This is a genomic window from Amycolatopsis sp. NPDC058278 (assembly GCF_042881395.1).
Lineage (GTDB): Bacteria > Actinomycetota > Actinomycetes > Mycobacteriales > Pseudonocardiaceae > Amycolatopsis.
Map to the genome: position 1 here is coordinate 1 of NZ_JBHVXZ010000059.1, position 57090 is coordinate 57090.

53 protein-coding genes (1 of these 53 only partly in view) are annotated in these 57090 nt (G+C 71.9%); 38 read left to right on the forward strand and 15 right to left on the reverse strand.

Annotation, left to right across the window (positions count from 1 at the left end; all coding sequences use genetic code 11):
• Positions 1–170: 170 nt before the first annotated feature.
• On the reverse strand, positions 171–932 hold the full coding sequence (gene cobF, locus ACFVYA_RS27925) for a precorrin-6A synthase (deacetylating) (protein WP_387049166.1): 762 nt from the start codon (positions 930–932) through the stop codon (positions 171–173).
• Positions 933–1009: 77 nt separating this feature from the next.
• Here cobF and ACFVYA_RS27930 point away from each other — a divergent pair, with 77 nt between their 5' ends.
• The 3 genes from ACFVYA_RS27930 to ACFVYA_RS27940 are packed head-to-tail and all read left to right on the forward strand — an operon-like array spanning position 1010 to position 3644.
• Positions 1010–1216: a heavy-metal-associated domain-containing protein gene (locus tag ACFVYA_RS27930; RefSeq protein ID WP_013228663.1), complete on the forward strand. Its 207-nt coding sequence runs from the start codon at positions 1010–1012 to the stop codon at positions 1214–1216.
• Complete coding sequence (locus tag ACFVYA_RS27935) at positions 1213–3306, forward strand: heavy metal translocating P-type ATPase (protein WP_387049167.1); 2094 nt, start codon at positions 1213–1215, stop codon at positions 3304–3306. The genes ACFVYA_RS27930 and ACFVYA_RS27935 overlap by 4 nt, the downstream gene beginning before the upstream one ends.
• Positions 3307–3362: 56 nt before the next feature.
• Complete coding sequence (locus ACFVYA_RS27940; protein ID WP_013228661.1) at positions 3363–3644, forward strand: metal-sensitive transcriptional regulator; 282 nt, start codon at positions 3363–3365, stop codon at positions 3642–3644.
• Here the strand turns inward: ACFVYA_RS27940 and ACFVYA_RS27945 are convergent.
• The 3 genes from ACFVYA_RS27945 to ACFVYA_RS27955 form a co-directional block, all read right to left on the reverse strand.
• Positions 3641–4375 carry a CPBP family intramembrane glutamic endopeptidase gene (locus ACFVYA_RS27945; RefSeq protein WP_387049168.1) on the reverse strand — a complete coding sequence of 245 codons (735 nt, stop codon included), beginning with the start codon at positions 4373–4375 and terminating at the stop codon, positions 3641–3643. The two genes, ACFVYA_RS27940 and ACFVYA_RS27945, sit on opposite strands and share 4 nt — an antisense overlap.
• A 32-nt stretch (positions 4376–4407) precedes the next feature.
• The gene (locus ACFVYA_RS27950; RefSeq protein ID WP_387049169.1) at positions 4408–5640 is read right to left on the reverse strand and encodes a M protein; all 1233 of its coding nucleotides are present in this window, start codon (positions 5638–5640) and stop codon (positions 4408–4410) included.
• Positions 5641–5761: 121 nt separating this feature from the next.
• Positions 5762–6481, reverse strand: a complete 720-nt coding sequence (locus tag ACFVYA_RS27955; protein WP_387049171.1) for an MgtC/SapB family protein — start codon at positions 6479–6481, stop codon at positions 5762–5764.
• Between the two features lie 110 nt (positions 6482–6591).
• Here ACFVYA_RS27955 and ACFVYA_RS27960 point away from each other — a divergent pair, with 110 nt between their 5' ends.
• Positions 6592–7266, forward strand: a complete 675-nt coding sequence (locus ACFVYA_RS27960) for a maleylpyruvate isomerase family mycothiol-dependent enzyme (protein WP_387049173.1) — start codon at positions 6592–6594, stop codon at positions 7264–7266.
• Between the two features lie 28 nt (positions 7267–7294).
• Here the strand turns inward: ACFVYA_RS27960 and ACFVYA_RS27965 are convergent, their stop codons facing one another.
• The 3 genes from ACFVYA_RS27965 to ACFVYA_RS27975 form a co-directional block, all read right to left on the reverse strand.
• Positions 7295–8623, reverse strand: a complete 1329-nt coding sequence (locus ACFVYA_RS27965; protein WP_387049174.1) for a copper resistance CopC/CopD family protein — start codon at positions 8621–8623, stop codon at positions 7295–7297.
• Positions 8620–9195, reverse strand: a complete 576-nt coding sequence (locus tag ACFVYA_RS27970) for a hypothetical protein (RefSeq protein ID WP_285985322.1) — start codon at positions 9193–9195, stop codon at positions 8620–8622. Before ACFVYA_RS27970 ends, ACFVYA_RS27965 begins: the two co-directional genes overlap by 4 nt.
• A gap of 127 nt (positions 9196–9322) precedes the next feature.
• Positions 9323–10015 carry a winged helix-turn-helix transcriptional regulator gene (locus ACFVYA_RS27975; RefSeq protein WP_285985321.1) on the reverse strand — a complete coding sequence of 231 codons (693 nt, stop codon included), beginning with the start codon at positions 10013–10015 and terminating at the stop codon, positions 9323–9325.
• 290 nt (positions 10016–10305) lie between these two features.
• On the opposite strand from ACFVYA_RS27975, the gene ACFVYA_RS27980 reads away from it, so the two are divergent.
• The 3 genes from ACFVYA_RS27980 to ACFVYA_RS27990 all read left to right on the forward strand — a co-directional run bounded on the left by ACFVYA_RS27980 (position 10306) and on the right by ACFVYA_RS27990 (position 15345).
• The gene (locus ACFVYA_RS27980; RefSeq protein ID WP_387049176.1) at positions 10306–12615 is read left to right on the forward strand and encodes a TOMM precursor leader peptide-binding protein; all 2310 of its coding nucleotides are present in this window, start codon (positions 10306–10308) and stop codon (positions 12613–12615) included.
• A 42-nt stretch (positions 12616–12657) separates the two neighbouring features.
• Positions 12658–14103 (forward strand): SagB family peptide dehydrogenase, encoded by a 1446-nt coding sequence (locus tag ACFVYA_RS27985; protein ID WP_387049178.1) that lies wholly within the window; start codon positions 12658–12660, stop codon positions 14101–14103.
• 72 nt (positions 14104–14175) lie between these two features.
• Positions 14176–15345, forward strand: coding sequence for a sensor histidine kinase (locus tag ACFVYA_RS27990; RefSeq protein ID WP_387049180.1), 1170 nt, complete (start codon positions 14176–14178; stop codon positions 15343–15345).
• 53 nt (positions 15346–15398) lie between these two features.
• Here the strand turns inward: ACFVYA_RS27990 and ACFVYA_RS27995 are convergent, their stop codons facing one another.
• Both ACFVYA_RS27995 and ACFVYA_RS28000 read right to left on the reverse strand, forming a co-directional pair.
• Positions 15399–16004, reverse strand: a complete 606-nt coding sequence (locus ACFVYA_RS27995; protein ID WP_387049182.1) for a DNA-binding response regulator — start codon at positions 16002–16004, stop codon at positions 15399–15401.
• A 254-nt stretch (positions 16005–16258) separates the two neighbouring features.
• Positions 16259–17008, reverse strand: a complete 750-nt coding sequence (locus ACFVYA_RS28000) for a helix-turn-helix domain-containing protein (protein ID WP_387049184.1) — start codon at positions 17006–17008, stop codon at positions 16259–16261.
• 419 nt (positions 17009–17427) lie between these two features.
• Here ACFVYA_RS28000 and ACFVYA_RS28005 point away from each other — a divergent pair, with 419 nt between their 5' ends.
• Positions 17428–17619: a hypothetical protein gene (locus ACFVYA_RS28005; protein WP_387049186.1), complete on the forward strand. Its 192-nt coding sequence runs from the start codon at positions 17428–17430 to the stop codon at positions 17617–17619.
• A gap of 217 nt (positions 17620–17836) precedes the next feature.
• Positions 17837–18442, forward strand: coding sequence for a DNA-binding response regulator (locus tag ACFVYA_RS28010; RefSeq protein WP_387049187.1), 606 nt, complete (start codon positions 17837–17839; stop codon positions 18440–18442).
• Positions 18443–18701: 259 nt separating this feature from the next.
• Here the strand turns inward: ACFVYA_RS28010 and ACFVYA_RS28015 are convergent, their stop codons facing one another.
• Both ACFVYA_RS28015 and ACFVYA_RS28020 read right to left on the reverse strand, forming a co-directional pair.
• Positions 18702–21068, reverse strand: coding sequence for a sensor histidine kinase (locus ACFVYA_RS28015; RefSeq protein ID WP_387049189.1), 2367 nt, complete (start codon positions 21066–21068; stop codon positions 18702–18704).
• Between the two features lie 220 nt (positions 21069–21288).
• Positions 21289–21621, reverse strand: a complete 333-nt coding sequence (locus ACFVYA_RS28020; RefSeq protein ID WP_387049191.1) for a hypothetical protein — start codon at positions 21619–21621, stop codon at positions 21289–21291.
• A 135-nt stretch (positions 21622–21756) separates the two neighbouring features.
• On the opposite strand from ACFVYA_RS28020, the gene ACFVYA_RS28025 reads away from it, so the two are divergent.
• Positions 21757–22377: an L-threonylcarbamoyladenylate synthase gene (locus ACFVYA_RS28025; RefSeq protein WP_387049193.1), complete on the forward strand. Its 621-nt coding sequence runs from the start codon at positions 21757–21759 to the stop codon at positions 22375–22377.
• Between the two features lie 3 nt (positions 22378–22380).
• Here ACFVYA_RS28025 and ACFVYA_RS28030 read toward each other — a convergent pair whose 3' ends face one another.
• Positions 22381–23040, reverse strand: coding sequence for a maleylpyruvate isomerase family mycothiol-dependent enzyme (locus ACFVYA_RS28030; RefSeq protein ID WP_387049195.1), 660 nt, complete (start codon positions 23038–23040; stop codon positions 22381–22383).
• A gap of 143 nt (positions 23041–23183) precedes the next feature.
• Here ACFVYA_RS28030 and ACFVYA_RS28035 point away from each other — a divergent pair, with 143 nt between their 5' ends.
• Together ACFVYA_RS28035 and ACFVYA_RS28040 are read left to right on the forward strand one after the other, a co-directional pair.
• Positions 23184–23567 carry a YciI family protein gene (locus ACFVYA_RS28035; protein ID WP_013228644.1) on the forward strand — a complete coding sequence of 128 codons (384 nt, stop codon included), beginning with the start codon at positions 23184–23186 and terminating at the stop codon, positions 23565–23567.
• A complete protein-coding gene (locus ACFVYA_RS28040; protein WP_387049197.1) occupies positions 23564–24808 on the forward strand; it encodes an RNA polymerase sigma factor in 1245 nt (414 codons plus the stop codon). Before ACFVYA_RS28035 ends, ACFVYA_RS28040 begins: the two co-directional genes overlap by 4 nt.
• Positions 24809–24818: 10 nt before the next feature.
• Here the strand turns inward: ACFVYA_RS28040 and ACFVYA_RS28045 are convergent, their stop codons facing one another.
• Positions 24819–25517, reverse strand: a complete 699-nt coding sequence (locus ACFVYA_RS28045) for a winged helix-turn-helix transcriptional regulator (RefSeq protein ID WP_387049198.1) — start codon at positions 25515–25517, stop codon at positions 24819–24821.
• Between the two features lie 37 nt (positions 25518–25554).
• Entirely contained in the window at positions 25555–26370 is an 816-nt protein-coding gene (locus ACFVYA_RS28050) for a BTAD domain-containing putative transcriptional regulator (protein WP_387049200.1), read from the reverse strand.
• Between the two features lie 576 nt (positions 26371–26946).
• Here ACFVYA_RS28050 and ACFVYA_RS28055 point away from each other — a divergent pair.
• The 17 genes from ACFVYA_RS28055 to ACFVYA_RS28135 all read left to right on the forward strand — a co-directional run bounded on the left by ACFVYA_RS28055 (position 26947) and on the right by ACFVYA_RS28135 (position 49021).
• Entirely contained in the window at positions 26947–27768 is an 822-nt protein-coding gene (locus ACFVYA_RS28055; protein WP_387049232.1) for a helix-turn-helix transcriptional regulator, read from the forward strand.
• A gap of 27 nt (positions 27769–27795) precedes the next feature.
• The gene (locus tag ACFVYA_RS28060; protein ID WP_285985305.1) at positions 27796–28791 is read left to right on the forward strand and encodes a DUF1702 family protein; all 996 of its coding nucleotides are present in this window, start codon (positions 27796–27798) and stop codon (positions 28789–28791) included.
• 100 nt (positions 28792–28891) lie between these two features.
• Positions 28892–29875: a DUF1702 family protein gene (locus ACFVYA_RS28065; protein ID WP_387049202.1), complete on the forward strand. Its 984-nt coding sequence runs from the start codon at positions 28892–28894 to the stop codon at positions 29873–29875.
• Positions 29872–31845, forward strand: a complete 1974-nt coding sequence (locus ACFVYA_RS28070; protein ID WP_387049204.1) for a CRTAC1 family protein — start codon at positions 29872–29874, stop codon at positions 31843–31845. The genes ACFVYA_RS28065 and ACFVYA_RS28070 overlap by 4 nt, the downstream gene beginning before the upstream one ends.
• Position 31846: 1 nt before the next feature.
• Positions 31847–32851 (forward strand): enediyne biosynthesis protein, encoded by a 1005-nt coding sequence (locus ACFVYA_RS28075; protein WP_285985302.1) that lies wholly within the window; start codon positions 31847–31849, stop codon positions 32849–32851.
• The gene (locus tag ACFVYA_RS28080; protein WP_387049205.1) at positions 32848–34221 is read left to right on the forward strand and encodes a cytochrome P450; all 1374 of its coding nucleotides are present in this window, start codon (positions 32848–32850) and stop codon (positions 34219–34221) included. Before ACFVYA_RS28075 ends, ACFVYA_RS28080 begins: the two co-directional genes overlap by 4 nt.
• Before the next feature lie 35 nt (positions 34222–34256).
• Positions 34257–34826, forward strand: a complete 570-nt coding sequence (locus ACFVYA_RS28085; protein ID WP_285985300.1) for a DUF5987 family protein — start codon at positions 34257–34259, stop codon at positions 34824–34826.
• Positions 34827–34899: 73 nt separating this feature from the next.
• Positions 34900–36552, forward strand: coding sequence for a GMC family oxidoreductase (locus tag ACFVYA_RS28090; protein ID WP_285985299.1), 1653 nt, complete (start codon positions 34900–34902; stop codon positions 36550–36552).
• Positions 36553–36715: 163 nt separating this feature from the next.
• On the forward strand, positions 36716–37789 hold the full coding sequence (locus tag ACFVYA_RS28095; protein ID WP_387049207.1) for a carboxymuconolactone decarboxylase family protein: 1074 nt from the start codon (positions 36716–36718) through the stop codon (positions 37787–37789).
• Positions 37790–37923: 134 nt separating this feature from the next.
• Positions 37924–38730, forward strand: a complete 807-nt coding sequence (locus ACFVYA_RS28100) for a TIGR03084 family metal-binding protein (RefSeq protein WP_285985297.1) — start codon at positions 37924–37926, stop codon at positions 38728–38730.
• 248 nt (positions 38731–38978) lie between these two features.
• Complete coding sequence (locus tag ACFVYA_RS28105; RefSeq protein WP_387049208.1) at positions 38979–44804, forward strand: SDR family NAD(P)-dependent oxidoreductase; 5826 nt, start codon at positions 38979–38981, stop codon at positions 44802–44804.
• Position 44805: 1 nt separating this feature from the next.
• Complete coding sequence (locus ACFVYA_RS28110; RefSeq protein WP_013228629.1) at positions 44806–45258, forward strand: thioesterase family protein; 453 nt, start codon at positions 44806–44808, stop codon at positions 45256–45258.
• Between the two features lies 1 nt (position 45259).
• Positions 45260–45832 (forward strand): flavin reductase family protein, encoded by a 573-nt coding sequence (locus ACFVYA_RS28115; RefSeq protein ID WP_285985295.1) that lies wholly within the window; start codon positions 45260–45262, stop codon positions 45830–45832.
• A 13-nt stretch (positions 45833–45845) separates the two neighbouring features.
• Positions 45846–46877, forward strand: coding sequence for an SDR family NAD(P)-dependent oxidoreductase (locus ACFVYA_RS28120; protein WP_387049210.1), 1032 nt, complete (start codon positions 45846–45848; stop codon positions 46875–46877).
• A gap of 54 nt (positions 46878–46931) precedes the next feature.
• Positions 46932–47099 carry a DUF6222 family protein gene (locus ACFVYA_RS28125; protein ID WP_285985293.1) on the forward strand — a complete coding sequence of 56 codons (168 nt, stop codon included), beginning with the start codon at positions 46932–46934 and terminating at the stop codon, positions 47097–47099.
• Complete coding sequence (locus ACFVYA_RS28130; RefSeq protein ID WP_387049212.1) at positions 47096–48793, forward strand: acyl-CoA carboxylase subunit beta; 1698 nt, start codon at positions 47096–47098, stop codon at positions 48791–48793. Before ACFVYA_RS28125 ends, ACFVYA_RS28130 begins: the two co-directional genes overlap by 4 nt.
• An 18-nt stretch (positions 48794–48811) precedes the next feature.
• On the forward strand, positions 48812–49021 hold the full coding sequence (locus ACFVYA_RS28135) for an acyl-CoA carboxylase subunit epsilon (protein ID WP_387049214.1): 210 nt from the start codon (positions 48812–48814) through the stop codon (positions 49019–49021).
• Between the two features lie 341 nt (positions 49022–49362).
• Here ACFVYA_RS28135 and ACFVYA_RS28140 read toward each other — a convergent pair whose 3' ends face one another.
• Entirely contained in the window at positions 49363–49596 is a 234-nt protein-coding gene (locus ACFVYA_RS28140) for a hypothetical protein (RefSeq protein WP_387049216.1), read from the reverse strand.
• Positions 49597–49759: 163 nt separating this feature from the next.
• Between ACFVYA_RS28140 and ACFVYA_RS28145 the strand changes: the two genes are divergently transcribed.
• From ACFVYA_RS28145 to ACFVYA_RS28185, 9 genes are all read left to right on the forward strand, one after another.
• Positions 49760–49903 carry a hypothetical protein gene (locus ACFVYA_RS28145; RefSeq protein WP_387049218.1) on the forward strand — a complete coding sequence of 48 codons (144 nt, stop codon included), beginning with the start codon at positions 49760–49762 and terminating at the stop codon, positions 49901–49903.
• 135 nt (positions 49904–50038) lie between these two features.
• The gene (locus tag ACFVYA_RS28150; RefSeq protein WP_285985288.1) at positions 50039–50350 is read left to right on the forward strand and encodes a DUF6235 family protein; all 312 of its coding nucleotides are present in this window, start codon (positions 50039–50041) and stop codon (positions 50348–50350) included.
• Between the two features lie 260 nt (positions 50351–50610).
• Positions 50611–51090 carry a DUF6423 family protein gene (locus ACFVYA_RS28155; protein ID WP_353069583.1) on the forward strand — a complete coding sequence of 160 codons (480 nt, stop codon included), beginning with the start codon at positions 50611–50613 and terminating at the stop codon, positions 51088–51090.
• 25 nt (positions 51091–51115) lie between these two features.
• Positions 51116–52441, forward strand: coding sequence for an FAD/NAD(P)-binding protein (locus ACFVYA_RS28160; RefSeq protein ID WP_387049220.1), 1326 nt, complete (start codon positions 51116–51118; stop codon positions 52439–52441).
• On the forward strand, positions 52434–52874 hold the full coding sequence (locus ACFVYA_RS28165; RefSeq protein ID WP_387049222.1) for a DUF6187 family protein: 441 nt from the start codon (positions 52434–52436) through the stop codon (positions 52872–52874). Before ACFVYA_RS28160 ends, ACFVYA_RS28165 begins: the two co-directional genes overlap by 8 nt.
• Positions 52874–53419: a carboxymuconolactone decarboxylase family protein gene (locus ACFVYA_RS28170; RefSeq protein WP_285985284.1), complete on the forward strand. Its 546-nt coding sequence runs from the start codon at positions 52874–52876 to the stop codon at positions 53417–53419. Before ACFVYA_RS28165 ends, ACFVYA_RS28170 begins: the two co-directional genes overlap by 1 nt.
• Positions 53420–53537: 118 nt before the next feature.
• A complete protein-coding gene (locus tag ACFVYA_RS28175; protein WP_387049224.1) occupies positions 53538–54716 on the forward strand; it encodes an acyl-CoA dehydrogenase family protein in 1179 nt (392 codons plus the stop codon).
• Between the two features lie 133 nt (positions 54717–54849).
• Positions 54850–56013 carry an epoxide hydrolase family protein gene (locus ACFVYA_RS28180; RefSeq protein ID WP_387049226.1) on the forward strand — a complete coding sequence of 388 codons (1164 nt, stop codon included), beginning with the start codon at positions 54850–54852 and terminating at the stop codon, positions 56011–56013.
• A gap of 95 nt (positions 56014–56108) precedes the next feature.
• On the forward strand, positions 56109–57090 hold the 5' portion of the coding sequence (locus tag ACFVYA_RS28185; RefSeq protein ID WP_387049228.1) for an MFS transporter. Its footprint extends 467 nt past the window's final position; 982 of the gene's 1449 nt are visible here — the first part of the coding sequence; its start codon is at positions 56109–56111; its stop codon lies off the right edge, out of view.

The window sequence follows — 57090 nt, forward strand, 5'->3', positions numbered from 1 at the left end:
CAGCGCCGATGGTACTGCAACCGAAGGGTTGTGGGAGAGTAGGACACCGCCGAACTTACTTGAGGAAAGACCCCGGTCGAGAACCCGAAAAGGTTCTCCCGGGGTCTTTTCGCATGCCCGAAAACCGAACCGGCCCGCCAGGTGTGCGGGCCGGCCGCCCGGGTACGGGGTTACGGGGCCGGGCGCCGAAGCAGGTACGTGTCCATGATCCAGCCGCGGCGCTCCCGGGCCTCGGCGCGGGTCTCGCGGATGTGGGACGCCAAGGCCGGCGTCAGCGGCCCCGAAATCAGGATCTCATCAGGCGTACCCACGTACGCGCCCCAAAAGATGGTCAAGCCCGCGGACGTGAAGCGGTCGAACGTCGTGTGGGCGTCGAGGAGGACGAACACGTCGTCGACTCCCTCCGGCCAGCCCGACGCCAGGCGGCGGCCCGTCGTCAGCTGGACCGCGCGGCCGATCTGGTTCATCGTCGTCCGGTGGCGGGCCACCAGGGCCGAGATGCTGCTGATGCCCGGCACCACCTCGTACTCGAACTCGACGTTCCCCCGCGCCAGCACCGCCTCGATCAACGCGATCGTGCTGTCGTACAGCGACGGGTCGCCCCACACCAGGAACGCCCCCACCTGGTCCGGCGCCAGCGACGAGAGAATCATCGACTCGTACACCGCCGCCCGGGCCGCGTGCCAGTCGGCCACCGCCGCGCGGTAGTCCGCCGGGGTGCGGTCGCGCGGCGGATCCGATGCCACCACCACCCGGTACTCCCGCGTGACGAACCGGTCGAGGATCTCCTGCCGCAGCCGCACCAGGTCGGCCTTCTCCGCGCCCTTGTCGAGGACGAAGAAGACGTCGACGCGGTTGAGACGGTCGATCGCCTGCACCGTGAGGTGCTCCGGGTCGCCCGCCCCGATCCCGATGGCGTAGATCTTCCGCATCCCGCGAGTCTGACGGGACCCGATGGAGAACCCCTACCCCCAAGGGGTATAAAGAGAGGGAGCGAAAGGAGCGGGAGATGGCCGAAACGACCTACACCGTCGAGGGCATGACCTGCGGACACTGTGCCACCTCGGTTCGCGAGGAGGTTTCCGAGCTCGACGGCGTCCGCCAGGTGGACGTCGACGTCGAGAGCGGCCGCGTGACCGTGACGAGCGACACCCCGCTGACCACCGATGCGGTTGCCGCCGCCGTCACCGAGGCCGGCTACCGCCTGGTCGCGTGAGCCCGGCCGAGGTGACCACCGCCGCCCGCGTCGAGCTCGCCATCGGCGGGATGACGTGCGCGTCCTGCGCCGCCCGCGTCGAGCGCAAGCTCAACAAGGTCGACGGCGTCACCGCGACGGTCAACTACGCCACCGAAAAAGCACAGGTCAGCTACCCGGCTCGGCTGTCGGTCGACGACCTCCGGTCCGTCGTCGAGGCCGCCGGCTACTCCGCGCGCGTCCCCGAGCCGGACGTGCCCGCGGAGGAGACGCCGCGCAATCGTTTGCTCGTCTCCGCGGTGCTCACCGTCCCGCTGATCGTCGTCGCGATGGTCCCGGCCTGGCAGTCCGCGGCCTGGCCGTGGGTGGCGCTCGCGCTCGCCGCGCCGGTCGTCACCTGGGGCGCGTGGCCGTTCCACCGCGCCGCTGCGGTCAACCTGCGCCACGGCGCCGCCACGATGGACACGCTGATCTCGCTCGGCGTCGTCGCCTCCGTGGCTTGGTCGCTCTACGAGCTCTTCTTCGGGATGGCCGGTCACGACCTCTACTTCGAGGTGGCCGCGGCGGTCACCACGTTCATCCTGGCCGGCCGCTACTTCGAGACACGGTCGAAGCGGCGCGCCGGCGCCGCTCTCCGCGCGCTCATGGACCTCGGCGCGAAGGACGTCACAGTCCTCCGCGACGGCGAAGAACACCTCGTCCCGATCGCGAACCTCCAGGTCGGCGACGTCTTCGTCGCCCGGCCCGGCGAGAAGATCGCCACCGACGGTGTAGTCGCCGAAGGTGGCTCCGCGGTCGACTGCAGCATGCTCACCGGCGAGTCCGTGCCGGTCGAGGTCGGCCCGGGTGACGCCGTCACCGGCGCGACCGTCAACGTCGGCGGGCGGCTGCTCGTGCGCGCCACCCGCGTCGGCGCGGACACCCGGCTCGCGCAGATGGCTCGGCTCGTCGAAGCCGCGCAGAACGGCAAGGCCGAGGTCCAGCGGCTGGCCGACCGGGTCTCGGCGGTGTTCGTCCCGGCGGTCGTCTTCGCGGCGCTGGCGACGCTGGTCGTCTGGCTGGCGACCGGCGGCACGCCGGACGCCGCGTTCACCGCGGCCGTCGCCGTGCTGATCATCGCCTGCCCTTGCGCGCTCGGCCTCGCGACGCCAACGGCCCTGCTGGTCGGCACCGGCCGCGGCGCGCAGCTGGGCATCCTCATCAAGGGCCCCGAAGTGCTCGAGTCCACCCGGCGCGTCGACACCGTGGTCCTCGACAAGACCGGCACCGTCACCACCGGCCGGATGGCGCTCGTCGAGGGTGACGGCGAGGTCCTCCGCCTCGCGGGCGCCGTCGAGGCCGCTTCCGAACACCCGATCGCCCGCGCCATCGCGGACGTCGCCCGGGAGCGCTTCGGCGCGTTGCCCGCCGTCACGCAGTTCCGGAGCACCGCGGGTCTCGGGGTGACCGGTGTGGTGGAGGGGCGCGAGGTCACCGTCGGGCGCGCAGCGTTCCTCGGCGGCGAACTCACCGAGGCCGAAGGCGCCACCGCGGTCGGCGTGGCCTGGGACGGCGAGGTCCGCGGACGGCTGGTCGTCGCCGACACGATCAAGCCGACGTCCGCCCGGGCCGTCGCCGAACTGCGGGCGCTCGGCCTGACGCCGGTGCTGCTGACCGGCGACAACGCCGGCGCGGCGCGGGCGATCGCCGCGGAAGCGGGGATCGACGAGGTCGTCGCCCAGGTGCTGCCCGAAGAGAAGGTCGCCGTCGTCAAGCGGCTGCAGGCCGAGGGCCGCGTGGTGGCCATGGTCGGCGACGGCGTCAACGACGCGGCCGCGCTCGCCCAGGCCGACCTGGGCCTCGCGATGGGCACCGGCTCCGACGCGGCGATCGAAGCGAGCGACCTGACGCTGGTCCGCGGCGACCTGCGCGTGGCCGCCGACGCGATCCGGCTGGCTCGCCGCACCCTCGCCACGATCAAGGGGAACCTGTTCTGGGCGTTCGCGTACAACGTGGCCGCGCTGCCACTCGCGGCGCTCGGCCTGCTGAACCCGATGATCGCGGGAGCGGCCATGGTGTGCTCGTCGGCCTTCGTGGTCAGCAACAGCCTCCGGCTGCGGCGCTTCCGCTGACACCCCGGGAGGGTATAGTTGCCGGAAGAGAAGCCGGCGACGGGGACAGGTGGGCGATGACGGGGTACGGCGGCGAGCGGGAAGCCTATCTGAAGCGCCTGCGCCGGATCGAAGGGCAGATCCGCGGGCTGCAGCGCATGGTCGAGCAGGACAAGTACTGCATCGACATCCTGACCCAGGTCTCCGCCGCGACGAAGGCACTGCAGTCGTTCTCCCTCGAGCTGCTCGACGAGCACCTGGCGACCTGCGTCGTCCAGGCGGCCGCGGCCGGCGGCGAGGAGGCCGATTTGAAGGTCCGCGAAGCGTCGGACGCCATCGCGCGGCTGGTGCGGTCCTAGCGGACCAGCACGGCCAGGGTGAGGCCGCCGGCGTTCGTCACGAAGTGCACGATCACCGACGCCAGCACGCCCCGGCCGACGTGGCGCCACCAGTGCAGGAAGATCCCGGCGAGGCCCGCCGCGGCCATGGCCAGCACCTGCAGCACCACCACCGGCGTCGAGCCGAACACCGCGTGCACGGCGGCGTTGCGGCCGATGGCCAACGCCGGCAACGCGTGCCAGAGCCCGAACAGGGCCGCCGAGCACAGGATCGGCGGCCAGCGCCAGCGCTCATCGGCCGCGCCGAACAGGCCCGGCAGCACGCCGCGGAACGCGATCTCCTCGATGAGCACCGTCCCGAACAGGATCCGGCCCCAGGTCAGCCACAGCAGCTGCGCCCAGTCCGGGTCGCCGACCCGGCCGTCCTGGTAGACCGTCCGCAGCGACGGCACGGCCAGCGCGATCCCGAACACGACCGCCATCAGCGCGGCGCCGGCCAGCCCGGCCAGCGCGGGGCGGCGGACGGCGTGCAGGCCCAGGTCACGCCACGAGCATCCGGCCGCGCGGCCGAGCACCACCAGGACCGCGGCCGCGACCAGGCCGCAGACCGGGTACGCCCAGCCGGGCAGCACGCGGTTGGCGAGCGTGGTCGACGCGGCCAGCGTCACGACCGCCGCGACCAGCGCGAACACCCGCCGGGGCGGGAATGACGCGGCTTCGCTCGGGCGCTCGGTCATGTCTTCCGCGGTCATGGACGAGTCGTCCGGAACGGCGGGGGCCGGCGTCAGCCGACCGCGTCGGTGAGGTCCGCCGCGGGTGAGCGGCGCTGGATCGGAACTCTCTTCGCCATCGGCAGGGTGGCTTCGGGGTCGAACGACCCCGGACGGTCGTCGAGGGCGACGGCCGCGTCGGCCAGCAGGCCGCGGCAGCCGGACAGCGAGGCTTTGAGCTGGTCACGGACCTCACCCAGGGCCGCGACCTCCCGCTCGGCGGCGCCGACCATGCTCTCGGCGCGCTGGGTGGCGTCGGCGACGAGCTTTTCGGCCTTGGCTTCGGCGGTGGTGACGAGTGTTTCGGCGCGTTGCGTGGCGTCGGTGACGAGCTTTTCGGCCTTGGTCTCGGCGGTGGCGACCAGCGTTTCGCTGTGTTGCGTCGCTTCGCTGACCAGCGATTCGGCACGCTGGGTGGCGTCGGTGACCAGCTTCTTCGCCTTGGCTTCGGCGGTGGTGACGAGTGTTTCGGCACGCTGGGTGGCGTCGGAGATGAGCTTTTCAGCTTTGGTCTCGGCGGTGGTGACGAGTGTTTCGGCGCGTTGCGTGGCGTTGGTGACCAGCTTTTCGGCCTTGGCCTCGGCCGTCGCGAGCTTGCGTTCGCCCGTTGTGACCAGCTCTTCGCTGCGCTGGGTCGCGTCGGCGACCAGCTGGTCGGCCTTCGCGCGGGCCGCCGCTTTCTGGTCGGCCAGTTCGCGCATCGCGTCGGCACGGCGGACCGTCATGGCCCGGCTGTGGTCCTCCTCCAGCTGGGCCCGGCGGTGGGCCGCGGCCTCGTCGAGCTCCCGGCGGCGCTGCTCGGCCGCCCGCAGGAGCTCCTCGTGCTCGGCGCGCTGCCGCTCGCGCTCGGCCTCGGCCTCGGCGACCAGGCGGCGCTCCTTCTCGGTGAGCCGGACGGCTTCCGCCTCGGCCTCCCGGCGGCTCCGCTCCGCGGCTTCCGTTGCGCGCGCGGTGATTTCGGCCGCTTCTTCGCGGGTCAGCTCGATCATCCGGCGCGAACGCTCCTGCAGCGCGTCCGGCGCGATCGGGGTCCGGCAGATCCGGTCGATCTTCACGCGGAGCTCACGGTTCTCCTCGGCGAGCGCAGCGCCACGCCGGCGCGCGGAGTCGCTCTCGGCGGCGAGTCTGCGTAGCTCGGCCTCGGCCCACGCGACGTACTCCTCGACCTGGGCGCGGTGAAAACCACGCCACGCCAGGTCGAATCCGGGCTGTGTGTGCGCCACGTCCTCGCCGCCGCCGGGGGCCATGCCTCACCTCCGAATTGGATGGTTTCTCCTCGGCCGCACGTTTTCCTTGCGACGCCGGGGAATTTCCGTGTGCACCCCAGTGTGCCGCAAACCGGCCTCCGCCCGCTGCCCGGGCGGGCGATCATTCGTCGAGCGGTTCCCCGAGCCCGGTGGACGTGCTCCGGACACCGGGCAGTTCGGCGAGTTCGGCGGCCAAGTCGTACAGGTCGCCGCGCCCGTCGAGGCGCAGTGTCACGACCGCGATCCGTTGTCCCTCTTCGGAAACCGATTCGTGGTCGACCTCGACGTGGTGCACGGCCCAGCCCCGGCCGGTGCAGGCGGCCAGCGCCGCGCGCAGCACGCCGTGGCCGTCGAGGTAGCTCAGCCGGACCAGCGGCGGTTCGCGGCGGTGCCGGGCCACGAACCGCTGCAGCGGCGGGAAGCCCCGGGTCACCACGAAGTGCCCGACGGTGGCGCCGGCGGCGAGGACCGGCAGCCCGGCGCCACATGCGGTGCCGACCGCGGCGGTCACCCAGATCGTCGCCGCGGTGGTCAGCCCGCGCACCGCGTCCCGGCGGACGAAGATCAGCCCGCCGCCGATGAAGCCGATGCCGGAGACGATCTGCGCGGCGATCCGCGACGGGTCGAGCGAGACGTGCTCGAGGCCGAGCAGGTCGGCGAAGCCGTACTTCGAGACCAGCATGAACACCGCCGAGCCGACGCCGACCAGGCTGTGCGTGCGTAGCCCGGCGGCCTTCATGCCCGCCTCGCGTTCGAGCCCGATGGCGACGCTCAGCACGAGCGCGAGCAGGACCGGCGGCAGCAGGCTCCACTGCGCCGTCGTGGACCACAGCGTGGGCAAGATCACGACCTCCGGAGTTCGTCACGGGCGGCACGCGGGGAGAACCGCGAGCGCCGCCACCAGGGCATACTGGGCCGAGCAAGCCGATCGTGCCAGGTGAGGGGGAGCGCGTGACAGGGACCCGGCCGGCGCTTGCGCCGGACTTCGTGGGTTACCCGGAGGTGCGGCGCGGGGTGCGCGCCCTGATCGGGCCCCGGCCCGGCACCCACCGCCGCGCGGTCCCGGCTTGTCCGAAGTGGACTGTCGTCGACCTGGTCGGCCACCTCCTCGAGAAGGCCGAGGGCGTGCTCGCGCGCCTCGGCGGCCCCGCGCCCGCCCCGGCCGGGCCGCTCGAGGTCCCCGCCCTGCTGGACCGCTGGGACGACGTGGGCGACGAGGTCGACCGGCGGCTCGCGGCCGCGGGCGGGCGCAGCGGTGACGTCCTGGTGATGGACGCCTACACCCACGAGCTGGACCTGCGCGCCGCCCTCGGCGTCCCGCCGCCGGTGGAGCACCTCGCCTGGGCGCCGAGCTTCGAGGTGCTGGTCCGCGGCTTCACCGGCTCGGTCGCCGGCAGCGGCCTGCCGGCCCTGCGGATCCGCACGACGGGCGGCTCGGTGTGGACGGCGGGCGCGGGCCGCCCGGCGGCGTCGGTGACCGCTCCGGCCCACGACCTCTACCGCGCGCTCGCCGGGCGCCGCTCCCTCGCGCAGCTGGCGGCGCTGGACTGGAGCGAGCCCCCCGGGCCGTGGCTGCCCGCGTTCACCTGGGGTCCGTTCGCCCCGCCGCCGCACCCGGGGGTGTGACTCAGGCCGCCGCACCCGGGGGTGTGACTCAGCCGCCCGGCGGGGTCACCGTCAGCAGGGCGGCCAGGGCCAGCACCACGGCGCTGAGCACCACTTCGGCGGCCACCGCCTGCCGCAGCCGGCGCAAATCCGCCGTGACCGTCCCGGTGGTGCCCTTCGGCGGCGTGGTCAAGCCCCGGCGCACCGCGGCGCGGGAGCGGGCCGCCACCGCCAGCAGCACGGCGAACCCGGCGGTCTTGAGCAGCACCAGCAGGCCGAACCCGGTGGTCCACAGCGTCGACACCGACGGCATGATGCGCAGGGCCAGCACCGCGCCGCTGATCGCGATCGCCGTCACCGCCTTGGCGGCGATGCCGGAGAAGCGGGCCGCGGCCGGGGCCGGGTCCTCGCCCCCGGCCGGGCGGTAGAGGCAGAGCGCCAGCTGGGCCAGCCCGCCCGCCCACACCGCGATGGCCCCGAAGTGCACGAGGTCGGCGGTGACGGAGACGAACAGGACCGGGTCGGTGACCGGGTGCCCGGTGGCCGAGAACGTCAGCAGCACGACGAAGCCGGTGACCATGGTCAGGTTCTCGTACCGGGCCCGCAGCCGGTCGGGCAGGCCGGGCCGCAGCAGCCGGGGCAGCAGCACCACCAGCACCGCGACGGCGGCCAGCCGCAGCAGCAGCAGCTTCCCGTAGGCGACGCGCAGGGTGTCCGCCAGCAGCCCGGTGTCGAACACCGCGCCGAGGCCGCGGCCGGCCGCGTAGGGCCCTTGCAGCACGAAGGCCGCGGCGGCGGTCACCGCGACCAGCCCGGCGCCGGCGTGCAGCAGCTGCCGGGCCCGCCGGTCGGTGCGGCCCGCGGGGCGGCACAGGACGACGAACGCCGTCCCGCCGAGCAGCACGACGCCGACGTAGGCCAGCCAGCGCACCGCCGTCGACGCGGCGTCGACGGCGGTGTCGGTGCCGGTGGCCGCGGACACCGCGCCGGCCGAGGTGACCAGCGGGCCGGTGCCGACGACGAAGGCGAAGGTGCCGCGCACGGGGTGGGAGTCGGCCGAGACGAAGGCGTATTCGACCAGGTAGCTGCCGTCCGGGACGCCGGGCCGCAGGCGCACCGCGACCTGCTGGGCGTCCTCGCCGGGCTGGAACACCGGCCCGGTGTCGACCTGGTGTCCGCCGAGGTCGACGACCTTGATCGAGCCGGGCTGGATCCCGATGTTCTCCGACAGGGTGACCGACACCAGGGACGGCGCCGCGCCGAGGCGGGTGCCGTCTCCCGGGGTCGACGAGACGACTTCGACGTGCGCCGAAGCCGGGGTGGCGCCGAGCAGCAGCCAGCCGGCGAGGAACGCCAGCAGGGCCAGCGCCCGCCTCACGACGCGGCGAGCGCGGGCTGCTTCGGCACTCCGCAGGAGCAGCCGGTCACTTTCCGTTCGGCGGCCGAGGCCCGCCGGTGCAGGACGACGGCGACGATCATCGGGATGGTGACGATCGTGTTGTAGAACAGGTGCAGCTCCACGCGCGGCACGAGCAGCTGGATGATGCTCGTGGGCACCTTCTGCCCGGCCAGCCGCCACCCGCTCTGCGCCTGGATGAACAGCAGCAGGTGCTCGATGTGGTGCCAGAACTGGATGCCCAGCGCGAGGTTCCACCACTGCCGAGAGCGGCCGGCGAACCCGTGGCGCAGGACCCACAGGAAGACCAGCATCACCAGCGCGTAGCCGTAGTGCAGCCATTCCTGCGAAATCAGCCACGGGAACGGCATGCCGAGAACGCCGCGGGCCCGGGAGGTGGGCCAGCCGAACCCGTAGATCTGGACGGCCTGGACGATGTGCTCGGCCCAGTGGGCGAGCACGACGATCATGAACACCGCGAGCGCGCGATGGTGGTGGCGGCTGTTGAGAGCGCCGAGGAACCCGGCCGGCCGGGCGATTTCGGACGTGGACATGCGGACCCCAGTTCTGCCGAAAACGACGTGTGCGTCGACGATAACCGTTTCCGTGCGGTGTTCCGTTACTCCGGATTGCTGAAGTAGTAAGGGAAACGGCGGAGTGCGTGCCGGCCGGGCGATGCGGTCAGTGCGCGACGAGCCCGGTCGGGCGCTCGGGGGCCGGCGGGATGCGGAACAGCCGGGTGAACAGGTCGAGGTGCGCCGGGTCGCCCTGGACCCGGATCTTGCCGCTGGAGATGGCGTCCTGGGCGGTCAGGCTGCCGTTGAGCAGGTCGAGGACGGCCGGGCCCTGCGGTTCGATCACCAGGTCCGCCGCGGGCAGCGCGCCGGCGGAGGCCTTGAGCGCCCCGTCGTCGACCATGGCGTGCACGATCATGTCGCCGGGGTGGTGCAGCTCGTAGTTGACGTGCACGCCCGCGGCGGCCTCCTCCTGGAAGGTCGTGTAGAGCGAGATGATGGCGGTGTCGAGGGTGAAGACCTCGTCCGGCTTCGGGTAGGTCAGCGAGCGCGAGCCCCACAGGGCCAGGTCGAGCACGATGTGGTCGAGTTCGGTGCCGTACTCGGTGAGTTCGTAGACGACACCGGCGTCCAGCTGCGACTGGACGCGGCGGCGGACCACGCCCCCCTCCTCGAGCTCGTTGAGGCGCGAGGTCAGGATGCTCACCGGGATGCGCGGCAGCGTGCGCTGCAGGTCGTCGAACCGCTTCGGGCCGAGCATGAGGTCACGGACGACGAGCAGCGACCACCGCTCACCGACGATCTCGAGCGCCCGGGCCAGGCCGCAGAACTGTCCGTAGGTGCGAGCGGAGGTAGGCATACTCGGATCCTCACTTGTCTCGGGTGCCAGGCCGGGCGCCGCCGGTTCGCTCACGGCCGCGAGTTCGGTTACGGTGCCTCGACGCACCATGCCGCGACGGGCGTCGACGTCCACGGTGACAGTTCCCCGTCGCGCGCGGCCAGTGAGCCGCGCATCTCCGCCCAGTGCGTTTCCCACATCGGACCATGCGTTTCGCATGACTTCCCCGTGCTCACCGCACTGGCCCGGCCGACCCGCCGTGGAGCACGATTCTGATTCTCTCTTCCAACTCGACGACCGGCAGGAGAGCCATGCCCACGACAGCGGTGGACGCACGGGTACCGGACGACGGCGGCGGTGCCGCTTCTCCCCATGTGCCGGCGTTCCGGCGGCACCTGCGGGCGGAGGTCAGGGCGGGCAAGGGGGCCTACCTGTTCTCGGAACAGGGCGTGATCGCCATGCGCGGCGCGAAGATCGAGTCGCTCGCGGCGCTGCTCGACGGCACGCACGACCTCGACCGGCTGCTGCGCGGCCGTCCCGGCGGGATGCCGCCGGAGGAGGTCGCCGCGCTGCTGGCCCAGCTGGTCGACGCCGGCCTGGTGACGTTGCGCAGCCACGGCGGGGACACCCGGCCCGGCGACGAGCGCGTGCTGGCCTACTGGGACGCCTGCGGCGTCGACGCGGACCTCGTCGCGGCCCGGCCGGGCACCGTTCGGCTGGTGGCGGTGGGCGACAGCGCCGACGGCGTCGACGCCGGCCCGGTCGAACGGGCGCTGGCCGGTGCCGGTCTCGAGGTGGTCCGCTCGGGTACCGGCGCGGCCGGCCTGACGGTGGTGCTGTGCGCCGACTACCTCGACCCGCGGCTGGCCCTGATCGACGCGGAGCACCGGCGGACCGGCCGGCCGTGGCTGCTGGCGCGCCCGTTCGGGGCCCAGGTGTGGATCGGGCCGGTGCTGCAGCCCGAAGGCGCCTGCTGGCACTGCCTGACCCACCGGCTGTGGGGGCACCGGCACGCGGAGGCGTGCGTCCAGGAGGAGCTCGGCCACGCGGGCCCGGCGCGCCGCTCGGTCTCGGCGCTGCCGCCGCTCACCGGGGCCGCCGCGCACCTCATCGCACTGGAGGCGGCCAAGTGGACGGCCGGCTACCGCCACCACGGCCAGCAATGCGTGTGGACGCTCGACACGCTCGACCTGCAGGGCAGGCTGCACGAGCTGCGCCGCCGCCCGCAGTGCCCCCGCTGCGGAGACCAGTGGCTGGTGGCGTGGCGCTCGATGCGCCCCGTCGTGCTGCAGCCGGCCAGGAAGGCGACCACCGGGGGCGGCGGGCACCGCACGGCGACGCCGGCTCAGATGCTCGAGCGGTACCGGCACCTGGTCAGCCCGGTGACCGGGATCGTCAAGGAGATCCAGCCGGACCCGGACGCGCCCTGGTTCGCCAACGCCTACCGCTCCGGGGCCAACATCGCCCGCGGCGTCACCGGGATGGCCGGGCTGCGCGCCGGGCTGCGCTGCGAGAACGGCGGCAAAGGCGTCAGCCCGCTCGACGCCGAGGTCGGCGCGCTCTGCGAGGCCGCGGAACGGTTCTCCGGCAACTTCCAGGGTGACGAACTGCGGATCCGCGGGTCCTACGCCGAACTGGGAGAGGAAGCCCTCCACCCCAACGAATGCATGCTCTTCGCGGACCGGCAGTACGCCGAGCGTGCGGTCTGGAACCGCGAGCACGCGGATTTCCAGCACGTCGGCGAACCGTTCGACCGCACCGCCCGTATCGACTGGACGCCGGTGTGGTCGCCGTCCGGCCGCCGCCGTCTGCTGCCGACGTCCTACCTGTACTACGGCACCCCGCGGGAGGGTTCGGCGCGCGGCGTGCGCGCCGACTCCAACGGCGCCGCGGCGGGCAGCAGCCTGGAGGACGCGATCCTGCAGGGTGCGCTCGAGCTCGTCGAGCGCGACGCCGTCGCGCTGTGGTGGTACAACCGCACGCCGGTGCCGGGCGTCGACCTCGCGTCCTTCGCCGATCCGTGGCTGGCGGAGATGTCCGGGAACTACAGGGCGATCGGCCGCGAGCTGTGGGTCCTCGACGTCACCTCGGACCTGGGGATCCCGGCGATCGCCGCGCTGTCCCGGCGGACCGACAGCCCGCACGAGGAAATCATGCTCGGCTTCGGCGCGCACCTCGACCCGCGGATCGCGGTGCGCCGCGCGGTGACCGAGCTCAACCAGATGCTGCCCGTCGTGCGGGCCGCAGGCCACGGCCTCGACGACCCGGACGCGTGCCGCTGGCTCGCCCACGCCACCGTCGCGAACCAGCCGTACCTGCGGCCCGCGGCGGGACAGCGGATGCGCACCGCGGGGGACTTCCCGTTCGTCAGCCGGGCCGACGTCCGCGACGACATCGAGGCACTGGGCCGGGTGTTCGGCCGCGCCGGGCTGGAACTGCTGGTGCTCGACCAGACCCGGCCGGACGTCGGGATCCCGGTGGCCAAGGTGCTCGTGCCGGGGCTCCGGCCGTTCTGGGCCCGGTTCGCGCCGGGCCGGCTGTTCGACGTCCCGGTCCGGATGGGCAGGCTCGACGCGCCGACCCCGTACGAGCGGCTCAACCCGTTCCCGATGTTCCTGTGAGGGTGCCCCCCGGCGCCGGTTGTTTCGCTTGAGGAGTTGGCCGTGTTTGCTGACCGCCCGGAGGGGACCCCGGAGACCGTCCGGCTCTGGTCCCTCACCGAAGACACCTTGCTGGAGGCGGGCGACGACGACACGGTCGTCGCGATCACCTGGTGGGGCGAGTACGAGCTGGCGGGCGTCCCCGAGCCGGTCCGCGAGTCGCTGAGCCGGATGGTGCTCGGCCCGGTGTCGATGGGCAACCTCGCGTCTTCGGCGAGCGGGGGCGCCGAAGCCTGGGCGGGCGTGCTGCGCAAGGTCCTCCACCGGCTGTCCGGCTCGGTCGTGCACTCGCTGGCGCTCAACGACGGCCGCGGGCCGGTGCTGTCGGCGATCCCGATGACGCAGTCACCGGTCTTCCCGACCGATCCGGTGCCACCCGGACGGCTGATCAAGCTTTCGCGGTTCTCGGCGATGCGCCCCGACGACGGCGACCTGCTGCTCGAATCGCCCCGCGCCCGGTACCGGGTCGCGCTGTTGCGGCCGCCCGCGGTGACCGTGGCGTCGTCGCTGGCCGGTCCGGTCACGGTCGCGCAGGTGGCCGAGGCCACCGGGCTGGCCGAGCCGCTCGTCGCGGACGTCGTGGCGTTCCTGGTGGCCGCGGGCGTGGTGCTGGTGGCCGACGACTGGGCGGCGTTCGCCGAAGACACCGACGCCGAACTGGCCGTCTGGTCGCCCCAGGACCTGATGTTCCACGCCCGCAGCCGGACGTGGCAGAAGGGCCCGCCGCCGGATCCGGAGGCGCGCCGGGCGGGCACCGAACCGCCGGTGGTCAAGCAGATCACCGCCGGTCCGACCTTCCCGCTGCACCGCCCCGACCAGGCGGTGATCGAGGCGACCGATCCGACGCTGGCCACACTCCTCGAACACGACCACCGGTGCCCCGGGGTTACCGAGCGCGCGTTGTCCGCCGAGCAGGTCGGCGAGCTGCTCTACCGCGCGGCGCGGGTGAAGTCGATCGGGCCCGCCTACCTGCCCGGCGGCCCCGGCCACGAGGCGTCCCAGCGGCCGTACTTCAGCGTCGCGTGCCTGTACGAGCTCGAAATCTACGTCGGGATCAACCGCTGCGCGGGCCTGCCGCGCGGGATCTACCACTACGACCCGCTGTGGCACACGCTGACTTTGATCAACGACGACATGGGCGTCCTCGACGGCATGCTCGACCTGGCGATGATCGGCGCCGGCAGCCACCGCAGGCCCTCGGTGCTGCTGACGATGACCGCGCGGATGTCGCGGATCGCCTGGGTGCTCGGCAGTGCCGCGTACGCGACGACGCTGGTGCACGTGGGGGCCCTGCAGCAGGTCCTCTACCTCGCCGCAAAGGCGATGGGACTGACCGCGCACGCCGTGCCGGTCGATGCGGGCGACCGCGTCGACCGCTCGCTGAAGCTGGAGTGGCCTGCGGAGGTGAGCGTCGGCGAGTGCGTCCTCGACTTCCCGGTTGCCCGGTAGCGCACGATCGGCCTGTTACCTTGGTAGTACTGGGGACACGGGGGGTATGCGGGAGGGGCCGTGATTCGGCCGGTGCGCATTCGCGGTACGGGAGTCCAGCGACAGGCCAGCGGGCAGTCTCCTGCTCGGCTGGAGCAGGAGCGGCCGGGGGTCCGGGCGCTCGTGTTCGGCGCGCAGCCTGCCGCTGTCACCGGGGTCGCCCTGCTGGCGTTCCTGCCCGTGCTCACCGCCCGGGAGTCCTGGCTGGACCGGCTGGCCGCGCTGGCCTGCCTGGCGGCCCTCGCGGGCGGGCACGTCATCTGGTTCGCGCACGGCCGGGCCGGCCACCGGGCCGTGGTCCTTGCCTCCCAGGCCGTGCTGGGTTTCGTGCCACTGCTGCAGTTCGGCGCCCAGTGGAGCCCGGCGAGCGGGTTCTTCGCCGGCGGGCTGCTGCTGGCGTTCCCCCCGTCCAGGGGGGTGCCCGCCGCGCTGCTGGCGTGCGCCGCGGCCGGGCTCGGCTCGGCGTGGCCCGGCGGCTCGGTGCACGCGGGCGTGGCCGGTGCGGTGACCGCCGGGGTCGCTGCCCTGACCCTGTTCGGGCTCGGCACGTCCGCGCGGCTGGTGGCCGAGCGGGACGCGGAAGTGCGTGAGCTGAAGCGCCAGGCCATCGCCGAAGAACGCAAGCGATTCTCCCGCGACCTCCACGATCTGCTGGGACTGAGCCTTTCGGCGATCACCCTCAAGGGTGAACTCGTCGATCGTTTGATGCCCGCCCGGCCCGCGCAGGCGAAGGATGAGCTGGCCGAGCTGCTGGTGATGTCGCGGCGCGCGCTGGCCGACGTCCGCACGATCGCCGCGGGTTACCGCGAACTGTCGCTCGAGAAGGAGTGCCGGGCCGCGGCCGACGTGCTGAGTGCGGCCGGGACCCGCGTGACGGTGGCCCGCTCCGGCGTCGACGACCTGCCGCCGCGGGTGGCCACCACGCTGGCGACGGCGCTGCGCGAAGGCGTCACGAACGTGGTGCGCCACAGCACCGCGAGCTGGTGCGCGTTCTCGGTGAGCACCGAGGACGGGACGGCGTGGCTGGAGATCGTCAACGACGGGGCGGCCGGCCCGGCCGGCGGCGGCGCGGACTCGGGTGCGGGGCTGCGCAACCTCCGCGACCGCATCAACGTCCTCAACGGCACGTTGACGACCGAAGCGGGGCCCGACGGTACCCATCGGCTGCTGGTGGCGATCCCGCTGGGGCACGCCGCCTCATAGCCGGGTAACCGCTTTCCCGCTGCTCGCGCGGGAAAGCGATCAGGAAAAGCTGATCAGAGCCATTCCGCGTCGGTGGCGATGCGGATGGCGTGGACCCGGTTGCGCGCGTTGAGCTTCGTCACGACGGAAGCCAGGTAGTTGCGGACCGTGCCGGCCGAGAGGAACAGCTCGGAGGCGATGTCGGAGACCGTGCGCCCCTTCGCGGCCAGGCCCAGGATTTCGACCTCGCGCGGGGTGAGGGGGCAGTCGTCGGTTTCCCAGGCGGCCAGGGCCAGTTCGCTGTCGATGACCCGGCGGCCGATGGCGACCGACCGAACGGCGTTCGCGAGCTTGTCCGACGGCGCGTCCTTCAGCAGGAAGCCGTTCACCTTGGCGTCCAGCGCCCGGCGCACTGTGCCCGGGCGCCCGAGGCTGGTGAGGATGAGCGTGTGGCAGCCGGGAAGGCTTTCGTGGATTTCGATCGCGGCGGACAGCCCGTCCTTGCCCGGCAGGTCGATGTCGATGACCGCGACGTCGGGCTGGGCCGCCTTCGCCGCCGGGAGGATCTGGTCGCCCGAGGACACCTCAGCCACCACTTCGATGTCGGATTCGAGGTTCAGGAGGGCGACTAGGGCGCCGCGGACCATGTGCATGTCCTCGGCCAGCAATACTTTGATCACGACGGTACCTCGCACCCCAGTCCGGCGACTCCGAACGGCAATTGTACGCCACAACGCCGCGGTGCCGGTGTTTCGCGCGAGCGCGACCGCCGCAATACCGGATTTTCCCGGTCGCTACCCCGGTTCCGCCGGTGCGGGCAATCCTGCCGTCAATGCCGATCGATGGGCCGAATGGCTGCGGGTGATCCCGGACAGGGTGAATCCGCCGCCCGTGGATTAACGGACGACGGATTCGGTGCGGGTCTTTTGCACGCTCAGCTCGCCAGCGGGCGGGCGACCGCGGCCGGGCGCAGGTCGGGCAGCGCCAGCAGGACGGGCGGGTCGAAACCGTGCCGCGGGCGCAGCCGGACGTCGGCCAGGCTCGCCGTGACACCGCGGTGGATGGTCACCGGGCCGGTGAGGCCGGTGAACGGCCGCAGCCCGTGGTTGTCGAGCGGAGTGGTCCCGTAGGCGTGCGTCAGCACGTACCACGAGCCCTGCGGGACGTCGGCCAGCGCGTACGGCCCCGGCCCCGGCAGGATCGCGTACCGGGCCGGTGCGCCCTCGGCGATCCGGGCGGCGAAGAGCCCGACGAACACCGGGCCGACGTCGGCGGGGCAGGACACGCGCAGCTGCCCGCGCACGGTGGCCCCGGAACCCGGCTGGACCTGCCGGTCGGCGAGCCGCGGCGCCGCGCCGCGGAGCTGGCGGTAGCCGGAGGGCGAGACGCCGACGCTGCCGCTGAACCGGGCACTGAACGTGCCGACGCTGTTGTAGCCGACCTGGTGGCTGATGTCGGCCACGGAGATCACGGTCGTGGTGAGCAGGCGCTTGGCCTCCGCCAGCCGCAGGGCCGACAGGAACCGGCCCGGCGACAGCCCGGTGACCCGCAGGAACACCCGGGTGAAGTGGAACTTGCTGAACATGGCCGCACGGGCGAGGTCGTCGATCGTGAGCCGCTCGCCCAGGTTGTCCCGCATGGTCACGATGGCGCGTGCCACGGCTTGCCGGACGATCTCATCCATGGTGGCCGTCCCCTCCGGTCGACGGTGTGGAATTTGATTCCGGCTAAGACTGTAGGTCTGCGAGCGTCTACTTCTTAAGTGCTCTGTGCACCGGCGCGGATGGATTTCACCGATGGTCGACATGCGTTTTGCATATGCCTGTTTTGGCCGGGTGCCGGCCGGGTACCCCCGCATGTGACGAATGCATACGGCGGTCGTCGACGGCCGCGTACCGTGGTCAGCTGATCGCGGGCGGTGACGAAAAACCGCTGTTTTCGCGTGGTTTCGCGGCTTGTTAGCCCATTCGGAGCCGATCTTCAAACCGTACGGACCATTTGTAAACCACGGCCTCATGGTGACGCGGACACTGGATGTTGTTGCAGTGCTGAGTGACGATTTACGGCAAGTGAGGTTTTCATCTTCGCCACTGGGGAGCACAAATGTCCGAGCGAGTTTCCGCGCATGTCCGTGCCATTTTCTCCGAATTGGGTATCCCGCGTGCCGACAGCGAGGCCACCGGGGGGCTCGTCATCGATCGGTTCGAGCAGTGGAGCAACCCGGCCGGCGGCCCGGCCCGCGTCTGCGCCACCACCATCACGCGCATCGACGACGTCTGGGCCGAGGCTGCCTGAGGCTGGCCAGGCCGTTGCCGCCGGTCATCGCCGGTGCGGCAAGCCGGGTAACCAATCACGGCAGGCAGGCGCCGCTTGGTGGTTTTTAACCATCGCTTTGCTTTCTTGTGGGTGCATTCCAGCGTGGTAGCGCCGAATGCTGCCCGGATGGTGCAACCGATTCGTCGAGCAGAATGCCAGAATCGACTTCTGGGGAATCGTGAGTGCGGAGGCACCCGTGATCAGAGTGCTGGTTGCCGAGGATATGCATATCGTCCGGGGAGCACTGGTGGCCCTGCTTCGGCTGGAGCCCGACATAGACGTCGTCGCGGAGGTCGCCTCCGGCCTCGAGATCCTGCCGGTCGCTCGCGCCAAGCGGGCGCAGGTGGCCATCATCGACATCGACCTGCCCGGCAAGGACGGCCTGACCGCGGCCTGCGAGCTGCACGAAGAGCTGCCGGAGTGCCGGACGGTCATCCTGACCAGCCTCGGCAGGCCGGGAACGCTGCGGCGGGCCCTCGACGCCAAGGTGGGCGGGTTCCTGCTGAAGGACGCACCGCCCGACCGGCTCGCGAACGCCGTGCGGGGCGTGCTCGCCGGCCGCCGGATGGTCGACGGCGACCTGGCGCTGGCCGCCTGGGACTCGATCGACTGCCCGCTGACCGGCCGGGAGCTCGACGTGCTGCGCTCGACGGCGCAGGGGTACCGGACGGTGGAGGTCGCCGCGCGGCTCTACTTGTCCGCGGGCACGGTCCGGAACTACCTCACGACCGTCGTCGCCAAGCTCAACGCCCGCAACCGGGTGGACGCCATTCGCATCGCCGAGGAGGCGGGCTGGTTGTGACGGGCGAATGGGCCGGGCCACGGTCGTGGTGCGGCCCTTGGTACCGAGGCACGCAGCCGGAACCGGCCGTCCGGGAAGATGACCTTGATCCCGGGTACTTCGCCATCGCCCCCGACCGGATGAGGCTGATCGCCGTGCGGGTGGTGTCGAGCGGAAGTCCGCGGTGAACGCTCCACGCCCGCAACTGGGTGAGCGCCATTCGCATCGCCGGCTGTGACGGCAAACGGGCCGGGCCACGGTGGTGGTCCGGCCCTCGCGGTCAGACCGGTACCGCCGCGCGCAGCCGGAACCGGCCGTCCGGCTCCACTCCCGCGGTGAGCTCGCCGCCGAGGTCGGCGACCCGGTGCGAAAGGTTCCCGATGCCGGTGCCGGGCGAGGTGTCGCGGGGCACCGCACGGTGGGCCTCCGGCTGCCGGGCGGCCGGCACCTCCACCGGTGCCCCGGAGTCCTCCTGCCCCACGCCGTCGTTCACGATGTCGAGGCTGACTCCGCCGTCCGTGCGGCGCAGCGCGATCTCGCAGCTTTCGACCTTGCTGTGCCTGAGCACGTTCGTGACCCCTTCGCGCAGCACGACGGCCAAGACCGTCCGCACCGGTGCCGGCAGCTCGTCGTCGAGCATGTCCATGCGTACGCGGACGTCGGCCGCGGTCAGCACCGACCGGGCCGTCCTGGACTCGCTGTCCAGCGACAGCTCTCGGTACCCGCTGGCCACGGAACGGACGTCCGACAGCGCCTGGTGCGTCAGCCCCAGCACTTCACGCAGCTCTTCCGCCGCGCGGTCCCGGTCGACCGGCAGCATCCGGGCGGTCAGCTCGCTCTTGAGGGCGATCGCCGACAGGCTCATCCCGAGCAGGTCGTGCAGGTCGCGGGCGAAGCGCAGGCGCTCCTCGGCGACCGCCATCTCGGCCAGCCGCCGCCGGGTGCTGTCCAGCTCCGCGACCAGCCGGACCAGCCAGAGCAGGCTGAACACGATCAGGCTGGCGATGATCGTGCCGGCGGTGAAGAAGATCGCGGTCTCGATGCCGAGCGCACCCACGCGCTGCATCCAGGCGTAGAAGGCGACGTTCAACGCGAAGAAGGGCCAGCCCGCCGCCGGTGGCATGACCAGCAGCGCGCTGCCGATCAGCAGGGCCGGCATGGAGACCCAGTGGTCTTGCAGCGGCAGCAGCGGCAGGTAGATCAGGCACGCCTGGACGAAGAGCATGCCGTAGCTCTGCGCCGAGCGCAGCCGGGTGGTGGGCCGGTCGAAGTAGGAGAACTGCAGCACCAGCAGGCCCACGACCGCCCCGGTGTTCACGGCGATTTCCCAGGCGTCCGTGGTGATCAGCAGCGCGTGGACGACCGCGACGAGGCCCATCAAGCCGAACACCACGGGCAGCAGCCTGCCGACCCACTTCGACTCCGCCCGCGACTGGCGACCGACGTCGTCGACCGTGGTCTCCGGTGCGGTGACCACGGGCAGCTCGACGTGCAGCCGGAACCGGCCGTCCGCGGCGGTGCCGATGTTCACCCGGCCGCCGAGTGCCTTCACCTCGTCGGGCAGCCGGGTGAGCAGCTTCCCGGATTCCGGTGGCAGGTCGCCTGCCGTCACGCCGTCGTTGACGATGTCGAGGGACACCGTGCCGTCCTGCTGGCGGACGTCGATCTCGCAGTGTTCGACATCGCTGTACCGGAGGACGTTCGTGACGCCTTCGCGCAGCACCTTGGCGAGCAGGGTCCGGGCCTGGACCGGGAGGTCGGGCTGGTCCAGGTGGACCTTGACGGCGATGTCCGAGGCCGCCAGCAGCGACTCGGCGGTCCGCGACTCCCGTGCCAGGGAAAGCTCGCGGTACCCGTGGGACACCGCACGCACGTCGGTGAGCGTGCGCTGCGCGGTCGCGGCGATCTCGGCCAGTTCGGCTTTGGTGTCTTCCACCGACTTCCGCAGGAGGCGGGACGCGAGCTCGCCCTTGAGTGCGATTTCGGACAGGCTGATGCCGAGCAGGTCGTGCAGGTCGCGGGCGAAGGCCAGCCGTTGCTCGGCGACCGCGTGCCGGGCGAGCTCGGTGCGGGCCCGGTGGAGCTCGCTGATCATCCGGACCAGGCGGGCGAGCAGGTAGAAGACCAGGCCGTACAAGACCGTCGCGACGGCCGTGTAGACGGTGGCCAGCGGGGTGTCGTACCGGCTGTAGAGCCAGGTGACGGTGCCGGTGACGAGCGCGAGCAACGGCCAGGCCAGCAGGGGGCGCAGCGTCAGCAGCCCGCTGGCGGCGACGAAGGTCGGCATCGCCAGCCACGGCGCGCCGAAGGTCAGGACGGGGACGTAGGCCAGCAGCGCCAGGACGACCAGCAGCACCCGGCTCGTCGTCGAGTGCAGGCGGGTGGTGGGCCGGCTGAAGTGCAACAGCTGGATCGCCAGGATGGCGGTCGCCGCCGCGATGCCGTAGGCGCCGGTGACCAGACCCACCGGCGTCGTCAGGATCGCGCTGTACGCGCCGGTCACGCAGAAACCCACGATGACCACGGTGATGACGGCGCCGGCCAGCCGGGAAGCCAGCCGTGGGCGCCGGTCGAACCCGGTGGTTCCGAGGGGTTCCGCGGTCGCGGACAGCTCCGCGGGAGGTTCGAGGGCTGCGACCGGAGACATCAGTGTCGACCTCCTGGTGTCTCGACGGGTGACCGGGCGCCCCAGGTGGCCCGGCCAACGTGTGCGTGGCGATCCTAACTCACCCCAGACCCGATGCCGTGGCTCGAAAAACCGGGAAACCCCGGTCTGGCCACGCGGAATCGACCGGCATGTCGGTGAAAGAAGCGAAATCAGCAGTGGCCGGCTCCTGGCCGGAAGCGGCCGGGGACACCGGGCAGGCTCAGGAAGTCCAGCCGGGTCGGCGCGACCGGTCCGGTGTGCACGGCGAAACCGGGCTCGTGGCTGAAGAAATCGAGCCGGCCTCGGCGAACGCGCTGCCCGCGGCCGAGTGTGCAGGCAGGCCACGGCCGAAGTGCCTGCGGTACCGCTCGAACTTCGCGTAGGGCGCGCCGGAGACGAGCACCAGGCGCACCCCGGGATCGTGCACCGCCGGGCGCGGCTTGCCGTCGAAGAGCTCGCTCGGCGAAACCGGTCCGCGCGGGCCTTCGAACAGGTACGCGGACCCGGCGACGACACGGGGGCGGTCGAGTTCCGGCACGGTCAGCTCCGTCATGACCGGCCTCCTGGCTGTGGTCCCCTGCGGATTGTGGGCCGGGGGGCGGGGGACGGGGGACGGCCCGGGAACCGCAAGCTGGGAGACACGCGGGGCCGCCGTGCCGGTGCGCGCCGCCGACCCTAGGCTCTGCCCATGGCACGCTATTTCGACCTGCACCCGGAAAACCCCCAGAAGCGGGCGCTCGGCCAGGTCGTCGAGATCCTCCGCGCCGACGGGCTGATCGCCTACCCGACCGATTCGTGCTTCGCGCTCGGGTGCCGTCCGGGCAACCGGGACGGGCTGGACCGGATCCGCGCGATCCGCAAGCTCGACCACCGGCACCACTTCACCCTGGTGTGCCAGGATTTCGCCCAGCTGGGGCAGTTCGTCCACATCGACAACGCGGTGTTCCGCGCGATCAAGGCGGCGACCCCGGGCAGCTACACCTTCATCCTGCCGGCGACCAAGGAAGTGCCGCGGCGGTTGATGCACGAGAAGAAGAAGACGGTCGGCGTGCGCATTCCGGACCACCGCGTCACCCAGGCGCTGCTGGCCGAGCTGGGCGAGCCGCTGCTGTCGAGCACGCTGCTGCTGCCCGGGTCCGGCGAGCCGATGACCCAGGGCTGGGAGATCAAGGAAGAACTGGACCACCAGCTGGAAGCGGTGCTCGACTCCGGCGACTGCGGAGTCGAGCCGACGACCGTCATCGACTTCTCTTCCGGCGAGGCCGAGGTGCTGCGCGTCGGCGCGGGCGACCCTGCGCCGTTCGAGTGACGCTCAGCGCTCCAGCAGCTCCAGCCACCGGGCGGTGCGCCGGCCGGCGAAGTCCAGTGCGAGGTCTTCGGCGAAGCGGCGGCCGGTCACCAGGAGGCAGAAGTCCTCGGCCGGCCCGGTGACGCGATCGGTGGCGTCCTCCGGCCCGAAGTCCCACCGCGTCCCCGAGGGGGCGACCAGCTCGAATCGGAACGGCGCGGCCGGCGGCTGCTCCTGCTGCCGCAGGTAGGCGCGGTCCCGGGTGCGGACGCCGTAGTAGGCGACGTGCCCGATCGTGTCGTCGCGCCGGGGGCGGACGCCGAACGTGTCGGCGATGTCCTGTCCGGCGGCGAAGATCTCGGTCAGCACCGCGGCGGCGAGCACGGACGGGCGGAGCGGGCCGTCGCTCCACGGCAGCTGCGGCTCCGGCGGGGCCGCGGCGAGCAGGGCGTTGGCCTTCCGCTGCTCGATCAGCCACATCAGGATCGCCTCGTCGAGCGAGTCGTAGGAGATCTGCGGGGTCACGCCGAACACGTCCGGGTTCTCGACGCTGAGCCGGACCAGCCGCGCGGTCGACGTCAGCCGGGCGAAGTGCCCGGTGAGGTCGGAGCCGCGGCCGTGCCGCTCAGCCAGCTCGGCCAGCGCCTCGGTCTGGGCCTGCAAGTCCGTGAACACGTCGGCCATCGGTGTCGACCTCCTGGTCCGGGTAACCGGGACTGCCCGGGTCCAGGCTGGCAGGCGCGCCCGTGCCCGCTCCACTCCGCGGTTGCGGCCGACGTTATGTTGGTGCCGCGCGCTCGGCGAGGGCGGCCGAAGGGAGACCGGACGTGAAGTACCTGCTGGCGATGTACCTGAACCCCGACGTGATGGCGAAGCTGTCCGAGCAGGACATGGACGCGATCATGACCGGGCACCAGGAGTTCATCCGGACGATCCGGGAGTCCGGCGAGATGATCAGCACGCAGGCGCTGGGCGCGGTCGCCGACAGCAGCGTCGTGCGGGTGCGCGGCGGCCTGCCGGCGGTCACCGACGGGCCGTTCCTGGAGTCGAAGGAGTTCCTCGCCGGCTACTACCTCGTCGAGTGCGCGAGCAAGGAGCGCGCGGTCGAGCTCGCCGCGATGATCCCGGACGCCGCCGTCGAAGGTCTCGGCATCGAGGTGCGCGAGGTCGTCTTCTTCGCCGACGCCGAAACCGAAGTCCCCATGGCGTGACCGGAGTCGCCGAGGTCCTGCGCCCGCTCGTGCCGCAGGTGCTGGGCGCGCTGGTGCGCCGGTACGGCCAGTTCGACGCGTGCGAGGACGCGGTCGCCGACGCCCTGCTCGCGGCGAGCGAGCAGTGGCCCGCCGAGGGCGTCCCGGACAACCCGCGCGGCTGGCTGATCACGGTCGCCACCCGGCGGCTCACCGACCACTGGCGCAGCGAAAGCGCGCGACGGCGGCGGGAGGAGTCGGTCGCCCTGCGGGAGCCGCCGCCGGTCGTCCCCGGGCCCGGCCAGGACCAGGCCCCGGACTCCGACGACACGCTGTCGCTGCTGTTCCTGTGCTGCCACCCCGCCATCTCGCCGCCTTCGCAGGTCGCGCTGACGCTGCGCGCGGTCGGCGGCCTGACCACGGCGCAGATCGCGAGCGCTTTCCTGGTGCCCGAGGCGACCATGACGCGGCGCATCACCCGCGCGAAGGAGAGCATCGCCGCCGCCGGCTCGACCTTCAGCGAGCCCTCGGCGGCGGACTTCCCGGAGCGGCTGCGCGTGGTGCTGCAGGTGCTCTACCTGATCTTCAACGAGGGGTACACCGCCACTTCCGGCCAGCACCTCCAGCGCCTGGAGCTGACCGCGGAAGCCATCCGGCTGGCGCGCGCCGTGCACGCGCTCCTGCCCGGGGACGGCGAGGTCGCCGGGTTGCTCGCCCTGATGCTGCTGACCGAGGCCCGCCGTGACGCGCGGATCGGCGACCGCGGCGAACTCGTCCCCCTGCCGGAGCAGGACCGCGGCCGCTGGGACACCGCGCTGATCGACGAGGGAGAGGCGCTGATCGACGCGGTGCTCGGCCGCACCGCGCTCGGGCCGTACCAGGTGCAGGCCGCGATCGCCGCGCTGCACGACCGGGCGCCGAGCGCCGAGGCCACCGACTGGCCGCAGATCGTCGAGCTGTACGAGCTGCTCCGGACGTTCATGCCGGGGCCGGTGGTCACGCTGAACCAGGCGGTCGCCGTCGCCCAGGTCGCCGGCCCCGACCAGGGGCTGGCCCTGCTGGACACGGTCGACGCCGGCCTCGACCTCGGCCGCCGGGCGGACGCGGTCCGGGCGCACCTGCTGGAGCTGCGCGGTGACCGGGCCGCGGCCCGGGACCACTACCTCCGCGCGGCGGAGCGGACGCCGAGCCTGCCCGAACGCCGCTACCTCATGGACCGGGCCGGGCGGCTCGTCCCCGAGGAGGACGGCGCCCGGCCCTGATCCGGCGCGATCAGCGCACCACGATGCCCGTCGGCGGCTCCGGCGCCGCGGGAACGTGGAACAGCTGCGCGAACAGCTGGAGGTCGGCGACCTCGCCCTCGATCGCCAGCCGGCCGCCGCGCACGGCCTCGGCGGCCGTGACCGTGCCGCTCATCAGGTCCAGCAGCGCGGCGGCGTGGTCGGCCTTGATGATCAGGTCCGCACCCGACAGGCGGCCTTCGCCGACCTTGGCCACGCCGTCCTCGACCAGCGCGTGGACGATCATCTGGTCGCCGTAGCGGATCTCGTAGGTCACCTGGACGCCTTCGGCCACCTCGGGCCGGAAAGTGGTGTACAGCGAGAGAATCGCCGAGTCCAGGGTCAGGATGTCGCCGGGCTTCGGCTGGTGCAGGGACCGCGCGCCCCACAGGCCGAGGTCGAGCAGGACCTGGTCGAGTTCGCTGCCGTATTGGGTCAGCTCGTAGACGACGCCGGCATTCAGTTCCCCGCGCACGCGGCGGCGGACCACGCCGGCCGCCTCGAGCTCGTTGAGCCGCGCGGAAAGGATGCTCGACGGGATCTTCGGCAGCCCGGCCTGCAGTTCGTCGTAGCGCTTGGGCCCGAGCACGAGGTCACGCACGACGAGCAGCGACCAGCGCTCCCCGACGATCTCGAGCGCGCGGGCGAGCCCGCAGAACTGGCCGTAGGCGCGGGTGTGGGTCGTGGGCATGAGCGGTCCTCTTCCTTCGTGCGGTGGAACAGTCGGATCAGCGGTGGTCGCCTTCGGAAATCAGGTCGCGGTGCAGCAGCTGCAGCTCGTCGCAGGGTTCGACGCCGAGCTCACCGGCGAGCCGGGAGCGCAGGCCGCGGTATACCGTCATCGCGTCGGAGCGCCGGCCGCTGCGGCCGAGCGCGCGCATCAGCTGGCCGTGCAGGGCTTCGTCGAGCGGGCTGTGCGTCGCGAGGCCGCGCAGTTCGCCGATCAGTTCGCGGTGGTGGCCACCGGCGATCTCGGCTTCGATGCGCAGGTGCAGAATGTTCCGCCGCTGCTCGACCAGCTCGGTGCAGTAGGCCGAAAGGACCGGGCCGCAGTGCAGGTTGGCCAGCGGCGCGCCGGACCACAGGTCGAGGGCGCTGCGGTAGCTGCCGGCCGCGCCGGCGTGGTCACCGGCCGCGCGCCGGCTGTTGCCGAGGTGCTGGAACACCGCGAAGTCGTGCACGTCCACCTGGGCGGGCTCGATGTGCAGGGCGTACCCGGACTGGCGCGTGGTCAGCATCTTGTCCGCGTCTTCGGCGAGATGCTGATCGGTGATGCACCGCCGGAGGTGGTAGACGTAGGTGTGCAGCGTCGTGCGGACGGTACGCGGCGGGTTGTCCGACCACAGCTCTTGGATCAGCGTGTCGATGTGCACCATCCGGCCGGGCCGCGTCACCAGCACCGCAAGCAGCTGTAGGACCTTCGGCGTCTTGGGTGCGTGATCGACGCCGTCGCGCAGGACCTCCAGCGGGCCGAGAACGTTGAACCGCACCTCGTCTTCGCCGGTGCCGCGCGATCCGTCCCCTCGCCGTTCGTCGGAGTACATGGCAGGCCTCCTGCATCTCAAAGTTCCTCGCGATCCCCAGTTCACGCCTCGCGGGTCAGTGGAAGGCCGAACTCCGGGCTCCTATCCGAATGTGACAGACGCGGCCGGGCACAGCCAGTGACCCGCCCACCGGACTCGCGGGAGCTTTTCCTTGGGGAACCAGGTGTTCCGCACGTCCTCCGAGTGCGAAGCGCACCCCGGTGCCCACGGCGGACCAGCACCGCGCCGCCGGGACGGTTCCCCGCAAAGGCCCAGAGCTGAACACGGAAGGACCAACGGACCCCTTCGTGTGATGCGGTGCGCACGGCCGGCGATGTGCGTTCCGCATCCCGGGTCCGGGTGTTCCGCCCGGATCGGACGGGTCCGGCGTCCGTGGCCCGGGAATTCCGGCGAAATCCCTCCAGGGCTCGTCGATCGTCCCGCAACCCGATTCGTCTTCGCTGGCGCGAGGAGAACCAAACGACGGGGAATTCGAGATTGGACTGATTGATGTTGCGTTCGATTGCGGCTGTCGGCCACGACAGCGGGTTCGACGAGCCGGGGCGGCGCCCACCGGCCTGGGACCGTACCGAACCGGTGATCCGCCCGGCCGTGCTCACGGCGATCAAGCTCATCCAGGATCGGTACTTCGAGCCGCTCACGCTCGCCGAGCTGGCGTCCGAGGTGTTCATCAGCAGATTCCACTTCTCCCGGATGTTCGCCGAAACCACCGGGGTCACCCCGGGGCGGTTCCTGACCGCGGTCCGGCTCTTCGAAGCGAAGCGGTTGCTCCTGACGACCTCGCTCAACGTGTCCGACATCGTCTGCAGCGTCGGCTACAGCAGCATCGGCACCTTCACCAGCCGGTTCTCCCGCGCGGTCGGGATGACGCCGACGCAGTACCGCGAACCACAGGTGGCCGAGCTGCTCGTGGCGATCTCCCCGCACTACCAACGGGTTCCGCCGCTGACCGCGCTGCGGGCCGCCGGCCGCAGCTGCGCTTCCCTGCGCGCCGGTACCGGAACGCTTTCGATGCAGCTCGACCTGCCGGCCGGCCTGCCCGCCGCCGACGTGCTCGTCGGCCTCTTCGCCGATCCGGTGCCGCAGTGCGGTCCAGTCGCGTTCAGCGGTGCGGCCGCGATGACCTCCGGCGAGCTCCGCCTGACCGGGGTCCCGGCCGGCAACTGGACCGCGATCGCCGTCGCCCGGCACCGGATGGCCGGCACCACCGGTTCGTGGTTCTCCATCGGGTACTCGACCGCCCAGGTCGGCGCCCAGGGACTGTCCACCGGCCGGGTCGAGCTGCGTCCGCCGGCCCCGACCGACGCACCGATCGCGATCACCCTGGCTTCGCGCCAGTCCCCGTTCAGCCAGCGGATGCTGGCGACCCAGCGCCCCGCCCTGCGCGCCGTGGCCTGAGAACCCTCCGACCGAAGGATTCCCCTCATGTCCTCTTTCATCGGCGTCCTGCGGAAGCAGTTGCTCGCGCCGTCGTTCGCGTCGGTCGGGTTCGCCGGCCGGAAGTTCCCCGTCACCCACACCGACGCCACGGCCCGGCTGGAGGCGGTGCCGCAGGCGGTGGTGTGCGGGTTCGAATGGGCGATCGAAGGCGCTTCCCAGTGGGAAATCGAGCGGCGGCTCGCGCTCATCGAGCCCGAGCAACGCGGCTTCGCCTACGAAGGCGCCACGATGGGCTACACCATCCTCGACGCCATGCCCGGCGGCGGCCGCGACCGCACCCGCGAACTGCTGGAAGGGCCGGGCCGCCCGCACATCTTCCTGACCTACATCGGGATCGGCTTCGCGATGGCGCGGCTGCCGCGTCCACTGTGGAAGAACATCCTGCCCGAGCTGACCGGGGTGGCCTACCACCCGGTGATGAGCTGGCTGGCCGTCGACGGCTACGGCTTCGACCGCGCCTACTTCGACACCCAGCGCTGGGTGGACGAGCAGGCCGCGCCGGAACCCTACCCGTGGGCGGGGCGGCCGGAGTACTTCGCGCGGGCGTTCGACCAGGGCGTCGGGCGGGCGCTGTGGTTCATCAACGGCGGCGTGCCGTCGGCCGTGGCCGAGGCCGTCGGCCGGTTCGCCGAGCCGCGGCGGGCGGATCTCTGGAGCGGCGTCGGGCTGGCGGCGACCTTCGCCGGCGGCACCGACCAAGCCGGGTACGGGCAGCTGCGCCGGGCGGCGGGCGAGTACTTCGCCGAGCTGGCGCTCGGGGTCGTGTTCGCCGTCAAGGCCCGGACCTATTCGGGTCACGTGCCGGCGCACACGCACCTGGCCGCCGGCGTGCTCGTCAACCTGTCGGTGCAGGGCGCGCAGACCATCGCGGACCGCACCGAGGCCGCCGACGGCGACGACGGTCCCGAGCCGCCCTACGAGCTGTGGCGCGAACGGATCCGGCGGGAATTTCGCGACGCGCTGGGCCGGCTGGCCGGCTGATCATCCCGGCGCACGTCCGGAGTAGAGCGCTGACCAGCGGATCTGTGACCGTAGAACGAAGAAATGAACCGTCCTATCCGACCCTAAGGGGGAGAGTGCGTTGGGCAATGGTTGGCGCACGCTGAGACGTCGCATCCTCACACCGAACGTCTCGGAAACCTTGCTGGAGAAGCGGGGCTTCCACCGGAAGAGCCCAGCCGCTCAGGAACGGCTCGAGACGGTCGGGGAGAAGTTCCTCCTCGGCTACGCGCATGCCGTCGAAGCGAAGTCGGTCGAGCAGGCCGAAGAATGGCTCGAGCGCATTCCGACGCAGTTCCGCGGCTTCGCCTACGAAGGGGCCGGAATGGGGTACGGCGTCCTCGACGGGCTGCCGTTCGGCAAGAGCACGAACATCGCCGAGTTCCTGGCCGGCCCCGGCGAGAAGCACGACTACATCATCTACGTCGGGGTCGGCTGGGCCATGTGCCGGCTCCCCCGGTTCGCGTGGCCGAAGGCGTCGGCCTTCGACCCGCTGCTGCGCTGGCTGGTGCTCGACGGGTACGGCTTCCACCAGGCGTACTTCAAGACCGACTCCTACATCCGGAACCAGTACCAGGAGCGCGGCTTCTCCTGGCCCGACCGGCGCTACGACGGCTACGCGCTGCGGGCCATCGACCAGGGCATCGGCCGGGCACTGTGGTTCATCTGCGGTACCGACGTCGCGCTGGTGGCCAAGACGATCGAGGAGTTCCCCGAATCGCGCCACGGCGACCTGTACGCCGGGGTGGGGCTGGCCTCGACCTACGCCTGCGGCGTCACCGCCGACGAGCTGGCGGAACTGGTCGACCGGGCCGGGATACACCACGGGCAGCTGGCACAGGGGAGCGCCTTCGCCGCCGAGTGCCGGGTGCGTTCGGGCCTGATGATCCCGGAAACCGAGATGGCGGCCCGGGCGATCTGCGGCGTGTCCGCCGAACGCGCCGCGGCCATCACCCAAGAGGTCCGGCCGGCCGTGGTCGTCGACGGCGACGACGTCCCGGCCTTCGAAACCTGGCGGCAGCGGATCGCCGAAGAAGTGCTGACCCACGGAGGGAAGAACAAATGACCGCGACCTTCGGCTGGCTGCGCAGGCAGCTGGCGGGCATCGTGGCGCTGGCGCTGATCCTCGGCCTGTTCCTGGTCGCGCGGTTGCCCAGTGTCTCGGCCGCCGAACAGGACCAGATGGCGGAGAAGTTCCACTTCACCCCGATGACGATCGCGCTGCCCGCGGCGGCGAAGTCGCAGTCGATCCGGACGGTGAACAAGGAGTACGAGAAGATCGCCGCCTGGATCTCCTCGGTCGGCGCCGCGATCGCCATCAACGACATCAGCGGCAGCGGCAAGCCCAACGACCTGTGCCTGGTCGACCCGCGCAGCGACCAGGTCGTCATCACGCCGACGCCGGACTCCGGCCCGCGCTACGCCCCCTTCGCGCTCGACCCGGCGCCGGCGCTGCCGACGTGGGACTACATGGCGCCGATGGGCTGCGTCCCCGGTGACTACAACGAGGACGGCCGCACCGACGTCCTGGCCTACTACTGGGGCCGCACCCCGGTGCTGTTCCTGCAGAAGGCCACCGCCACCAAGTTCGACGCCTCGGCGTTCCAGCCGACCGAGCTGGTGCCGGGCGACAACCGCGGCCCGGACGGCAAGTACACCGGCCCGCTGTGGAACACCGACTCCGTCACCATCGGCGACTTCGACGGCGACGGTCACGTCGACGTCTTCGTCGGGAACTACTTCCCGGACAGCCGGGTGCTGGACCCGAACGCCGACGGCGGCATCACGCTGAACCAGTCGATGTCGCACGCGGTGAACTCGGGCGCCAAGTACATCTTCCGCTGGACCGGCGCCACCTCCGGCGCGCACCCGAGCACCCGGTTCGCCGACGCTTCCCAGGGCATCCCGGAAGACGCGCGCCTCGGCTGGACGCTGGCTTCCAGTGCCACCGACGTCGACGGCGACAACCTGCCCGAGCTCTACATCGCCAACGACTTCGGGCACGACCACTTCCTGTACAACAAGTCGACCCCGGGCCACATCGAGCTCGCCGAGGTCACCGGGGTCCGCGGGATCGCCGACCCGAAGTCGAAGGTGCTGGGCCACGACTCCTTCAAGGGGATGGGCGTCGACTTCGCCGACCTGAACCACGACGGTCTCTACGACCTGTTCGTCAGCAACATCGCGACGTCGTGGGGCATCGAAGAGTCGAACTTCCAGTTCATGAACGAGGCCAAGGACAACGCGGACCTGACCAGGCAGTTCAAGGACGGCGTCGCGCCGTTCCACGACGACAGCGCCGAGATGCGCACGGCGTGGTCCGGCTGGGGCTGGGACGTCAAGATCCAGGACTTCAACAACAGCGGTGACAACCAGATCGCGCAGGCGACCGGGTTCGTCAAGGGCCAGGTCAACCGTTGGCCGAACCTGCAGGAAATCGCCACCGCCCACGACGGCATGCTGTCGAACCCGATGTGGTGGCCGAACGCCCGCGCCGGTGACGACATCGGTGGTGACCAGACACTGCACTTCTACGTGAAGGGCCCGGACGGCCGGTACGCCGACCTCGCGTCGAAGCTCGGCCTGGCGGTGCCGGTGCCCACCCGCGGTATCGCCGTCGGCGACACCGACTCCGACGGCCTGCCCGAGTTCGCCGTGGCGCGGCAGTGGGAGCAGCCGATCTTCTACCACAACGACAGCCCGAACCCCGGCAAGTACCTGCAGCTGAAGCTGACCACCGACGCCCCGGTGGCGCCCGGCCCGCTGCCCGCGGCCGGCGTGCCGGCGATCGGCGCCCAGGTCACGGTGACCACCTCGGACGGCAAGAAGTACCTCGGCCGGGTCGACGGCAGCAGCGGGGAGGCCGGCCGGCGCAGCTTCGACGTCCAGATCGGCCTCGGGCACGACGTCACCGGCCCGCTCGACGTGCACCTGCAGTGGCGGGACCGGACCGGGCAGCTGCGGACGCAGGACCTGAAGCTGCAACCCGGCTGCCACATGTACCAGCTCGGCTCCACGGCGAAGGAAGCGATGTGACATGGCCACCCCGACCCTGACCAAAGTGGACAGCGCGCCACCGAAGCGGACCAACAAGGTCATCACCGCGCTGCGGCGGTTCGCGATCTCGATCACGATCTTCAACATCGTCGGCTACACCGTGCTCGGCTTCGAGCAGCCGTGGCTGTACCCGTTCGTCGCGCTGGCGACCGCGTACACCACGGAGATCGTCCTCGAGATCATCAACGCCCGGGTGACCCACCGCGACGTCCGGTTCCGGGGCGCCGGGTTCAAGGGACTGATGGAGTTCCTCCTGCCGGCGCACATCACCGGCCTCGCCCTCAACATGCTGACCTACGTCAACGACCAGATCCTGGTGATGATGTTCGGGGTCGCCGTCGCGGTCGGCACCAAGTGGATCCTGCAGGCGCCGGTGTACGGCCGGATGCGGCACTACATGAACCCGTCGAACTTCGGCATCACGATCATCCTGCTCGTGTTCCCGTGGGCCAGCATCGCCCCGCCGTACCACTTCACCGAGCAGATCCCCACCTGGGGCGGCTGGCTGATCGTCGGCATCATCCTCGTGTCGGGCACGGTGCTCAACGCGCTGCTGACCGGCCGGATGTGGCTGATCGCGGGCTGGCTGAGCTTCTTCGTCGTGCAGGCCTTCGTCCGTGGCTGGCTCTTCGACACGTCGATCACCGGCGCGCTGGCGATGGGCACCGGCGTCGCGTTCGTGCTCTACACCAACTACATGGTGACCGACCCGGGCACGTCGCCGTCGAAGCCGGCCTCGCAGTTCGCCTTCGGGTCCGGGGTGGCGCTCGCGTACGGCTTCTTCACCGCCGTGCACGTGGCCTACGGGCTGTTCCTGGCCACCGCGACCGTCTGCCTGATCCGCGGCATGTTCCTGTGGGGCCTGCACTTCTCGAACAAGGCGCGGATCAAGTTCGAGGCGGACCAGGCCGCGCAGAAGGCCAAGCTGGAGATCGCGCCGCCGGCGGAGACCGGGGACGAAAAGCCAGGGGCGATCGCGGCATGACCGGTTCCCAGCACCAAGCCCGGGCGGCGCGCACCGCGCCGCCCGGGCCGCCGCGCCGAGCCACCCTCCGGTTGCTGAAGCAGCTCTTCACCGACCGGCTCGCGCTCATGGGCGACAACGCCGACACCTACGGCGACGTCGTCCGCATCGCCATCGGACCGAAGGCGATGTACCTGGTGAACCACCCGGACCTCGCGAAGCACGTCCTCGCGGACAACGCCGCGAACTACCACAAGGGCATCGGCCTGCAGGAGGCCCGCCGGGCCCTCGGCGACGGCCTGCTCACCAGCGACGGGGAGACCTGGCGCCAGCAGCGCCGGACGATCCAGCCGGTGTTCCAGCCCAAGCGGATCTCGCGGCAGGCCGCCGTCGTCGCGTCCGAAGTGGACGCCCTGATCAAGCGGCTGGCCGCGCACGACGGGCCGGTCGAGATCCTGCACGAGATGACCGGGCTGACCCTCGGCGTGCTCGGCAAGACGTTGCTCGACGCGGAACTCGGCGGCTACGAAACGCTCGGCCACTCGTTCGAGGCCGTGCAGGACCAGGCCATGTTCGAGGCGGTCACGCTGAGCGCGGTCCCGCAGTGGGTGCCGCTGAAGAAGCAGCGGGAGTTCCGCACGGCGCGCGACGACCTGCGCCGGATTGCCGACGAACTGGTCGACCAGCGGCTCGCGAACCCGGTCGAGCGCGGCGAGGACGTGCTGTCGCGGCTCATCGCGTCGGGGTCCGAGGACGGCGCGTCCCGCGAACGCATGCGCGACGAGCTGATCACCCTGCTGCTGGCCGGGCACGAGACGACGGCGAGCACGCTCGGCTGGGCGTTCCACCTGATCGACGAGCACCCGGAGGTCGGCGAGCGGCTGCACGCCGAAGCCGTCGACGTGCTCGGCGACCGGCTGCCCGGGCACGAGGACCTGCGGAAGCTGACCTTCACCTTCGCGGTGGTCGAGGAGGTCATGCGGCTCTACCCGCCGGTGTGGCTGCTGCCGCGGATCGCCCAGGCCGACGACGAGATCGGGGGGTACCACGTGCCGGCCGGGTCCGACGTCGTCGTCGTGCCCTACACGCTGCACCGGCACCCGGAGTTCTGGGCCGACCCGGAGCGCTTCGACCCGGGGCGGTTCACCGCCGCGGAGCGGCCGCCGCGGTACGCCTACCTGCCCTTCGGGGCCGGGCCGAGGTTCTGCATCGGCAACAGCCTCGGGGTGATGGAGGCGGTGTTCGTGCTGGCGATGGCCGCACGGGACCTGGAACTGCACAAGGTGCCGGGCAAGGTCGTCGAACCCGAGGCGATGCTCTCGCTGCGGGTGCGCGGCGGCCTGCCGATGATCGTGCACCCGCGGACGGCGGCCGTGCGCAAGGCCGCTTGATTCTACTGTGGACATTCCGACGAGGAGGTAGGCCGGTGCAACCCGAGGCCACCGAAGAAGAACGCGTCATGAACCTGACCCTCGAGGCCTACGCGGACACGATCTTGCCGGGGGAGAAACGCTTCCCGGAGGACCGCGCGATCGCCGGGGCCGCGCCCGGCCCCGGGGCCGTGGCCGCGGGTGCGCTCGACCTGCTGAACTTCGACGCGACCGGGGTCACCGCCGGCCTGCCGTACCTCGCGCAGTCGCTGAACGACCACGCGAAGTCCTACGCGGGCGAGGTCGAGCTGGAACTCGACCAGGACGTCCCGCCGTTCGTCGCCCTCCCCTACGCGCACCGCCGCGAGCTGGTCAACCGGCTGACCACGCCGGGGCACCCGGAGAAGGACGGCTGGGTCAGCCTCGCGCTGTTCTGCAACATGGCCTTCGACAGCGCCGCGCACCTGCACACCGCCGAGGCCATCCGCGACGGCCACCCCGGCCTGCTGGCGCTGGGGTACACGCCACCGGACGCGGACGGGTTCTGGCGGTTCCCGAAGTACGGCTACGGCCGCAAGCTGGCCGAGATCCACCCGGACACGACGCCCTCGGGGAGCCCCGCATGAGCGAGCTTGCGCGTGAATCATTCAACACGGCGTGCGCGCTCAGGCGCGCGACGAGCGTCAGCGAGGTGACCGCATGAGTGCCATCGACCAGACCGACGTCGTCATCGTCGGCAGCGGATTCGGCGGGTCCATCCCCGCCTACCACCTCGCCGCGGGCGGGGCCAAGGTCACCGTGCTGGAGCGCGGGCCGTGGCTGGCGGCCGACGACTTCGAGCACGACTACCTGCTCGGCTCGTCCTACACGCGGGCGTTCGACTTCGTCGTCGGCGACGGGATGAGCGTGCTGGGCGGCAACTGCGTCGGCGGCGGCAGCGTGGTGTACTTCGCCGCGATGCCGCGGGCACCGCGGTTCGTCTTCGAACGGCACGGCAGCATCGGGCGCCGGATGTGGCCTTCGGTGATTTCCCGGGACGCGCTGGAGCCGTGGTACGACCGCGTCGACGAGTCGATCCCGGTGTCCACTCAGGACTGGAACGACGTCTCCTACGCCGGTGGCCTCTGGGCCGCGGCCTGCAACCACTCGGGCCGCACCGCGAACCCGGCGCCGGTGGCCGTGGACAACAAGACCTGCGTCAACTGCAACTTCATGATGGCCGGCTGCAAGTTCGACGCCAAGCGGTCGATGCTGACGAACTACCTGCCCGCGGCGCTGGCGCACGGCGCGCAGATCCGGCCGCTGCACGAGGTCCAGCGGCTCGAGCGGACCGAGGACGGCGGCTACCGCGTCCACTTCGACGTGATCGACGAAGAGGACTACCGGGTCCACACCGGCAGCGGCGTGATCGAGGCGAAGGTCGTCATCATCGCCGCCGGTGCCGGCGCGACCCCGGTGATCCTGCAGCGCTCGGAGGCCGCGCTCGGCACCATGCCGCACGGCGTCGGCCGGTACTTCTCCGGCAACGGCGAGCGGCTCAACACCGCGATCATCGACGAGGACCGCGTCCGCGAGGTGCTCGGGCTGTCCCGTGAGGACGGTCCGGTGTACTCGGCCAACCACATCGGCAAGGGCCCGACCGTCGCGAACTGGGACAAGCTCGACGGGTCGCTGCCGGAGTACGAGCGGTACTCGCTGGAGCAGCTGTACTTCCCGCCGGGGCTGGGCACCATCCTCGCCCAGGCGCCGGGCGGGGAGGAGCCGCGCTGGTACGGGGCGGAGAAGAAGGAGATCCTCAAGCAGTGGGCCAACTGGCTGACGATCTTCCTGATGACCGAGGACGACAACGAAGGCGTCTTCGGCACCCCGCCGCCCACCGGCAACGCCTACCGCATCTCGCAGCAGATGCTCGGCCGCGGTTCGCTGCGCTACGACCCGACCGAGAACACCCGCCACGGCTGGGCGCTCGCGGACGCCGACTGCAAGGCGATCATCGAGAAGGACGGCCTGGCGAAGGTCTCGCCGTGGACCAACGACGTCGTCGGGGCCTACACGGTGCACCCGCTGGCGTCCTGCCGGATCGGTGACGACGAGGCGACGTCCGCATTGCACCCGAACCACGAGCTGCGCAACCACCCGGGCATCTTCGTCACCGACAGCGCGTCGGTGCCGGGCGCGCTCACGGTGAACCCGGCGATGACCATCGCCGCGCTCGCCGAGCGCTCGATCCCGGGCATCGTCCGGGAGCTGCAGGCCCGCGGCGTCGACGTCAAGTACGGCGCCCCGGCCCCCGACGGCTCGATCACCGGCCGCCGCGCGGTGTCCAAACTGGACCTGGTCGCCGGGAACTGAGGTACGAAACAGCCGACACACGTGATGGGGAAGCCGACACGCGTGATTGGAGGGACGACACGCCGGAGCGGTGGAGCGCCGGCCGTGTCGTCCCTTCAATCACGTGAGTTGACCCCTCGATCACGCGAGTCGGCGTTCTGATCACGTTGATCCGGGAGGAAGTATGGCGCCGGGAGTGGTTCGGGTTGCGTTGCGGCGGACCTTGCGGGACGTCAAGTACGTCGATGTGGTGCGGCCGCGGCGGGCGCGGGGGCTCGTGCGGGAGGTCTACCGGCAGGTGGAGCGGGACTTCGGGATGCTCGCGCCGCCGGTCGCGCTGCACTCGGCCGCCCCGGACGTGCTCGCCGCCGCGTGGCTGATGCTGCGGGAGTCGCTGGTCGCGGGCGGGACGGCGAGCCGGGCGGACAAGGAGGTCGTCGCGGCCGCGGTGTCGGCGGCGAACTCGTGCCCGTACTGCGTCGAGGTGCACGGGATGGCGCTCGGCTCGCTGGGTGAACCGGACGCCGCCGCGGCCATCGCGGCCGGCGACACCGGGGGCATCGCGGACCGGGACACCCGGGAGCTGGCGGCCTGGGCGCAGGGTGCGGGACAGCTGCCGGCGGACGTGCCCGCCGGCGCCGCCGCCGAGTTCACCGGCGTGGCCGTGACGTTCCACTACCTGAACCGGGTGGTGAGCGTCTTCCTCGGCCCGTCGCCGTTGCCGGACGCCGTTCCGGCGTCGGCGCGCGCGAAAGCCAAGGCAGTCCTGGGCTTCCTGCTGAAGCCGGGGACCGCGCCGCCCCCCGGCGGGGCACTGGGCCTGCTGCCCGCCGCGCCCGTCGCGGGCCCGGACTGGGCCCCGCCGGGCGGCTCGCTCGCCGGCGCGTTCTCCCGTGCCGCGGCCGCGTTCGAGGCGGCCGGGGAACGCTCGGTACCACCGCGCGTGCGTGACCTCGTCCGCCGGGAACTCAAGGCGTGGGACGGGAAATCGCCGGGGCTGAGCCGGGCCTGGGCCGAGCCGCCGTCGGCCGAGCTGCCGGACGGCGAGCGGGCCGCGGGCCGGCTCGCGCTGCTGACGGCCAAGGCGCCCTACCAGGTCACCCCGGCCGACGTCGCCGCGTTCGGTCCGGAAAGGACGGACGATCGCGGCCTGCTGGAACTGGTGTCGTGGGCAAGTCACGCCGCGGCGCTGGAGCTGGGTGGCCGCTTGCCGGTCCGCCCGAGAAGAGAAGACCCGCCGCGCCGCGGCGGGCGATGATCGCAGGGTCGGATCGGCCGCCGGGCGGCGATCCGCTCAGGCGCCGCCGCGGAAGGTGGCTCTCCCCGAGACCCGCCTTCCACGTCGGCCGCCCGGCCCAGCAGCACACGTCGCACCGGTGAGAGGACAGACAGGTGACAGACACCACGGGCGTGATCGACGACCTGACCGCCGAGGGCGCAGCAGTGGACGCCCTCGTCGCCGGCCTGCCGGAGGCCGGGTGGGACACGCCCAGCCCCGCGCCGGGCTGGACGGTCCGCCACCAGATCGCGCACCTCGCGTTCATCTTCCGGATCGCCGGCCTCGCGGCCGCGCAGCCAGAAGCCTTCGTCGAGATGACCCGGGCCACGGCCGCGATCGGCTTTGACAACGCGGTCGAAGCAGCACTGCAGGAGTTCCTCCACGACCCCGCCGAGGTGCTGCTGAGCCGCTGGCGCGCCGAGCGCGACGGCGCCATCAAGGCCCTCGCGGCGGTGCCCGGTGACCAGCTGGTGCCGTGGCTGGTCAACCCGCTGCCGCCGTACGTGCTGGCCTGCGCCGGGATGATGGAGCTGTTCGCGCACGGCCAGGACGTCGCCGACGCGCTGGGCGTGCGCGTCGAGCGCACCGACCGGATCAAGCACCTGGCCGGGTTCGCCGTGCGGGTGCGGGACTTCGGCTACGAGGCACGGAACCTGAAGCCGCCGGCGGAGGAGTTCCGGTTCGAGCTCACCGCGCCCTCGGGCGCCCTCTGGACGTTCGGGCCCGCGGACGCGCAGCAGCGGGTCAGCGGCAGCGCCGAGGACTTCTGCCTGCTCGCCACCCGGCGGCGGCACCGCTTCGACCTCGACCTACAGGCGAAGGGCACGCTGGCGGACCAGTGGCTCGACGTCGCCCAGGCCTACCGCGGGTCGCCCGGCGAGGGGCGCCGCCCCGGCCAGTTCGGCCCGCGACCGTCCTGAGTAGACAGTGTGAGCCCCTTGTCCGAGCGTGCTGACGTGCGGGCGGGGGCAGGGAAAAAGAAGACGGTCCGCGCCACCGGAGGAGATGCTGGACTCCGTGACCCGGCGGACCGGGTGAATCCGGGCAGCGGCGCCGCCGCGGCCCGAAGGCGGAGACGGCGGCGGGACCGGTGTCCCGCCCCGGAGGACAACGGGAACCTGATGGTTCCGGTGATACGGGGCTCGAGAGCCAGTGGGAGTGCGGTGGCATGAGCGTAGAGCGGATTTCGATCGTCGGTATCGGTCTCCGATACCCCGATGCGAGTTCTCCGGAGGAGCTCTGGGAAAACGTGCTGGCCGGGCGCCGTGCGTTCCGCAGGCTGCCGGACGAACGGATGAACCGGGCGGACTACTACTCGCCCGACCCGAAGGCGCCGGACCGCTTCTACGCGTCCAAGGCGGCCGTGCTGCGGGACTACGAGTTCGACCGGGTGGCGCACAAGGTCGCCGGCAGTACCTTCCGGGCGACCGACACGACGCACTGGCTGGCGCTCGACGTCGCCGCCGCGGCGCTGGCGGACGCCGGTTTCGGTGAAGGCGACGGAGCCCCGCGGCAGAGCACCGGTGTGGTCATCGGCAACAGCCTCACGGGCGAGTTCTCCCGGGCGAACATCATGCGGCTGCGCTGGCCGTACGTCCGCCGCACGGTCGCGGCGGCGCTGACCGCCCGCGGCTGGGAGGACGAGGACACCGCGAGCTTCCTGCGTGAACTCGAGGTCCAGTACAAGGAACCGTTCCCCGAGATCAACGAGGACAGCCTCGCCGGTGGCCTGGCGAACACCATCGCCGGTCGCGTGTGCAACCACTTCGACTTCGCCGGCGGCGGGTACACCGTCGACGGCGCCTGCTCATCCTCGCTGCTGTCCGTGGTGACCGCGGCCAACGCGCTCGTGCAGGGCGACCTCGACCTCGCCATCGCCGGCGGCGTCGACCTCTCGATCGACCCGTTCGAGGTGATCGGCTTCGCGAAGACCGGCGCGCTGGCCAAGCGCGAGATGAAGGTCTACGACGCCGACTCCAACGGCTTCTGGCCCGGTGAGGGCTCGGGCATGCTCGTCCTGATGCGCGAGAGCGACGCGCTGGAGCAGGGCCGGCGGATCTACGCGTCGATCGGCGGCTGGGGCGTCTCCTCCGACGGCAAGGGCGGCATCACGCGGCCCGAGGCCGCCGGGCACCGGCTGGCCCTCAAGCGCGCCTACGACCGCGCCGGGTACGGCGTCGAGAGCGTCTCCTACTTCGAGGGCCACGGCACCGGCACCGCGCTGGGTGACGCCACCGAGATCGAGGCGCTGTCCACCGCCCGCCGCGACGCCGACCCGCTGGCCAAGCAGGCCGCGCTGTCGACCATCAAGGGCAACATCGGGCACACCAAGGCCGCGGCCGGGGTCGCCGGCCTGATCAAGGCGACGCTGGCGGTGTACCACCAGGTCATCCCGCCGGCCACCGGGCACTACGAGCCGCACGAGTCGCTGACCGGGTCGTCGGCGCGGATGTACGTCCCGCGCGACGCGTCCCTCTGGCCGACGGACCAGCCGGTGCGCGCCGGCGTCTCCGCGATGGGCTTCGGCGGCATCAACTCCCACGTCACCGTCACCGAGGCGCCGACCGCCGCGCGCCGCCGCGAGCTCGACGAGCGGGCCCGCACCCTGGTGGCCGGCCGGCAGGACGCCGAGCTGCTGCTGTTCGACGCCGACGACGTCGCGACCCTGCGCGGGAACATCGCGGCGACGCTGGAGGTCGTGCCCAAGCTGTCGTTCGCCGAGCTGACCGACCTCGCCGGCGAGCTGGCCGGGAGGCTGGCCGGGCGGGCGGTGCGCGCCGCGGTCGTCGCGGCCAACCCGGAGCACGCCGAGCGGAAGCTGACGAAGCTGCTGGAACAGCTGGAGTCCGATGACTCGGTCTTCGACTCGGCCGACGGCATCTTCGCGAGCAGCCGCGGCACCGCGCCGAAGATCGGCTACCTGTTCCCCGGTCAGGGTTCCGGACGCGGCGGCGACAGCGCCCTGCGCCGCCGGTTCACCGCGGCCGAGGAGGTCTACCGCGCCGCGGCCCTGCCGGTCACCGGCGACCAGGTCGCCACCGAGGTGGCCCAGCCGCGGATCGTCACCGGTTCGCTGGCCGCGCTGCGGGTGCTGCGCTCCTTCGGCATCGAAGCCGCCACCGCGACCGGGCACAGCCTCGGCGAGCTGACCGCCCTGCACTGGGGCGGCGCGCTCGACGAACGCGGGTTGCTGGAGCTGGCGAAGGTCCGCGGCAAGGTGATGGCCACGACGACCGGCGACGGCACCGGTGCCATGGCCGGGATCGCCGCCTCGCCCGGCCGGGTCGAGGAACTGGGCCTGGGCACCGACGTCGTCATCGCCGGGTACAACGCGCCCGAGCAGACCGTGATCTCCGGCCCCGCCGGATCGATCGACAAGATCGTCGCCCGGGCCAAGGCCCAGGGCGTCGGCGCGACCCGCATCAAGGTCTCGCACGCCTTCCACTCGCCGGCCGTCGAACCGGCCGCGAACGCGATGACCGAGCGGCTGGGCGAGTTCACCTTCGCCCGGCTCGAGCGGCCCGTCGTCTCGACGGTCAGCGGCGAGGTGCTGCACACCGCCGAGAACCTGCCCGAGCTGCTGCGCGACCAGATCGTGCTGCCGGTCCGCTTCCGCGAAGCCGCCGCCAAGGTGGCCGAGCGCAGCGACCTGGTGGTCGAGGTCGGTCCCGGCCGGGTGCTGACCGGGCTCTTCGAGGAGATCGCGCCGGAGACGCCGGTGCTCGCGATCGACACGGACAACGCGTCGCTGCAGGCCCTGCTGCGGGTCGTCGGCGCGGCGTTCGCGCTCGGCGCCCCGATCACGACCGACGCGCTGTTCGAAGGGCGCGTCGTGCGCGCCCTGCCCGCCGACGGCGAGTTCAACTTCCTCGCCAGCCCCTGCGAGGCGGCGCCGTCGATCGACAGCGAGCTGGCCGCCGAGCTCGCCGCGGAGAAGGCCCAGGCCGCCGACGCCGACGCCACCGGCGAGTCCGACTCCGGGTCGACCCTGGACCTGCTGCGCAAGCTCGCCGCCGAGCGCGTCGAGCTGCCGCTGGAGGCCGTCACGGCCGACACCCACCCGCTCGACGACCTGCACCTGTCGTCGATCACGGTCGGGCAGCTGGTCAACGACGTCACCCGGGCGCTGGGCCGGCCCGCGCTCGAAGGCATGCCGAACTTCGCGACGGTGTGTCTCGGTGAGCTCGCCGAGATGATCGACGAGCTGGCGCAGACGGCGAAGCCGTCCGACTCGGGGGCCGGCGAAGCCCCGGGCGTCGGCCCGTGGGTCCGGCCGTTCGCGGTCGAGTACGTGCCCGCGCCGCGGCCCTCGGCCGACTTGACGCCGGGTGCCGGCCGCGCCGACTGGCGGGTCTTCTCGACCGCACGGCATCCGCTGGCCGAACCGCTGAAGGCCGCGCTCGCCGCGTCCGGCGTGGGGGACGGCGTCCTGCTCTGCCTGCCGGCGGATTGCAACTCCAGCCACGTCGGGCTGTTCCTCGACGCCGGCCGCGCCGTCATGGCCGCCCCGAACGGCACGCGCTTCGTGGTCGTGCACCACGGCTACGGCGCCGCCGGCCTGGCCAGGACCCTGCGCCTGGAGGACCCCTCGGCGAAGACGACGATCGTCGACCTCGCCGACCCCGCCCCCGCGGGGGCGGACGCCATCACCGAAGCCGTGCACACCGTGGTGGCCGAGGTCGCCGGGACCACGGACTTCACCGAAGCCCGCTACGGCGCCGACGGCGGGCGCACGGTGCCGCGGCTGTCCGCGCTGCCGGCCCCCAAGGCCGGCCCGATCCGCGACTCGCTGGACTCCTCCGACGTCCTGCTGGTCACCGGGGGCGGCAAGGGCATCACCGCGGAGAGCGCGCTGGCGCTGGCCAAGGACTCCGGGGCCAAGCTGGCCCTGCTCGGGCGCAGTGACCCGGAGACCGACACCGAGCTGGCGGAGAACCTCGACCGCATGGAGGCGGCGGGCATCCGCTACCGCTACGAGCGCGCCGACGTCACCAGCGCACCCCAGATCGCCGAGGCGGTCGCCCGGGTCCAGGCCGAGCTCGGCACGGTCACCGCGGTGCTGCACGGCGCCGGCCGCAACGAGCCGGCCGCTCTGTTCAGCCTGACCGAGGACAGCTTCCGCAAGACCCTCGCCCCGAAGATCGGCGGGCTCAACGCGGTGCTCGCCGCGGTGGACCAGGACAAGATCAAGCTCCTGGTCACCTTCGGCAGCATCATCGGCCGGGCGGGCCTGCGCGGGGAAGCGCACTACGCCACGGCGAACGACTGGATGACCGAGCTGACCCTGCGCTTCGGCCAGGAACACCCGCAGGCGCGGGCGATCGCGCTGGAGTGGTCGGTCTGGTCCGGTACCGGCATGGGCGAGAAACTCGGCGTGGTCAGCGCCCTGATGCGCGACGGCATCACGCCGATCCCCACCGAGGAGGGCATCACCATCCTCCGCCAGGTGCTGGCCGACCCGGCCGCGCCGCCGGTGCTGGTGGTCTGCGGCCGCACGTCGGGCCTGGCCACGCTGCCGATCCAGAAGCGCGAGCTGCCGCTGTCCCGGTTCGTCGACCGCGCGGTCGTGCACTACCCGGGCGTCGAGCTGATCACCGAGGCGGACCTGTCCGACGGGGCGGACCCGTACCTGACCGACCACCTGCTGGACGGGCAGCTGCTGTTCCCCGCGGTCATCGGCATGGAGGCCATGACGCAGGCCGCGGCCGCGACGCTGGACCGCACCGGCACCCCGGTGCTGTCGGACGTCGAGTTCCTCCGGCCGATCATCGTCTCGCCGGGCGGGTCGACCACGATCCGGCTGGCCACGCTGGCCCGCGACGCCGACACCGTCGACGTCGTGATCCGCAGCGACGAGACCGGCTTCAGCGCCGACCACTTCAAGGCGCGGCTGAGCTTCGCCCGGCCGGCGGAGATCGGCGAGCGGGTGGCGCGGGACGTCGCGCTGCCGCCGGTTCCGGTGGAGCCGATCAGCGAGCTGTACGGCTCGGTCCTGTTCCAGGGCAAGCGGTTCCAGCGGGTCCTCGGCTACCGCCGGGCGAGCGCCCGGCACGCGGTCGCCGAGATCTCGACCAGCGCGGACCACTCCTGGTTCGCCCCGTTCCTCCCGCAGGAGCGGCTGCTGGCCGACCCCGGCACCCGGGACGCGATGATGCACGCGATCCAGTGCTGCGTCCCGGACGCGACGCTGCTGCCGCAGGGCATCGAGAAGCTGTACCTGGCCGAGCCGGGCGCCCAGCACGACGAGTACGTGCTGCTGGACGCGAAGGAACGCAGCCAGGACGGCGACAGCTACGTCTACGACCTCGACGTGCGCAACCCGGACGGGACGCTGGTCGAGCGCTGGGAAGGCCTGAAGCTGCGCGCGGTCCGCAAGCGCGACGGCGCCGGGCCGTGGGTCCCGTCGATGCTCGGGTCCTATGTGGAGCGTGCCTGCGAGCGGCTGCTCGGCGGGACGCGGGCGGTGGTGCTGGAACCGGACCCGGCCGGGCACCCGGCCGAGGGCGTCGCCGAGCGGCGGGCGCAGACCGCGCTGGCCGCGGGCCGGGCGCTCGACCGGCCGGTCGAGGTCCGGTACCGCCCGGACGGCAAGCCGGAATGCGACGGCGGTGTGCACGTCACCGCGTCGCACACCTCGGAGCTGACCCTCGTGGCCGCCGGCCCCGACCAGGTCGCCTGCGACATCGAGACGGCGATCGAACGCACCGAAGAGGACTGGGCCGGGCTGCTGGGCGAGGAACTGCTCGCCCTCGGCCGCCTGCTGGCCGCGGACACCGGGGAACCGATCAGCGTCGCCAACACGCGGGTCTGGAGCGCCCTGGAGTGCGTCCGCAAGACCGGCTCGATGACGCAGGCGCTGACCGTGCGCCAGGTCGACGCCGACGGGTGGGCGCTGCTCGCCTCCGGCAGCGCCCGGATCGCCACCTGGTCGACCACCGTCAACGACCGGACCGACCCGATCGTCTTCGCCGTGCTCCACGCAGAGGGGAACTGAGATGTCCGACTACTACGAGATCCGCCACACGGTCGGCTTCGAAGAGACCAACCTGGTGGGCAACGTGTACTACGTGAACTACGTGCGCTGGCAGGGCCGCTGCCGCGAGATGTTCCTCAAGGAGAAGGCCCCGGCGGTGCTCGAGGAGGTCCGGCACGACCTCAAGCTGTTCACCCTCAAGGTGGAGTGCGAGTTCTTCGCCGAGATCACCGCGTTCGACGAGCTGTCCATCCGGCTGCGGCTGGAGGAGCTCACCTCGACGCAGATCCAGTTCGCCTTCGACTACGTCCACCTCACCGAGGGCGGCGACGAGCGGCTGGTGGCGCGGGGACGGCAACGCATCGCCTGCATGCGCGGGCCCAACACGGCCACCGTGCCGTCGCGGGTCCCCGAGCAGCTGCGCGAGGCGCTGGTGCCCTACTCGACGGCCGCGGTCAACGGCAAGGGAGCCTGAAGTGGGCGACGAACGAGAGTCCTCCGAGACGACCGTGCTCAAGCGCCTCCCGACGTCGCCGGCACGCCGCGGTTTCACCGCCCAGCAGGGGCTGCGCCAGGTGATGGCGCAGTTCGCCAGCGGCGTGACGGTCCTGACGGCGGGCGGCGAGGACGCGCACGGGATGACCGCGAACGCGTTCTCGTCGGTCTCGCTGGAACCCCCGATGGTGCTGTGCTGCGTGTCGAAGGCGGCTCGCATGCACAACTCCATCATCACGGCGGGGGCGTTCGGCGTGAACATCCTCGCCGCCGGGCAGCAGGACCTGTCGAAGTACTTCGCCGACTGGCGGCGGCCCGACGGGCTGGCCCAGTTCGACGCCGTGGGCTGGACGGCGGGGGCGCACACCGGCGCCCCCCTGCTCAACGGAACGCTGGCCTGGCTGGAGTGCGAGCTGGCCGAGACGCTCGAAGGTGGTGACCACTCGATCTTCCTCGGCCGGGTGCTCGCCACCAGCCGCGGCACCGGGGACCACGCGCTGGTCTTCTACGGCGGCGGCTACCACGAGGTCGACGGGCGCGCCCGCGCGGCGTGAGGGGAGCGGAGTCATGGTGATCGCGGTGACCGGCGGGACCGGGTTCCTCGGTGCCCACACGGTCGCGCTGCTGGTGGCGGCCGGAGCCCGGGTGCGCGTACTCGCCCGGGTCCCGGCCGCCGGGAGCGTGCCGGACGGCGTCGAGGTCGTGCCGGGCGACGTCACCGACGAGGTGGCGGTCGCCCGGCTGGTCGCGGGCGCGGACGCCGTCCTGCACGCGGCCGGCGTCTACTCGTTCGACAGCCGCCGCCGGGCCGAGCTGGCGCGGGTGAACGTGGCCGGCACGGAGACGGTGCTGGCGGCCGCGCGGGCCGCCGGCGCCGGGCGGATCGTGCACGTCTCGACCGTGGGTGCGCTGTACCCGGCGGCCGGGAGCATCGGGCCGGAGACGCCGGTGGGCACGTCGCGGGAGCCGTACCTGGCGGCGAAAGCCGCGGCGGAGCGGATCGCGCGGCGCCACCGCGACGAGGGTGTCCCGGTGACGATCGTCTACCCGCCGGCGCTGCTCGGGCCGGAGGACCCGCGGCTGGGCGACCAGAACGCCCGCCTGCGTGACCTGCTGCGCGGGCTGATGCCGTTCTGGCCGTCCGGTGGGCTGCCGATCGGCGACGTCCGCGACACGGCCGCCCAGCTGGCGGCGGTGCTGACGGCCCCGGGGCCGGTGGGGCCCGCCTACTTCGGGCCCGGCCACTTCGTGACCACCCGCGGTTACCTGGACCTGGTTCGCGCGGCGACCGGCCGCCGGCTGCCCGCGGTGTTCCTCCCGCCCGCGCTCCTGACCCCGGTCGGGCGCCTGGGCGGGCTGCTGCAGCGGGCGTGGCCGTGGCACATCCCGGCGGAGCACGGCGCGATCCACGTCTGCGCCGTCGCCGAGCCGGTCGCGCCCACGGCCCCGGACGCGGGAGTGCCGGCCCGCCCGGCGGCCGAGACGGTGACCGACACCGTTCGCTGGCTGCACGGCGCCGGTGTGCTGACCGCCCGGCAGGCGGGCCGCGCGAGCTCCCGCGGGGTCGTCGCTTCGCCTGCCGCCGGGCGTGCCCGCTGATTTGCCCGCCGCTCCCGGGAAGGCCGGGGGCACCTCGACCGAGGAGGTCACGCTATGACTGCCAGCGACGCCGGCGCTTCCACCGACCCCGGGCGGTTCGTGCCCGAGCCCGCCGAGGTTCCGGTGCGGCCGATGCCCCGGCTCGGGCGCGGCATCGTGTGGTCCGACATCGTCGCCGAGATCGAGCGGGACGACCTCGCGCGGGCCCGGGATGCCGCGTGAGCGGATCGCACGACAACGCAGCCCGGCGGCCGGACGACGCCGAAGTGGTGCCGGTCCCCAGCGGGAGCCGGCGGTCCCGGCCGGTGCGCTCCGGCGAGCCGGGCGAAGCGCGGGTGATCTCGCTGACCCGGCCCGCGGGCGCGGAACCGCCCGCGGCGCCGGACATGCGGCTGCTGCGGCAGCGGCGCGAGGAACTGCGCGCGCACATCGCCGACGGGCAGCTCGACGCCGTCCGCCGGCAGCACTCACTGGGCAAGCTGACCGCCCGCGAGCGGCTCGCCGTACTCCTCGACGACGACTCCTTCCTGGAGCTGGAGCCCTACCGGCGGCACCAGGCGGCGTCCGGGAACCGCCCGCACACCGACGGCGTGATCGCCGGCTCCGGCACCATCGACGGCCGGCGGGTGTTCGTCTACGCCCAGGACTTCACCGTGTTCGGCGGTTCGCTCGGCGAAGCGCACGCGGCGAAGATCCACAAGGTGCTCGACCTGGCGATCGCCAACGGCGCCCCGGTGATCGGGCTCAACGACAGCGGCGGCGCGCGGATCCAGGAGGGCGTGCTCGCGCTCAACGGGTACGGCGGGATCTTCCGCCGCCAGGTCGAGGCGTCCGGCGTGGTGCCGCAGATCAGCGTCGTCCTCGGCCCGTGCGCCGGCGGAGCGGCGTACTCGCCCGCGCTGGCCGACTTCACGTTCATGGTCCGCGACACCTCGCGGATGTACCTGACCGGACCGGACGTCGTCGCCGCGGTCAGCGGGCACGTCGTGTCGCACGAGGAACTCGGCGGCGCCGACGTCCACGGGTCGTACTCCGGTGTCGCGACGGTGGTGCACGACGACGAGGAGAGCTGCCTCGCCGACGTCCGGTACCTCGTTTCGCTGCTGCCGGCCAACTACCTGGAGCTGGCGCCGGAAACCGCCGAGGTCGGCGCCCGCGACGACTACCGGCCGCGGCTCGCCGAGATCGTGCCGGCCGAGCCGAACCGGCCGTACGACATGCGCGAGGTGTTCGCCGAGCTCGCCGACGACGGCGAGTTCTTCGAGCTGCACGAGAGCTGGGCGCGCAACGTGCTCTGCGCGCTCACCCGGATCGACGGCCGGGTCGTGGGGTTCGTCGGCAACCAGCCGTCGGTTTTCGCGGGCGTGCTGGACGGCCCGGCGTCGCAGAAGGCGGCCCGGTTCGTGCGGTTCTGCGACGCCTTCGGCATCCCGCTGGTCAGCCTGGTGGACGTGCCGGGCTTCCTGCCGGGGGTCGAGCAGGAACGCAGCGGCATCATCCGCCAGGGCGCGCAGCTGCTGCACGCCTACTGCGAGGCGACGGTCCCGCGCATCCAGGTGATCCTGCGCAAGGCGTACGGCGGCGCGTACATCGTGATGGACTCCCGGTCGATCGGCACCGACCTGTCCCTGGCGTGGCCGACCAACCAGATCGCGGTGATGGGCGCGGAGGGCGCGGTGAACGTCCTGCACCGCCGCGACCTCGCGGCGGCACCCGACCCGGCGGCTTTGCGAGCGAAGCTGGTGGCCGAGTACACCGAGGAGTACTTGAACCCCCAATACGCGGCGGAGCGCGGCCTGGTGGACGACATCATCGACCCGGCGGAGACCCGCGCGGCGCTGGCCAGGGGCCTGGCGATGCTCCGCGACAAGCGCAAGCCTGCGCCGGCCCGCAAGCACGGCAACCAGCCGATCTGACGGACCGCGGGAGCCCCGGTGACAGAGGACGACGCAACCCGGATCGTGGTGCGGGGCCACCCGCAGGACGCGGAACTCGCGGCTTTGCTGGTGGTCCTGGCGGGGGTGACCCGCGGTGAGGGCTCGCCGGGAGCGACGCCGCGGAGCCCTTGGGCGGACCCGTTCCGGTCGCACACGGGCCCACGGCCGGGCCCCGGCGCGTGGCGGTTGTCGGGCCTGCCGCGCTGAGGGAGCTGCGGGGGCGGGTCGTGTGCGCTCACCCGGGCCCGCGGCCGGCGTGGCACCGACGGCGGCGGTGGCGGGCGCCGGTTCGGCTGCGCCGACCGGGTGGCGGCGGGCTGCTCGATGCGGCCGCGGTGCGCCGATCGGGTGGTGATTTCCCCAGACCGGGCCGCCGTCGGGCGGACCGGCTCGAGCGCGTGCTCCGCCGGATGGCGGAACACGTTGTGTTGTCCGGTGCGCCGTTCTGCCGGGATCCCGCTTCGACCATCCACTGTGGATCGTCGAAGCCGGCGGGAGCGTACCCGGGGTCCGGTCGTCGAAGTGCCGGACCGCGGGCGCGAGGCGTGTCAGGCTGCCTCCGAGGTGCGCATCCGGCGCAGCTTGCCCGCGATCGTGCTCTCGCGGGCCGCCGGGTAGGTGCTGCAGCTCTCGTGGACCGCCGCGTAGTGGACTTCGCCGTCCAGGAACACCTCCAGGCCCGTGCGGTCGCCCGGTTCGAAGGGGCGGCCGCACGCTGCGCACGTTCGCTGCCTCTCGGCCGCACTGAGGTGGTTGTTCGGCGGGTGGTGGGAGGTCGTCACGGTGCTCCTTCCGGGTCGTCGTGCTTCCAGTGCACTCCAGGGGCCCGTCATGCGGCCACTTGTGCGCTGCGCACCTGGGTGCATGACCGATTCACGGTCATTCCTCGATCCCGGGGGCGGATGGTGTACCTCACATCGACGGAACCGACGGAATGGAGGAGCCATGGAGACCACGACGCCCGCCGATCGGGCCGCCGGCCCGGAAGCTCTGGGCAGCCGGCACCTGGAGACGGCCCCCGAGGCGGAAAGCGTGCTTCCCCGGGAACGCGAATACCTGCGGGAACACATCGTCCTCGGCTACAACTGAACCCGTCGCATTATCGAAGATGACCTCCGGACTCCGGCCACGCGATACTCGAACGGTCGGGGCCGGGGTGTCACCGGCGCCGCCGGCGGCGGGAGTGCCCGGAGCCGGTCGGACACTCGGTTGGGAGGCCGGCGGATGGCGGTGCGCCTCCAGCTCACTGCTGGCGTCGAGGTGCTCGAACGGTGGGCCGAGTCGGCGCCGCAGGCGGAGCGGAACATTGTTTACGAGGCACTGTTCGCCGTGGGTGACGGATCTGCGTTCCTGGTCTACGACATTTTCGGCGACCCCAGCGATCCGGGTAATTTACTGGTGATGGTGAAACCGGGTCTCGTGGTGAAGATCTTGGTTCAGCGTGCTCATTCCGCGTTCGAGATCCGCTACGTCGGGACGATCGACGACGACCTCGGCGTCCGCGCGTCGCAACCCGAAGGCGCCGAGCCGGAGTGAAGGAAGCGGCCGTGGTCACGCTGGGCGACCCGGCTGGGCTGAACGGGCTAGACAATCACCGGCCCGATCGGCCACAAATGCGTTGCGCGACCGTGCATTCCTCACCTTGACAGCGTCTTCGGCGGTGTGAAAACCTGCCATGAGGTCGCAGGTCAGACCGTTATTTTCGGGGGCTTGAATAACGAGGAGGCTGTACCGTGTCGTCACCAGAATTGCCCGGTCTTGACGTATCGAGCCGCGTGCGGGCGCGCGACATCCAGATGGTGGGTACGGCCGATCTGGCCCGGCGGGTGCTCATGGTCACCGGCGCCATCGACACGACCGACCACGACGTCTCGGTGAGCATCAGCCTGCCGGAAGCCGGCCGGTGGCAGGTGATCAAGGCCGAGACCAACCTGACCGACCAGACCTGGGTCGCGATGCAGGCGGTGATGGACGAGGAGTCGACCTTCGTCGACGACGCCATGCTCATGTCGCCGCAGTTCGCGAAGAGCTTCATGACCCCCGATCAACGCCGCCTCACGTTCTACGACGGCGAGGTCCGCCCCGGGGAAACGGTGCTGAAGACCTATTCGATGGAGACCGGCGGCCGCAAGCCGACCTACTTCTACTCGCGCTACAGCCCGATCGCCACCGACAGCGCCGAGAAGTCGCGCCAGACGCTCGACGAGCTGGTCGCGGACGGTATGCGGCAGCGGCCGGTGATCGAGCTCATCGTGCCGGTGACCGTGATCGGCTGAGCGCGCCCAGGACGGAAGCGGTCTGGTGATCAAGTTCATCCCCGAGCCCCGGCTGCTCGAGTCGCCGCGCGGCCGGCACTGGCCCCGGCCGTCGGCCCCGGCGCCGCCGCCACGGGACCCGGTCCCGCCCACCACCGCGGACGTCGTCATCGTCGGCGCCGGCCCCGCCGGGCTGGCGGTGGCGTCCGCGCTCTGGCACCACGGCGTCACCGAGCTGGTCGTGCTGGACCGGGAAGGCCGCTCGTGCGGCCGGTTCTTCGACCGCATCGACCGGCTGGACCAGCGGGTGCTGCGGTCGCCGTACGAACACCACCCCGGCGTCGAGGGCTTCCGCGACTGCGAGCTGCTCGACTTCGCCCGGCTGCACTGGGGCCGGCTCACCCCGGTCGAGCGCCGGGAGATCCGGATGGCGCAGGCCGGTCACCGGTCCGTCGTGCCGGTCGACGTCTTCCACGCCTACACCGACCACCTCGCGGTCACCCACCACGTCCGGGACAAGCTGTGGTGCGCCTCGGTGACCGGGGTGCGCCCGGACGGCGACGGGGTGGCCGTGCACACCACCCGCTCGACCGTCCGCGCCCGGCACGTCGTGCTGTGCCTCGGCGAGGAACGCCGGACCGCCCCCGAGCGGTGGTGGGGCGGTGGCCCGCCGCCCGCCGCCGTGTCGTACTGGGACGAGCCGCCGCCCGGCCCCGGCGAGCGGCAGATCGTGGTCGGCGCCGGGCTCACCGCGGCCCACCTCATCGCCGCGGCGCTCGACGGCGGCCGCGAGGTGCACTGGGTGGTGCGCGAAGCCCGGGAGCACTACCAGTGCGCCGACGTGAACTCCACCTTCTTCCGGCCCGAGGGCCGGAAGCGGTTCGACGGCGTCGGCTGGTCCGAGCGCCTCGACCTCACCGCCGAGTTCCGCCGTGCCTCCATCATGTTCGAGTTCCGGCCGCTGCTCGAACGGGCCGAGGCCGAAGGCCGCCTGGTCGTGCACCGCGGGGAAGCCGTCAAGGAAGTCTCCGCCGGCGTCACCGGGACGGCCGTGGTGCGGCTGGAGAGCGGTCGTCGCGTCGACGCCGACGACGCCGTGCTGGCGCTCGGCACGATCCCCTCGATCGGAACCGGGCTGCTGCCGGCCGGGCTCGTCGGGGCCCGGGACGGCTGGCCGGACCTGGACGAGGCGACGCTGTCCTACCGGCACGCGCCCGCGGTGTCGGTCGTCGGGGCCGCGGCGGGGATGGTGCTCGGCCCGGCCGCCCGCAACATCGACGGGCACCGGGTGGCGACCGCCCGGGTCGCCGCGGCGGTGGCCGCCCGGCTGCGGGGCGCTGCCCTCGACCTGCGGGTGACGGCCGATGTCTGACCGCGGTGACCTGCGGTTCGTGCTGCCCGACGTCGAGGCGCCCGCCTCGGTCGAAGCCGGCGTCATCCTGCTCGGCCTGGACGCCGACCGGCTGCTGGCCGGCCTGGGTCTCGCCCGGCTGGCGGACGACACCGCGCTCGTGACCCAGGTGGTCGACCAGGCGCGCCACGGAGCGGGTGGGTTCGGGTTCGCCGCGCTGGTCGCCTCGGGCGCCGGGTACTGGCGGGAGCTGCGTGCGTTCGCCGGCCACGGGAGCCCGACGGGCTCTCCCGGCGCGTTGCGCCGGGAGTGGGAAGTGGCCCACGCGCTGGCCACGACGGCCGTGCCGGGCGCCGGCGCGGCCACGATCGCTCATCTGACCGCGTGCTCGCTGCGCCGGGCGGACGTGGACCCGCTCGCCGACCGGTACGCCGACGGAACGGAAGGCACCTGATGTCGTACCTGAAGTCCCTGCCGGAGGAAACCACGCTGCTGCAGGTGTTCCAGGCGCACCCGGGCCCGGCGCGGCACCTGCTGGCCTTCCACGAACTGGTGCTGCGCGGCGAATCGCCGTTCACCGAGGGCGAACGCGAGCTGATCGCGGCCTACGTGTCCGGGCTGAACGACTGCGGCTACTGCCACGGCATCCACACGGTGACCGCCGAGGCGTTCGGCGTGCCCGCAGGACTGCTCGCCGCGGCGCTCGACGACCTCGCGACGGCGCCGGTCGGCGACAAGCTCCGGCCCGTGCTGGCCTACGTCGGCAAGTTGACCCGGACGCCGTCCCGGATGACCGACGCCGACGCCGAAGCCGTGTTCGCCGCCGGCTGGGACGAGCGGGCGCTGCACGACGCGGTGCTGGTGTGCGCGTTGTTCAACTTCATGAACCGCATGGTGGAGGGGCTGGGGATCCGCGCGGACGCGGCGTACGCGACGAAGTCCGGGCTGCGGCTGAAGGAAGCCGGGTACGAGGGCCTGGCCGGAATGCTGGCCCCGTAGGTCCGCGCGGCGGCGAATTCCGCGGTCATCTATGGACCGGGCATTCGAAAAGACGCCCGTGGCTCTCACCGGCGCGCACGATGGGTGCCGAGCACCGGTCGAGACGCGGAGGAACACAATGTCACAGACACCGACGAGGGACGAGCTCGTTCAGAGCGCGTCCAAGCTGGTGCCGCTGCTGCGGTCGCGGGCGCTCTGGATCGACGAGCACCGCAGGCTGCCCGACGACGTCGTCGACGCCATCGAGCTCTCCGGCATCCTCAAGATGCAGGCGCCGAAGCAGTACGGTGGCTACGAAAGCGACGCGCACACCCTCATCGACGTGCACGCGGAACTCGCGCGCGGCAACAGTTCCGCGGCCTTCTGCGTTTCCGTCTACGCGCTGCTGAACTGGATGGCCGGGCTCTGGCCCGACGAGGTGCTCGACGAGGTCTTCGCCACCGAGAACGTGCGCGTCTGCGGCACGCTCGCCACCACCGGCACCGCGACGAAGGTCGACGGCGGGTACCGGATCTCGGGCACCTGGCGGTTCAACAGCGGGATCCTGCACGCGCAGTGGAAGGTCACCGCGGCGGTACCGGACGGCCCCGAGGCCGCCGACGGCCCGATCACCACGCTGATCCCGGTTTCCGACCTGGAGATCGTCGACGACTGGTACACCCACGGCCTGCCCGGTTCCGGCAGCGTCACGGTGACCGCGCACGACGTGTTCGTCCCGTCGTCCCGGATCGTGAAGACCGCCGATTTCTTCACGGACCAGTGCAAATCCGTCGTCAATTCCGCGAAGCCCCATTACCACCTCACCCCGATGCTGGTGACGTCGACCGTCGCGACGGCCGGCCAGCTCATCGGCGCGGCGAAGTACGCGTTGGAGAGCTTCCTCGACCGGCTGCCGGGCCGCGGCATTTCCTACACGCACTACCCGAGCCAGGCCGAAGCGCCGATCACCCACATCCGTGTCGGCGAGGCCGGGCTGCTGATCGAGGAAGCCGAGGCCAGGGCGCATCGTTTCGCCGACCTCGTCGAGGAAAAGCTCGTCAAGGGCGAGCAGTGGACGGTCACCGAGCGCGCGTCCTCGCGGGTGCAGCTCGGCCGCGTCGCGCAGTTGTGCAAGCAGGCCGTCGACCTCATCGCCACCATCAGCGGCGGGTCCTCGATTTTCCACGACGTCCCGATCACCCGGATCCAGCGCGACGTGAACGCGGTCGCCATTCACGCGCTGACCAATCCGGACACGAGCCTGGAACTGTACGGCCGGCTGCTGTGCGGTCTCGAACCGAACACCGACTACCTCTGAGCGGTTGTTTTCCACCACCTTCGGGTGCAGAGCATTTTCGAAGATGATATCCGGTGTCTTGCCCGCGATCCTAAGACCGGTGGTCTGGCTTCGCGGGCTGGAGCCGTGACCCCGTGATTGGAGCGCCCAAAAAATGCAACCTTTCCGCGTGGAGATCCCCCAGGCCCAGCTGGACGACCTGGCCAGGCGGCTGGCCGACACCCGCTGGCCGGTCGGGCTGCCCGAAGCGGGCTGGGACCGCGGCGTGCCCGTCGACTACCTGAAGGACCTCGCCGAGTACTGGCGCACCGAGTTCGACTGGCGGAAGGTCGAGGAGCGGCTCAACGCGTTCCCCCAGTTCACCACCACGATCGACGGGGCGAACGTCCACTTCCTGCACGTGCGCTCGCCGGAGCCCGACGCCACGCCGATGATCATCACGCACGGCTGGCCCGGCTCGGTGGTCGAGTTCCTCGACGTGATCGGCCCGCTGACCGACCCGCGCGCCCACGGGGGCGACCCCGGCGACGCGTTCCACCTGATCATCCCGTCCATGCCCGGCTTCGGCTTCTCCGGCCCGGCACCGGAAGGCGGCTGGAACACCCAGCGCGTCGCCCGTGCCTGGGCGCAGCTGATGGCGGACCTGGGCTACGAGCGCTACATCGCCCAGGGCGTCGACTTCGGCTCGGGGGTCGCGCTGGTGCTCGGGCTGCAGGACGCCGAGCACGTGCTCGCCGTGCACCTCAACACCCTGGTCACCGCGCCCGGCGACGACCCGGCCGACCTCGAGGGCCTCAGCGAGGCCGACCAGCACTCCTGGGGCAAGTCCGACACGTTCGCGAAGATCCTGTCCGGCTCGATGAAGCTGCAGGCGACCCGCCCGCACACGGTCGCCTACGGGCTCACCGATTCGCCGGTCGGCCAGCTCGCCTGGGTGATCGAGAAGTACCGCGACTGGGCCGACACCCACGGCGGGCTGCCGGAGGACGCCTTCGACCGCGACAAGGTGCTGGCCATCCCCGCCATCTACTGGCTGACCGGGACCGGTGGCTCGTCCGGCCAGTTCTACTACGAGAGCGTCGACTTCCTGCCGATCTCGCCGGGCGCGGGCCGCTACTTCGAGCTGACCGTGCCGCTCGGGGTGGCGGTGTTCCCCCACGCCCCGTTCAAGCCGGTCCGGCGCTGGGCGGAACGCGAGTTCTCCACGATCCAGCACTGGAACGAGTACGACCGCGGCGGCAACTTCCCCGCCATGGAGGTGCCCGATCTCTACATCGCCGAACTGCAGGCGTTCGGCCGGCTGGTGAAGGAACGGTAGAACCACGCCGGCGCACCGGGTGCCGGGGGGAACGCGACGAATGGAGCTTGTGATGACGGTGATTCTTCGGAACCGGACCGCAGGGAGGTGCCGTCGTGAGTGCTGTTAGCGGGACCGAACGTCCCCTGCGGCCGGGATGGGCGCTGGCGCTGGTGTCCGTCTGCGCGTTCCTGACCTCTTTGGACGTCATGGTCGTGGTCACCGCCATACCCACGATCAAGGTCGACCTGGGCGCGGGTCTCGCCGACCTGGAGTGGACGATCAACGCCTACAACCTGGCGTTCGCCTGCCTGATGCTCACCGGCGCCGCGCTCGGCGACCGGTTCGGGCGGCGGCGGATGTACGTGATCGGCCTGGCCGCGTTCACCATCGCGTCGATCATGGCCGCGTCCGCGGGCACGATCGAAATCCTGATCATCGCCCGGGTCATCCAGGGCGTGGCCGCCGGTGTGTCCATTCCGGTCAGCCTCGCGCTGCTGGCCGACGCCACGCCGCCGGAGAAGCGTGGCGCCGCCATGGGCATCTGGGGCAGCGTCGCGGGCATCGCGATCGCGGCGGGCCCCGTCGTCGGCGGCATCATCACCCAGGGCATCTCGTGGCACTGGATCTTCTGGCTGAACGTCCCGTTCGGGATCGCCGCCACCGTCGGTTCCGCGGTGCTGCTGCGCGAGAGCAAGGGCCCGCGCCCGAAGATCGACGTGCCCGGTCTGCTGCTCGCCTCGGCCGGCCTGTTCGGGCTGGTCTGGGCCGCGGTCCGGGCGCCGTCCATCGGCTGGGGCTCGTTCGAGGCCTACGGCTCGGTGCTCGGCGGGGTGGTGCTGCTGGCGGTGTTCGTGGCGTGGGAGTTCAAGGCGAAGTACCCGATGATCCCGATGGAGTACTTCCGCCACCGCGGGTTCACCGTGGCGAACATCTCCGCGTTCCTCCAGCACTTCGCCCTGATCGGTGCGCTGTTCGTGCTGGCGCAGCTGTTCCAGTTCGGCCTGGGCAGCAACGCCATGGTCAGCGGTCTGCAGTTGCTGGCGTGGACGGCGATGCCGCTGGTGGTGGCGCCGTTCGCGGGCAAGCTGGCCGACA

Coding starts and splice junctions, on each gene's coding strand:
- ACFVYA_RS28005 (WP_387049186.1), top strand. CDS start 17,428: ATGTCCGAGCGAGTTTCCGCGCATGTCCGTGCCATTTTCTCCGAATTG.
- ACFVYA_RS28170 (WP_285985284.1), top strand. CDS start 52,874: ATGTCGTACCTGAAGTCCCTGCCGGAGGAAACCACGCTGCTGCAGGTG.
- ACFVYA_RS27940 (WP_013228661.1), top strand. CDS start 3,363: ATGACGGGGTACGGCGGCGAGCGGGAAGCCTATCTGAAGCGCCTGCGC.
- ACFVYA_RS28145 (WP_387049218.1), top strand. CDS start 49,760: ATGGAGACCACGACGCCCGCCGATCGGGCCGCCGGCCCGGAAGCTCTG.
- ACFVYA_RS28155 (WP_353069583.1), top strand. CDS start 50,611: ATGGTGGGTACGGCCGATCTGGCCCGGCGGGTGCTCATGGTCACCGGC.
- ACFVYA_RS28025 (WP_387049193.1), top strand. CDS start 21,757: ATGGCACGCTATTTCGACCTGCACCCGGAAAACCCCCAGAAGCGGGCG.
- ACFVYA_RS28080 (WP_387049205.1), top strand. CDS start 32,848: ATGACCGGTTCCCAGCACCAAGCCCGGGCGGCGCGCACCGCGCCGCCC.
- ACFVYA_RS28125 (WP_285985293.1), top strand. CDS start 46,932: ATGACTGCCAGCGACGCCGGCGCTTCCACCGACCCCGGGCGGTTCGTG.
- ACFVYA_RS27975 (WP_285985321.1), bottom strand. CDS start 10,015: ATGCCTACCTCCGCTCGCACCTACGGACAGTTCTGCGGCCTGGCCCGG.
- ACFVYA_RS28120 (WP_387049210.1), top strand. CDS start 45,846: ATGGTGATCGCGGTGACCGGCGGGACCGGGTTCCTCGGTGCCCACACG.
- ACFVYA_RS28070 (WP_387049204.1), top strand. CDS start 29,872: ATGACCGCGACCTTCGGCTGGCTGCGCAGGCAGCTGGCGGGCATCGTG.
- ACFVYA_RS28150 (WP_285985288.1), top strand. CDS start 50,039: ATGGCGGTGCGCCTCCAGCTCACTGCTGGCGTCGAGGTGCTCGAACGG.
- ACFVYA_RS28045 (WP_387049198.1), bottom strand. CDS start 25,517: ATGCCCACGACCCACACCCGCGCCTACGGCCAGTTCTGCGGGCTCGCC.
- ACFVYA_RS28175 (WP_387049224.1), top strand. CDS start 53,538: ATGTCACAGACACCGACGAGGGACGAGCTCGTTCAGAGCGCGTCCAAG.
- ACFVYA_RS28165 (WP_387049222.1), top strand. CDS start 52,434: ATGTCTGACCGCGGTGACCTGCGGTTCGTGCTGCCCGACGTCGAGGCG.
- ACFVYA_RS28075 (WP_285985302.1), top strand. CDS start 31,847: ATGGCCACCCCGACCCTGACCAAAGTGGACAGCGCGCCACCGAAGCGG.
- ACFVYA_RS28050 (WP_387049200.1), bottom strand. CDS start 26,370: ATGTACTCCGACGAACGGCGAGGGGACGGATCGCGCGGCACCGGCGAA.
- ACFVYA_RS28030 (WP_387049195.1), bottom strand. CDS start 23,040: ATGGCCGACGTGTTCACGGACTTGCAGGCCCAGACCGAGGCGCTGGCC.
- ACFVYA_RS28090 (WP_285985299.1), top strand. CDS start 34,900: ATGAGTGCCATCGACCAGACCGACGTCGTCATCGTCGGCAGCGGATTC.
- ACFVYA_RS28000 (WP_387049184.1), bottom strand. CDS start 17,008: ATGGATGAGATCGTCCGGCAAGCCGTGGCACGCGCCATCGTGACCATG.
- ACFVYA_RS28015 (WP_387049189.1), bottom strand. CDS start 21,068: ATGTCTCCGGTCGCAGCCCTCGAACCTCCCGCGGAGCTGTCCGCGACC.
- ACFVYA_RS28020 (WP_387049191.1), bottom strand. CDS start 21,621: ATGACGGAGCTGACCGTGCCGGAACTCGACCGCCCCCGTGTCGTCGCC.
- ACFVYA_RS28060 (WP_285985305.1), top strand. CDS start 27,796: ATGTCCTCTTTCATCGGCGTCCTGCGGAAGCAGTTGCTCGCGCCGTCG.
- ACFVYA_RS27945 (WP_387049168.1), bottom strand. CDS start 4,375: ATGACCGCGGAAGACATGACCGAGCGCCCGAGCGAAGCCGCGTCATTC.
- ACFVYA_RS27980 (WP_387049176.1), top strand. CDS start 10,306: ATGCCCACGACAGCGGTGGACGCACGGGTACCGGACGACGGCGGCGGT.
- ACFVYA_RS27950 (WP_387049169.1), bottom strand. CDS start 5,640: ATGGCCCCCGGCGGCGGCGAGGACGTGGCGCACACACAGCCCGGATTC.
- ACFVYA_RS28105 (WP_387049208.1), top strand. CDS start 38,979: ATGAGCGTAGAGCGGATTTCGATCGTCGGTATCGGTCTCCGATACCCC.
- ACFVYA_RS27970 (WP_285985322.1), bottom strand. CDS start 9,195: ATGTCCACGTCCGAAATCGCCCGGCCGGCCGGGTTCCTCGGCGCTCTC.
- cobF (WP_387049166.1), bottom strand. CDS start 932: ATGCGGAAGATCTACGCCATCGGGATCGGGGCGGGCGACCCGGAGCAC.
- ACFVYA_RS27930 (WP_013228663.1), top strand. CDS start 1,010: ATGGCCGAAACGACCTACACCGTCGAGGGCATGACCTGCGGACACTGT.
- ACFVYA_RS28180 (WP_387049226.1), top strand. CDS start 54,850: ATGCAACCTTTCCGCGTGGAGATCCCCCAGGCCCAGCTGGACGACCTG.
- ACFVYA_RS28095 (WP_387049207.1), top strand. CDS start 36,716: ATGGCGCCGGGAGTGGTTCGGGTTGCGTTGCGGCGGACCTTGCGGGAC.
- ACFVYA_RS28110 (WP_013228629.1), top strand. CDS start 44,806: ATGTCCGACTACTACGAGATCCGCCACACGGTCGGCTTCGAAGAGACC.